This is a genomic window from Kitasatospora sp. NPDC058162 (genome assembly GCF_042884005.1).
Lineage (GTDB): Bacteria > Actinomycetota > Actinomycetes > Streptomycetales > Streptomycetaceae > Kitasatospora.
Genome location: NZ_JBHVUS010000002.1, coordinates 129,674 through 184,710, shown reverse-complemented (window position 1 = coordinate 184,710; position 55,037 = coordinate 129,674). Strand labels below are relative to the sequence as shown.

Annotated in this window: 55 protein-coding genes and 2 pseudogenes (1 of these 57 cut by a window edge); 24 read left to right on the top strand and 33 right to left on the bottom strand. The window is 74.6% G+C overall.

Annotated elements, in window-relative coordinates:
• Positions 1-4,103, bottom strand: the 5' portion of a protein-coding gene (locus ACFVXG_RS04365) for an amino acid adenylation domain-containing protein (RefSeq protein ID WP_387924195.1). It extends 3,361 nt beyond the left edge of the window; only the first 4,103 of its 7,464 coding nucleotides appear in the window; it begins with the start codon at positions 4,101-4,103; its stop codon lies off the left edge, out of view.
• A gap of 118 nt (positions 4,104-4,221) precedes the next feature.
• On the opposite strand from ACFVXG_RS04365, the gene ACFVXG_RS04360 reads away from it, so the two are divergent.
• Entirely contained in the window at positions 4,222-5,376 is a 1,155-nt protein-coding gene (locus ACFVXG_RS04360) for an amidohydrolase (RefSeq protein ID WP_387924193.1), read from the top strand.
• 176 nt (positions 5,377-5,552) lie between these two features.
• Here the strand turns inward: ACFVXG_RS04360 and ACFVXG_RS04355 are convergent, their stop codons facing one another.
• From ACFVXG_RS04355 to ACFVXG_RS04320, 8 genes are all read right to left on the bottom strand, one after another.
• A complete protein-coding gene (locus ACFVXG_RS04355) occupies positions 5,553-6,254 on the bottom strand; it encodes an AMP-binding protein (protein ID WP_387924191.1) in 702 nt (233 codons plus the stop codon).
• Between the two features lie 50 nt (positions 6,255-6,304).
• Positions 6,305-6,541: a phosphopantetheine-binding protein gene (locus ACFVXG_RS04350; protein ID WP_387924190.1), complete on the bottom strand. Its 237-nt coding sequence runs from the start codon at positions 6,539-6,541 to the stop codon at positions 6,305-6,307.
• A gap of 5 nt (positions 6,542-6,546) precedes the next feature.
• Positions 6,547-7,221: an isochorismatase family protein gene (locus ACFVXG_RS04345; protein WP_387924188.1), complete on the bottom strand. Its 675-nt coding sequence runs from the start codon at positions 7,219-7,221 to the stop codon at positions 6,547-6,549.
• 49 nt (positions 7,222-7,270) lie between these two features.
• The gene (locus ACFVXG_RS04340) at positions 7,271-8,941 is read right to left on the bottom strand and encodes a (2,3-dihydroxybenzoyl)adenylate synthase (RefSeq protein ID WP_387924186.1); all 1,671 of its coding nucleotides are present in this window, start codon (positions 8,939-8,941) and stop codon (positions 7,271-7,273) included.
• Positions 8,938-10,140, bottom strand: a complete 1,203-nt coding sequence (gene dhbC, locus ACFVXG_RS04335; protein WP_387924861.1) for an isochorismate synthase DhbC — start codon at positions 10,138-10,140, stop codon at positions 8,938-8,940. Before dhbC ends, ACFVXG_RS04340 begins: the two co-directional genes overlap by 4 nt.
• A 150-nt stretch (positions 10,141-10,290) precedes the next feature.
• Positions 10,291-11,070 carry a 2,3-dihydro-2,3-dihydroxybenzoate dehydrogenase gene (locus ACFVXG_RS04330; RefSeq protein ID WP_387924185.1) on the bottom strand — a complete coding sequence of 260 codons (780 nt, stop codon included), beginning with the start codon at positions 11,068-11,070 and terminating at the stop codon, positions 10,291-10,293.
• A gap of 243 nt (positions 11,071-11,313) precedes the next feature.
• Positions 11,314-11,841 (bottom strand): GNAT family N-acetyltransferase, encoded by a 528-nt coding sequence (locus tag ACFVXG_RS04325; RefSeq protein WP_387924183.1) that lies wholly within the window; start codon positions 11,839-11,841, stop codon positions 11,314-11,316.
• A gap of 22 nt (positions 11,842-11,863) precedes the next feature.
• Complete coding sequence (locus ACFVXG_RS04320; RefSeq protein ID WP_387924182.1) at positions 11,864-13,006, bottom strand: CapA family protein; 1,143 nt, start codon at positions 13,004-13,006, stop codon at positions 11,864-11,866.
• Positions 13,007-13,333: 327 nt separating this feature from the next.
• Between ACFVXG_RS04320 and ACFVXG_RS04315 the strand changes: the two are divergent.
• The 5 genes and pseudogenes from ACFVXG_RS04315 to ACFVXG_RS04295 all read left to right on the top strand — a co-directional run.
• Positions 13,334-13,771: pseudogene (locus ACFVXG_RS04315) on the top strand (universal stress protein); the annotation flags it as partial.
• A complete protein-coding gene (locus ACFVXG_RS04310) occupies positions 13,757-14,110 on the top strand; it encodes a dsRBD fold-containing protein (RefSeq protein WP_387924859.1) in 354 nt (117 codons plus the stop codon). The pseudogene ACFVXG_RS04315 and the gene ACFVXG_RS04310, both read left to right, overlap by 15 nt.
• Before the next feature lie 85 nt (positions 14,111-14,195).
• Entirely contained in the window at positions 14,196-15,485 is a 1,290-nt protein-coding gene (locus tag ACFVXG_RS04305) for a M48 family metalloprotease (protein ID WP_387924180.1), read from the top strand.
• A 43-nt stretch (positions 15,486-15,528) separates the two neighbouring features.
• On the top strand, positions 15,529-15,951 hold the full coding sequence (locus tag ACFVXG_RS04300; protein ID WP_387924178.1) for a MarR family winged helix-turn-helix transcriptional regulator: 423 nt from the start codon (positions 15,529-15,531) through the stop codon (positions 15,949-15,951).
• A 241-nt stretch (positions 15,952-16,192) separates the two neighbouring features.
• Positions 16,193-17,299: a PP2C family protein-serine/threonine phosphatase gene (locus ACFVXG_RS04295; protein WP_387924177.1), complete on the top strand. Its 1,107-nt coding sequence runs from the start codon at positions 16,193-16,195 to the stop codon at positions 17,297-17,299.
• Positions 17,300-17,323: 24 nt separating this feature from the next.
• Here the strand turns inward: ACFVXG_RS04295 and ACFVXG_RS04290 are convergent, their stop codons facing one another.
• Together ACFVXG_RS04290 and ACFVXG_RS04285 are read right to left on the bottom strand one after the other, a co-directional pair.
• Positions 17,324-18,736, bottom strand: a complete 1,413-nt coding sequence (locus ACFVXG_RS04290; RefSeq protein WP_387924175.1) for an ABC transporter substrate-binding protein — start codon at positions 18,734-18,736, stop codon at positions 17,324-17,326.
• A complete protein-coding gene (locus tag ACFVXG_RS04285) occupies positions 18,727-19,314 on the bottom strand; it encodes a hypothetical protein (protein ID WP_387924173.1) in 588 nt (195 codons plus the stop codon). The genes ACFVXG_RS04290 and ACFVXG_RS04285 overlap by 10 nt, the downstream gene beginning before the upstream one ends.
• Positions 19,315-19,430: 116 nt before the next feature.
• Between ACFVXG_RS04285 and ACFVXG_RS04280 the strand changes: the two genes are divergently transcribed.
• The 4 genes from ACFVXG_RS04280 (at position 19,431) to ACFVXG_RS04265 (ending at position 23,807) form a co-directional block, all read left to right on the top strand.
• Positions 19,431-20,045, top strand: a complete 615-nt coding sequence (locus ACFVXG_RS04280) for a hypothetical protein (protein ID WP_387924172.1) — start codon at positions 19,431-19,433, stop codon at positions 20,043-20,045.
• Positions 20,046-20,049: 4 nt separating this feature from the next.
• Positions 20,050-22,026, top strand: a complete 1,977-nt coding sequence (locus ACFVXG_RS04275) for an ABC transporter permease (RefSeq protein ID WP_387924171.1) — start codon at positions 20,050-20,052, stop codon at positions 22,024-22,026.
• A gap of 331 nt (positions 22,027-22,357) precedes the next feature.
• Complete coding sequence (locus ACFVXG_RS04270; protein ID WP_387924169.1) at positions 22,358-23,083, top strand: ABC transporter ATP-binding protein; 726 nt, start codon at positions 22,358-22,360, stop codon at positions 23,081-23,083.
• Between the two features lie 52 nt (positions 23,084-23,135).
• The gene (locus tag ACFVXG_RS04265) at positions 23,136-23,807 is read left to right on the top strand and encodes an ATP-binding cassette domain-containing protein (RefSeq protein WP_387924167.1); all 672 of its coding nucleotides are present in this window, start codon (positions 23,136-23,138) and stop codon (positions 23,805-23,807) included.
• 26 nt (positions 23,808-23,833) lie between these two features.
• On the opposite strand, the gene ACFVXG_RS04260 is transcribed toward ACFVXG_RS04265, so the two are convergent.
• The 3 genes from ACFVXG_RS04260 to ACFVXG_RS04250 all read right to left on the bottom strand — a co-directional run bounded on the left by ACFVXG_RS04260 (position 23,834) and on the right by ACFVXG_RS04250 (position 26,630).
• Positions 23,834-24,610, bottom strand: a complete 777-nt coding sequence (locus ACFVXG_RS04260) for a GNAT family N-acetyltransferase (RefSeq protein ID WP_387924165.1) — start codon at positions 24,608-24,610, stop codon at positions 23,834-23,836.
• A 228-nt stretch (positions 24,611-24,838) separates the two neighbouring features.
• Positions 24,839-25,615 (bottom strand): SDR family NAD(P)-dependent oxidoreductase, encoded by a 777-nt coding sequence (locus tag ACFVXG_RS04255; protein WP_387924163.1) that lies wholly within the window; start codon positions 25,613-25,615, stop codon positions 24,839-24,841.
• A gap of 85 nt (positions 25,616-25,700) precedes the next feature.
• Positions 25,701-26,630: an NADP-dependent oxidoreductase gene (locus ACFVXG_RS04250; RefSeq protein WP_387924161.1), complete on the bottom strand. Its 930-nt coding sequence runs from the start codon at positions 26,628-26,630 to the stop codon at positions 25,701-25,703.
• Between the two features lie 165 nt (positions 26,631-26,795).
• Between ACFVXG_RS04250 and ACFVXG_RS04245 the strand changes: the two genes are divergently transcribed.
• The 3 genes from ACFVXG_RS04245 to ACFVXG_RS04235 all read left to right on the top strand — a co-directional run bounded on the left by ACFVXG_RS04245 (position 26,796) and on the right by ACFVXG_RS04235 (position 29,698).
• Complete coding sequence (locus ACFVXG_RS04245; RefSeq protein ID WP_387924159.1) at positions 26,796-28,202, top strand: LuxR C-terminal-related transcriptional regulator; 1,407 nt, start codon at positions 26,796-26,798, stop codon at positions 28,200-28,202.
• Between the two features lie 96 nt (positions 28,203-28,298).
• Positions 28,299-29,159 carry an SDR family NAD(P)-dependent oxidoreductase gene (locus tag ACFVXG_RS04240; RefSeq protein ID WP_387924157.1) on the top strand — a complete coding sequence of 287 codons (861 nt, stop codon included), beginning with the start codon at positions 28,299-28,301 and terminating at the stop codon, positions 29,157-29,159.
• 83 nt (positions 29,160-29,242) lie between these two features.
• Positions 29,243-29,698, top strand: coding sequence for a protein phosphatase (locus ACFVXG_RS04235; RefSeq protein WP_387924155.1), 456 nt, complete (start codon positions 29,243-29,245; stop codon positions 29,696-29,698).
• A 7-nt stretch (positions 29,699-29,705) separates the two neighbouring features.
• Here the strand turns inward: ACFVXG_RS04235 and ACFVXG_RS04230 are convergent, their stop codons facing one another.
• From ACFVXG_RS04230 to ACFVXG_RS04220, 3 genes are all read right to left on the bottom strand, one after another.
• Positions 29,706-31,349: a serine/threonine-protein kinase gene (locus tag ACFVXG_RS04230; protein WP_387924153.1), complete on the bottom strand. Its 1,644-nt coding sequence runs from the start codon at positions 31,347-31,349 to the stop codon at positions 29,706-29,708.
• Positions 31,350-31,394: 45 nt separating this feature from the next.
• Positions 31,395-31,640, bottom strand: coding sequence for a hypothetical protein (locus tag ACFVXG_RS04225; RefSeq protein ID WP_387924151.1), 246 nt, complete (start codon positions 31,638-31,640; stop codon positions 31,395-31,397).
• Positions 31,641-31,765: 125 nt separating this feature from the next.
• Positions 31,766-32,641, bottom strand: coding sequence for an NmrA family NAD(P)-binding protein (locus tag ACFVXG_RS04220; RefSeq protein WP_387924149.1), 876 nt, complete (start codon positions 32,639-32,641; stop codon positions 31,766-31,768).
• A gap of 68 nt (positions 32,642-32,709) precedes the next feature.
• On the opposite strand from ACFVXG_RS04220, the gene ACFVXG_RS04215 reads away from it, so the two are divergent.
• On the top strand, positions 32,710-33,180 hold the full coding sequence (locus ACFVXG_RS04215; RefSeq protein ID WP_387924147.1) for a MarR family winged helix-turn-helix transcriptional regulator: 471 nt from the start codon (positions 32,710-32,712) through the stop codon (positions 33,178-33,180).
• Between the two features lie 9 nt (positions 33,181-33,189).
• Here ACFVXG_RS04215 and ACFVXG_RS04210 read toward each other — a convergent pair whose 3' ends face one another.
• The 3 genes from ACFVXG_RS04210 to ACFVXG_RS04200 are packed head-to-tail and all read right to left on the bottom strand — an operon-like array spanning position 33,190 to position 35,537.
• Positions 33,190-34,158: an urease accessory protein UreD gene (locus ACFVXG_RS04210; RefSeq protein ID WP_387924145.1), complete on the bottom strand. Its 969-nt coding sequence runs from the start codon at positions 34,156-34,158 to the stop codon at positions 33,190-33,192.
• Complete coding sequence (gene ureG / locus ACFVXG_RS04205) at positions 34,155-34,775, bottom strand: urease accessory protein UreG (protein WP_387924143.1); 621 nt, start codon at positions 34,773-34,775, stop codon at positions 34,155-34,157. The genes ACFVXG_RS04210 and ureG overlap by 4 nt, the downstream gene beginning before the upstream one ends.
• Positions 34,776-34,835: 60 nt before the next feature.
• The gene (locus ACFVXG_RS04200; protein WP_387924141.1) at positions 34,836-35,537 is read right to left on the bottom strand and encodes an urease accessory protein UreF; all 702 of its coding nucleotides are present in this window, start codon (positions 35,535-35,537) and stop codon (positions 34,836-34,838) included.
• A gap of 134 nt (positions 35,538-35,671) precedes the next feature.
• On the opposite strand from ACFVXG_RS04200, the gene ACFVXG_RS04195 reads away from it, so the two are divergent.
• Positions 35,672-36,925, top strand: a complete 1,254-nt coding sequence (locus ACFVXG_RS04195) for an RNA-guided endonuclease InsQ/TnpB family protein (protein WP_387924139.1) — start codon at positions 35,672-35,674, stop codon at positions 36,923-36,925.
• Between the two features lie 14 nt (positions 36,926-36,939).
• Here the strand turns inward: ACFVXG_RS04195 and ureC are convergent, their stop codons facing one another.
• The 6 genes from ureC to ACFVXG_RS04165 all read right to left on the bottom strand — a co-directional run bounded on the left by ureC (position 36,940) and on the right by ACFVXG_RS04165 (position 42,563).
• Positions 36,940-38,664 (bottom strand): urease subunit alpha, encoded by a 1,725-nt coding sequence (gene ureC, locus ACFVXG_RS04190; RefSeq protein WP_387924137.1) that lies wholly within the window; start codon positions 38,662-38,664, stop codon positions 36,940-36,942.
• Complete coding sequence (locus ACFVXG_RS04185; RefSeq protein WP_387924135.1) at positions 38,664-39,107, bottom strand: urease subunit beta; 444 nt, start codon at positions 39,105-39,107, stop codon at positions 38,664-38,666. The genes ureC and ACFVXG_RS04185 overlap by 1 nt, the downstream gene beginning before the upstream one ends.
• Positions 39,097-40,014 (bottom strand): sirohydrochlorin chelatase, encoded by a 918-nt coding sequence (locus ACFVXG_RS04180; protein ID WP_387924133.1) that lies wholly within the window; start codon positions 40,012-40,014, stop codon positions 39,097-39,099. The genes ACFVXG_RS04185 and ACFVXG_RS04180 overlap by 11 nt, the downstream gene beginning before the upstream one ends.
• 3 nt (positions 40,015-40,017) lie before the next feature.
• On the bottom strand, positions 40,018-40,323 hold the full coding sequence (locus ACFVXG_RS04175) for an urease subunit gamma (protein ID WP_188310190.1): 306 nt from the start codon (positions 40,321-40,323) through the stop codon (positions 40,018-40,020).
• Between the two features lie 107 nt (positions 40,324-40,430).
• Positions 40,431-41,369, bottom strand: coding sequence for an urea transporter (locus ACFVXG_RS04170; RefSeq protein ID WP_387924131.1), 939 nt, complete (start codon positions 41,367-41,369; stop codon positions 40,431-40,433).
• A gap of 441 nt (positions 41,370-41,810) precedes the next feature.
• Complete coding sequence (locus tag ACFVXG_RS04165; RefSeq protein ID WP_387924129.1) at positions 41,811-42,563, bottom strand: alpha/beta hydrolase; 753 nt, start codon at positions 42,561-42,563, stop codon at positions 41,811-41,813.
• Between the two features lie 70 nt (positions 42,564-42,633).
• Between ACFVXG_RS04165 and ACFVXG_RS04160 the strand changes: the two are divergent.
• A pseudogene (locus tag ACFVXG_RS04160) lies at positions 42,634-42,894 on the top strand (PQQ-binding-like beta-propeller repeat protein); the annotation flags it as partial.
• Between the two features lie 51 nt (positions 42,895-42,945).
• Here ACFVXG_RS04160 and ACFVXG_RS04155 read toward each other — a convergent pair.
• Complete coding sequence (locus tag ACFVXG_RS04155; RefSeq protein ID WP_387924127.1) at positions 42,946-43,713, bottom strand: alpha/beta fold hydrolase; 768 nt, start codon at positions 43,711-43,713, stop codon at positions 42,946-42,948.
• A 102-nt stretch (positions 43,714-43,815) separates the two neighbouring features.
• On the opposite strand from ACFVXG_RS04155, the gene ACFVXG_RS04150 reads away from it, so the two are divergent.
• Positions 43,816-44,349 (top strand): SigE family RNA polymerase sigma factor, encoded by a 534-nt coding sequence (locus tag ACFVXG_RS04150; protein ID WP_387924125.1) that lies wholly within the window; start codon positions 43,816-43,818, stop codon positions 44,347-44,349.
• Positions 44,346-45,251, top strand: a complete 906-nt coding sequence (locus ACFVXG_RS04145; RefSeq protein WP_387924124.1) for a hypothetical protein — start codon at positions 44,346-44,348, stop codon at positions 45,249-45,251. Before ACFVXG_RS04150 ends, ACFVXG_RS04145 begins: the two co-directional genes overlap by 4 nt.
• Positions 45,252-45,356: 105 nt before the next feature.
• On the opposite strand, the gene ACFVXG_RS04140 is transcribed toward ACFVXG_RS04145, so the two are convergent.
• The 3 genes from ACFVXG_RS04140 to ACFVXG_RS04130 all read right to left on the bottom strand — a co-directional run bounded on the left by ACFVXG_RS04140 (position 45,357) and on the right by ACFVXG_RS04130 (position 48,343).
• Entirely contained in the window at positions 45,357-46,160 is an 804-nt protein-coding gene (locus tag ACFVXG_RS04140) for a nucleotidyltransferase domain-containing protein (protein WP_387924122.1), read from the bottom strand.
• Between the two features lie 129 nt (positions 46,161-46,289).
• Positions 46,290-47,300 carry a DUF2510 domain-containing protein gene (locus tag ACFVXG_RS04135; RefSeq protein ID WP_387924120.1) on the bottom strand — a complete coding sequence of 337 codons (1,011 nt, stop codon included), beginning with the start codon at positions 47,298-47,300 and terminating at the stop codon, positions 46,290-46,292.
• 62 nt (positions 47,301-47,362) lie between these two features.
• The gene (locus tag ACFVXG_RS04130; RefSeq protein WP_387924118.1) at positions 47,363-48,343 is read right to left on the bottom strand and encodes a LysR family transcriptional regulator; all 981 of its coding nucleotides are present in this window, start codon (positions 48,341-48,343) and stop codon (positions 47,363-47,365) included.
• 143 nt (positions 48,344-48,486) lie between these two features.
• Between ACFVXG_RS04130 and ACFVXG_RS04125 the strand changes: the two genes are divergently transcribed.
• Both ACFVXG_RS04125 and ACFVXG_RS04120 read left to right on the top strand, forming a co-directional pair.
• Entirely contained in the window at positions 48,487-49,377 is an 891-nt protein-coding gene (locus ACFVXG_RS04125; RefSeq protein WP_387924116.1) for an NAD-dependent epimerase/dehydratase family protein, read from the top strand.
• Positions 49,374-50,270, top strand: a complete 897-nt coding sequence (locus ACFVXG_RS04120) for an aldo/keto reductase (protein ID WP_387924114.1) — start codon at positions 49,374-49,376, stop codon at positions 50,268-50,270. Before ACFVXG_RS04125 ends, ACFVXG_RS04120 begins: the two co-directional genes overlap by 4 nt.
• A 77-nt stretch (positions 50,271-50,347) precedes the next feature.
• On the opposite strand, the gene ACFVXG_RS04115 is transcribed toward ACFVXG_RS04120, so the two are convergent.
• A complete protein-coding gene (locus ACFVXG_RS04115) occupies positions 50,348-50,731 on the bottom strand; it encodes a VOC family protein (RefSeq protein ID WP_387924113.1) in 384 nt (127 codons plus the stop codon).
• A 111-nt stretch (positions 50,732-50,842) separates the two neighbouring features.
• Here ACFVXG_RS04115 and ACFVXG_RS04110 point away from each other — a divergent pair, with 111 nt between their 5' ends.
• Together ACFVXG_RS04110 and ACFVXG_RS04105 are read left to right on the top strand one after the other, a co-directional pair.
• Positions 50,843-51,010, top strand: coding sequence for a hypothetical protein (locus tag ACFVXG_RS04110; protein WP_387924111.1), 168 nt, complete (start codon positions 50,843-50,845; stop codon positions 51,008-51,010).
• A 27-nt stretch (positions 51,011-51,037) separates the two neighbouring features.
• Positions 51,038-52,012, top strand: coding sequence for a PQQ-binding-like beta-propeller repeat protein (locus tag ACFVXG_RS04105; RefSeq protein WP_387924109.1), 975 nt, complete (start codon positions 51,038-51,040; stop codon positions 52,010-52,012).
• 7 nt (positions 52,013-52,019) lie between these two features.
• Here ACFVXG_RS04105 and ACFVXG_RS04100 read toward each other — a convergent pair whose 3' ends face one another.
• Both ACFVXG_RS04100 and ACFVXG_RS04095 read right to left on the bottom strand, forming a co-directional pair.
• A complete protein-coding gene (locus ACFVXG_RS04100; RefSeq protein ID WP_387924107.1) occupies positions 52,020-52,259 on the bottom strand; it encodes a hypothetical protein in 240 nt (79 codons plus the stop codon).
• A 145-nt stretch (positions 52,260-52,404) separates the two neighbouring features.
• On the bottom strand, positions 52,405-53,079 hold the full coding sequence (locus ACFVXG_RS04095; protein ID WP_387924105.1) for a TetR/AcrR family transcriptional regulator: 675 nt from the start codon (positions 53,077-53,079) through the stop codon (positions 52,405-52,407).
• A gap of 80 nt (positions 53,080-53,159) precedes the next feature.
• Between ACFVXG_RS04095 and ACFVXG_RS04090 the strand changes: the two genes are divergently transcribed.
• Both ACFVXG_RS04090 and ACFVXG_RS04085 read left to right on the top strand, forming a co-directional pair.
• A complete protein-coding gene (locus ACFVXG_RS04090) occupies positions 53,160-54,080 on the top strand; it encodes an alpha/beta fold hydrolase (RefSeq protein WP_387924103.1) in 921 nt (306 codons plus the stop codon).
• A 141-nt stretch (positions 54,081-54,221) separates the two neighbouring features.
• Complete coding sequence (locus ACFVXG_RS04085; protein WP_387924101.1) at positions 54,222-54,911, top strand: alpha/beta fold hydrolase; 690 nt, start codon at positions 54,222-54,224, stop codon at positions 54,909-54,911.
• Positions 54,912-55,037: the final 126 nt, after the last annotated feature.

Sequence of the window (55,037 nt, the reverse complement as noted above, 5' to 3'; positions counted from 1 at the left end):
ATGAACACCGTGCTGCCGGTGGAGCGGGCGAGCGCGGCGAGGGCGGTGTGCGCCTCGGCGCCGAGGGTGAAGGGGACGGTGGCGCCGTCGTGCCCGGCCACGGCGGGGCGGGGGCGGTCGGTGGGCAGGTCCAGCTGGTCGGGCAGTCCGGCGAGCGCGGTGCGCCAGTGTGCGCTCTGCCGTACGGCGAGCGGGGTGGGCGCGTCGGCGGTGCCGAGCAGGTGCCGCTGCCAGGCCGCGTGGTCGGCGAACTGGACGGCCAGTGGCTTGAGCTCGGGCGCGTGACCGGCCTGCCGGGCGGTGTAGGCGGCGGCGAGGTCGCGCAGCAACGGGGTGGTGGAGGCGCCGTCGCCCGCGATGTGGTGGAGCAGCAGGAGCAGGGTGTGTCGTTCGGGGCCGAGCTCGGGGCCGTGGCCGAACAGCGTGGCGCGCAGCGGCGGTTCGGCGGCGAGGTCGAAGGCGTACCGGACGGCCTCGGTCATCTCCCCTGTGCCGTCGTGGAGTTCGACCGGCACGGGGGATGTGATCCGCTGGTACGGCGTGCCGTCCGGCTCCTCGCCGTAGACGGTGCGCAGGACTTCGTGGCGGGCGGTGAGGTCGCCGAGGGCGAGGGTGAGCGCGGCGCGGTCGAGCGGGCCGGTGAGGGTGAGGGCGAGCGGGATGTTGTAGGTGGGGCTGGGGCCTTCGAGTCGGTGCAGGAACCAGAGGCCGCGCTGGGCGGGCGAGAGCGGCATCCGATCGGTGCGGGGCACGGGCAGCAGAGCCGGACGGGGCTCGGGCCGGGCCTCGGGCCGGGTTTCGGGGCGCTCGACCTGCGGTTCGTCCTGGAGCAGGGCGGCGAGGGCGGCCGGGGTCGGGTGGCGGAACACGTCGGCGAAGGCGACCGGTGCGGCGAAGGTCTCGCGCAGCCGGGCGGCCAGGCGGCCGGCGAGCAGGGAGTGGCCGCCGAGGTCGAAGAAGGAGTCCTCCCGCCCGGGCGCCTCGGGCAGGCCGAGGACGTCGGCGAACAGTGCGCAGACCAGTTCCTCCTGCGGGGTGGCGGCGGCCGCGCCGGGGGCGGTGGCGGCGGGCTCCGGGAGGGCGCGGTGGTCGAGCTTGTCGTGGGCGGTGCGCGGCAGTTCGTCCAGCACCAGGACGGCCGCCGGGACCATGTGGGCGGGCAGCCGGGCGGCGAGCGCGGCGCGCAGGGCCTCGGGGTCGGGCGCGGCGCCGGTGGCGGGGAGCGCACCGGCGGGCAGGTCGGTGGCGGGGTGGTCAGCGGCGGGGTGGTCAGCGGCGGCGGTGAGTTCGCCGGCGGCCGGGACGACGTAGCCGAGCAGTCGCTTGCCCTGCGGCCCGGGGCGGGCGATCACCACGGCCTGGGCGACGCCCGGAAGTTGGGCCAGGACGGCGGCGATCTCGCCGGGTTCGATCCGGAAGCCGCGGATCTTCACCTGGTCGTCGGCCCGGCCGAGGAACTCCAGGGTGCCTTCGGGGCGGCGGCGGGCGAGGTCGCCGGTGCGGTACATCCGGCTGCCGGGCGGGCCGTAGGGGTCGGCGAGGAAGCGTTCGGCGGTGAGGTCGGGGCGGCCGAGGTAGCCGCGGGCCAGGCAGGCGCCGGCCACGTACAGTTCGCCGGTCACGCCGTCGGGCACAGGCCGCAGCGAGCCGTCCAGGACGTAGGCGCGGGAGCCGCGCACCACCTGGCCGGTCGGGGCGCCGTCCGGGCCCGGGGTCCAGGCGTAGGCGTCGACGGTGGTCTCGGTGGGGCCGTAGAGGTCGATCGGGTGCAGCCCGGGGACGGCGGCCAGGCGCTGCCAGAGCGCGGGCGGGGTGGCCTCGCCGCCGACCGCGAGCACCGACGGGCGGTGCCGCCCCTCGTCCAACACGCCTTCACCGAGGAGGACTTCGAGGTAGGAGGGGGTGAGGTCGAGGTAGTCGATGCGCTCGCGGTGGAGGTGGGCGGCGAGGGCGGCCGGGTCGCGGTAGGTGGCGTCGTCCAGCAGGTGGAGTTCGTGGCCGTGGACCATCCACAGCACCGGGTCCCAGGAGGCGTCGAAGGCGAAGGAGGCGCTGTGGGCGATCCGCAGGCGCTCGCGGCCGGCGCGGCGGACGGCGGGGGCGATGTGGTCCTCGCCGTGGCCGGCGTGCAGGTTGGCGAGCGAGGCGTGGGTGACGACCACGCCCTTGGGGCGGCCGGTGGAGCCGGAGGTGTGCAACACGTAGGCGGCGTCCTGGAGTTGCGGGGCCGCCAGGGGAGCCTCGGGGACCTCGGATCCCTCGGAGGCATCCGGCGAGTCCTCGCCGCCCTGCGGCCGGACGGTGGGCAGGCCGGGCGGCAGGCCGAGGTCGGCGAGCGCCTCGGGGGTACCGACCGCGCAGACCGGACGGGCGTCGGCGAGCACCGCGGCGAGCCGCTGCCGGGAGTGGGCCAGGTCGAGGCCGACGCAGGCGCCACCGGCCTTGAGCACGGCGAGCATCGCGACCAGGGTGTCCGCGCTGCGCGGCAGGGCGAGGGCGACCGGCGCGCCGGACCGGACGCCGAGGGCGCTCAGCCGGTGCGCGAGGCGGTCGGACCGGCGCTCCAACTCGCCGAAGGTGAGGGCGGTTTCGCCACAGTGGACGGCGACGGCGTCCGGGGTGCGGGCGGCCTGGGCGGAGAACAGCTCGGGCACGGTCCGCTCGACCGGGGGTTCGGTACGGCCTTCGGTGGCGCGGCGCAGGGCGTCGGCGTCCAGCAGGTCGATCCGGGCGATCGGTGTCTTCGGGTCGGTGAGCAGCAGCTCGGCGAGGGCGTCGAGGTAGCGCAGCAGGCCGTCGCGGTGGGCGGCCAGTGAGGCGGCGCCGTGGCGGGCCGGGTCGGCGTCGAGGGCCAGGCGCAGGGCGCCGTCGGGGCCGGGCGAGACGTTCACGGCGAGGTCGTCGACGGGCCCGGCGGCGAGATTGCGGACCACGCCGGGCAGGCCGGCCAGGTCGAGGTCGCCCTCGAAGGCCTTGATGTTGACCATCGGGCCGAACAGGGCGCGGCGCCCGTCGGTGCCGCCGAGGTCGCGGCGCAGATCCTCCAGGGGGTAGCGCTGGTGGCGGCGGGCGGCGCGCACGGCGCGGACCACCTGGCGCAGCAGGTCCTCGGCGGTGTCGGCGGGGCGGACGGCGAGGCGCAGCGGGAGGACGTTGGCGGCGGCGACGGGGGTGCGCAGGGCGGCCGGGCCGCGGCGGTTGGCGAGCGGGAGGCCGAGCAGGACGTCCTCGGCGCCGGTCAGGCGGTGCAGGTAGCCGGCGGTGGCGGCGAGGAGGAGTTCGGCCCAGGTGGCGCGGGCGGCGGTGGCGGCGCGTTCCAGGCGCTCGCGGGTGCCGGCGGGGAGGGTGGCGGTCAGGCGCAGCGGGGCGGCGGCGGGCCCGGGGGCCTCGGCGGGGGTGCCCGGCAGCGTGGCCGGCGGGATGCCGGGCAGGGCGGCCGGGGCTTCGGCGCCGGCGAGCTGGGCGGACCAGTGGGCGCGGTCGGCCCGGTACTCCTCGCCCGCCCGGTAGGCGGCCTCCTCGGCGGCGGCCTCGGCGAGGCTCGCGAAGGGGCTGGGGCCCGGTTCGGCGCCGCTGGTGCGGGCGGCGTAGTGGGCGGCGACGCGGTCGCCGATGAGGGTCAACGCGTAGGCGTCGACGGCGAGATGGTGGATCCGGCGGTACCAGATCCGGTGGTCGTCGGCGAGCCGGATGAGGGCCTGGGTGAACAGCGGGCCGGTGGCGAGGTCGGCCGGGCGGGCGAGGTCGGCGCGCATCCAGGCCTCGGCCTCGGCGGCCGGGTCGTCGGCGGCGCGCAGGTCGAGGCGGTGCAGCGGCCAGCGGTGACCGGGGTTCAGGCGCTGGCACGGGGTGCCGTCCGGGCCGGTGACGACGACCGCGCCGAGGGCCTCGGCCTCGTCCACCGTCTGCCGCAGGGCCGCTTCGAAGGCTTCCTCGTCGAGCGCTCCGGTGATCTCGACGGCGTCGCCCGTGTTGTAGACCGGGCTGGCGGGGTCGAGCGACTGGGCGTACCAGACGGCGGCCTGGGCGGCGAGCAGCGGGACGTCGGCGGGCCGGGCCCCGGTGGGCTGCGTTTCGACGGGCTGCGTTTCGACGGCGGGCATGGTGCGGAGAGCTCCTCGGGGATCCGGAACGCATTACTTAGGTTAGCCTAATCTAACTTCATACGAACTGGTCAACAGCCCGGTGCTGCCGGACCCCTGACACCCCGGAGACGCCCCCGTGCCCCAGCCCCAAACCGCGACCCAGTCACTCAAGGCCCCGAACGCGGCCAAACAGGCCGTCCGCGCGCGCATCCACGCCCACGGGCCGGACCTGCTGGCGCTCAGCCACCGCATCCACGCCCACCCCGAGACCGCCTTCGAGGAGCACCGGGCCGCCGCCTGGTGCGCCCAACTGCTGCGCTCCCACGGCTACTCGGTCACCGCACCCGCCCACGGCCTGGCCACCGCGTTCACCGCGAGCCTCGGCAGCGGGCCGGTCACCGTCGCGCTGGTCTGCGAGTACGACGCCCTTCCCGGCCTCGGGCACGCCTGCGGGCACAACCTGATCGCCGCCGCGGGCATCGGCGCGGCACTCGGACTCGCCCCGTACGCGGACGAACTCGGGCTCACCGTACGGGTGATCGGCGCTCCGGCCGAGGAACGCGGGGCGGGCAAGGCCCTATTGCTGGAGGCCGGGGCCTTCGAGGGGGTGGACGCGGCGATGATGGTCCACCCCTGCCCGGTCGAGGTCGCCGACTTCCGTTCCTTCGCGCTCGGCACCCTCTCCGTCCGCTACACCGGACGCGCCGCCCACCCCAGTCTCAACCCGCACGAGGGCCGCAACGCCGCCGACGCCCTCACCGTCGCCCAGGTCGCGCTCGGGCTGCTGCGGCAGCAACTGCCGCCCCAGTGGCGGGTGCACGGCATCACCACCGCGGCCGGGACGGCCCCGAACCTGATCCCCGACAGCGCGAGCGCCGAGTACGAGATCCGGGCCTCGGCGGCCGAGGACCTCGCCCAGTTGCGGGCCCGGGTCGAGGATTGCTTCCGGGCCGGGGCGCTGGCCACCGGCTGCGAGGTGGAACTGAGCCGGCCCGAGCCGGACTACCTGGACATGCACTCCGACCCGGCGCTGCTCGCGCACTGGCGGGCCAACGCGGCGGCGCTGGGGCGGCCCGAGCCGGTGGAGCGCGGACCGTTCGCCTGTACGGACATGGGCAACGTCTCGCACGTGGTGCCCTCCATCCATCCGGTGCTGGACATCACCGGAGGCGCCTGCGCGCCGCACGAGGCCGCGTTCGCGGAGGCCGCGGTCGGGGCGGAGGCCGAACGGGCGCTGCTGGACGGCGCGGTGGCGATGGCGTGGACGGCGGTGGACCTCGCGGGCGGGTGACAGCCGGCAGCTGACGGCTGACGGGTAACAGATGACAACTTTCAGCGAACAGATTTCAACTTTCATTATCTGTTCGCTGAAAATTGTTCGCTGTCATCTGTCATCTGTCAGCCGTCAGCTGTTCGCAGCCCGCCGCCGCCCCGCGCCCCGCCACCCCCGCGCCCCGCGCCGCGCACTCACTCCCCCGTCAGCACCACGGCCGCGCCCGTCCGCAGCGGCCAGAGGAAGCTCCAGTGCGGCAGCCGTAGCTGCAACACCCGGTCCCCCGGCCCGAGCGGGTGGGCGGCCTGCAGCTCGCGCACCCGCCGGTCCGCCTCGCCGTGGGTCAGCCGGACCGCGGCCGGGCGCCCGCCCGGGCCGTAGCCGACGCTGAGCAGGTGCTGCGGGGTGAGGGCCCGCGGCGGGTCGGTGTCCAGCTCGCCCGTGGTGTCGAGCCCGGCCAGCGCTCCCGGCACCCCCTCCCCCAGCACGCAGACCAGCTCGTTCTCGGCGAGCAGCCAGTCCCGCCGCCCGGGCGGGTCCGCCGGGTCCAACGGCAGGTACGCCGCACCGGACTTGGCCACCGCGAGCAGCGCCGTCAGCAGCTCCTCCGGACGCCGGGCCGGCGCCAGCCCGACCACCGTGCCCGGCCGGGCGCCGCGCCGGGCCAGGGCCCGCGCCAGCCGGTTGGCCGAGGCGTTCAGCTCCCGGTACGTCACCACCCCGCCGTCCGCGAGCACCAGCGCCGGGGCCTCCGGGGTCCGGGCCGCCTGGGCCTCGACCGGGCCGACCACGGTGGTGGCCGGGTGCTCGACCGCCGGGCCGGCGCGCACCGGCTCCGGCAGGACCAGCCCCTCCGCCGCCAGCACCCCCGACGGTCCCGCCGCCACAGCGGTCACGCCGCCTGCACCGGCTCTGCCCGTGCCCGCCTCCCGTACGACCGCCTCCATCAGGCCACCACGCCCAGCAGTTCGGCCCAGGCCTCGACGGACGGCCGCTCCGCCAGCCGTACGAACGCCACCTCGGCGCCCTCGGCCCGCCAGCGTTCGGCGAGCGTCATCAGCCGGATCGAGTCGAGGCCCCAGTCGGCCAGGTTCTCGTCCAGCGGGATGTCCGCCGGGTCCTCGCCGAGCAGGTCGGCGACCTCGGCCCGGATCCGCTCCACGGTGAAGCCTGTGTGGTCCATGCCCGTCACTTCCCGTCCGTCCCTTCCAGCGCCCCGTCCAACGAACCGTCCAGCGAACCGAGTACGGCGTCCGCCGTGGCGACCACCCCGCACCGCCCGGCGATCCACTCCAATGCCGCGCGGTGCTCGTCCGGCCCGAAGTCGGCGACCGCGTCGGCCACCACGAAGGCCTGGACGTCCCGCATCCAGGCGTCGCAGGCGGTGGCCTGCACACCGATGTGGGCGTACACCCCGGTGATCACCAGCTGGTCGCGGCCCTGCTCGCGCAGCAGCCGCTCCAACTCGGTGCGCACGAAGGCGCTGTACTTCCACTTGGTGAGCACGGTGTCGCCGGGCGCCGGCGCGACGGCCGCGGCGATCGCCGTGGCGCGCGGGTCGTCCGGGATGCCCGGACCCCAGAAGTCCTGCTGCAGTCCGCGTTCGGCCGCGCTCTGCCCGCCGCGCTGCGCCGAGTAGACGACCGGCACCCCGCTCGCGCGGGCCGCAGCCGTCAACGCGGCGACCTTGTCGAGGAGTTCGGGCACCGGGGCGGCGTCGGCCGGGAACGCGTCCAGGAAGTGGTTCTGCAGGTCGTGCACCAGCAGCACGGCACGGGCCGGGTCCACCGTCCAGGAGACCCGGTTGGCGGGCAGCTCCCCGGCGGCGGGCAGCGGATAGGAGGGAATGCGGGGCAGGCCCACGATGGTCGAACTCCTCGGATTCACGGGGGTGATGGGGGGGAACGGGGGGTCACGAAGCAGTGAGGGAGGCCACGATGGCGGCCCGCAGGTCCTTCTTGCTGACCTTGCCGATCCCGGTGGCGGGGAAGGCGTCGACGAACTCCACCCGGTCCGGGACCTTGTAGTCGGCCAGTCCGCGCCGGCGCACGAAGCGCTTCAACTCGACGCCCTTCGGCGGCTGTTCACGGCTCTCGGCGCGGAGCACGACGTACGCGCAGGTGCGCTCGCCCAGGTACGGGTCGGGCATCGACACCACCGCCGCGTCATGCACGGCCGGGTGGGCGAGCAGGTGGTTCTCGATCTCCTCGGCGGCGACCTTCTCCCCGCCCCGGTTGATCTGGTCCTTGGCCCGGCCCTCGACCACCAGGTGGCCGCTGGGCAGCCGGCGGACCAGGTCGCCGGTGCGGTAGAAGCCGTCCGGGGTGAAGGAGTCGGCGTTGTGCCCGGGGGCGTTCCAGTAGCCGCGGATGGTGTACGGGCCGCGGGTGAGCAGGTGCCCGGTGGTGCCGTCGGGCAGGTCGCGGCCCTGGTCGTCGACCACCCGGACCTCGTCGTCGGGGGAGATCGGACGGCCCTGGGTGGTGGTGATCAGCTCCTCCGGGTCGTCCAGCCGGGTGTAGTTGACCAGGCCCTCGGCCATCCCGAACACCTGCTGCAGCGTGCAGCCCAGCACCGGGCGCACCCGCCGGGCCGCCTCCGTACTGAACTTGGCGCCGCCGACCAGCAGCACCTCCAGGCTCTCGTACCCGCGGGCGCCGCGCTCGGCGGCGTCCAGCCAGAGCAGCGCGAGCGGCGGGACGAGGCCGGTGACGGTCACGCCTTCGCGCCCCATCAGCGGGAACGCCGTCTCCGGGTTCGGCCGGGGGCAGAGCACCACCCGGCCGCCCGCGTACAGCGTGCCGAGCGAACCGGGCGAGCTGAGCGGGAAGTTGTGGGCCGCGGGCAGCACGCACAGGTAGACGCTGCGCGCGTCCAGCGCGCACAGTTCGACCGAGCCGCGCAGCGAGTAGATGTAGTCGTCGTGGGTGCGCGGGATCAGCTTCGGCACGCCCGTGCTGCCGCCCGAGAGCTGCAGGAAGGCGACGTCCCCGGGCTCGGGTTCGCGGGCGGGGCCGGGCCCGTCGCAGGGCACGTCCGCCAGCCGGACGTGCCCGCCCGGGTCCTCGCCCGCCACCAGGACCAGCCGCAGCGCCGGGTTCTCCGCCCGTACCCGGTCGGCGAGTTCACGGTGGTCGAAGCCGCCCTCGACGCCCGGGACGACGTACGCCACCGCGCCGGTGAACGAGCAGAAGTGCGAGATCTCCGCGTACCGGTGCGCGGGCAGCGCGAAGACCGGCAGGGCGCCGATCCGGAACAGCGCGAAGACCACCTCGAAGAACTCTGCGGCGTTGGGCAGTTGGACCACCACCCGGTCCCCGGCCCGGACCCCGCGGGCGAGCAGCCCGGCGGCCATCCGGTCGGCCCGGCGGTCGAGTTCGGCGTACGTCCAGCGCCGTTCCCCCGCCGCCACCGAGTGGCCGCCCGGGTCGACGACGGCGATCCGCTCGCCGTGAGCGGCGGCGCGCTCGCGCAGCATCCGCCCGAAGGTCTCGCCGCGCCAGTGGCCGGCGGCCCGGTAGCGCTCGGCGAACTCGTCCGGGTACGGGGTGAATCCGCCCAGCACGTCGTCCAGGGGGGTCACAGCGCCACCCCCGCCGCGTCCAGGAAGGTACGGAACTTGGCGCTGGTCTCGGCGAGTTCGGCCTCCGGCCGGGACTGCTCGACCACCCCGGCGCCCGCGTACACCCGCAGCGTCCGCCCCTCCGCCTCAGCGCAGCGGATGGTCACCACCCACTCACCGTCGCCGGTCTCGTCGCCCCAGCCGACCATGCCGGTGTAGAAGCCCCGGTCGAATGGCTCGACCTCGCCGATCACCCGGCGGGCGACGTCCGTCGGCGTGCCGCAGACCGCCGGGGTCGGGTGCAGCGCGCAGGCCAACTCCAGGGCGGAGACGGCCGGATCGGCCAGCTCGCCGCTGATCGTGGTGGCCAGGTGCCACATCGCGGCCGTCCGCACCAGGGTGGGCCGCTGCGGCACGTCGAGACTGCGGCAGTACGGCGCCAGCGCCGCGCGGATGGCGTCCACCACCACGGCGTGCTCGTGCAGGTCCTTGGGCGACTCCAGCAGCGCGGCGGCACGCCGGACGTCCTCGCCCAGGTCCTCGCTGCGCGGCACCGAGCCGGCCAGCGGGTTGGCCAGCACGGCCGTTCCCCGCCGGGAGAGCAGGAGTTCGGGGCTGGCGCCGATCAGGGTGCGGCCGCCGCCGGCGGGTACCGCGAAGGTGTAGCCGCCGGGGTCGCGCCGGGCCAGGCGCTGCAGCACGGCCGGCAGGTCGAGCGGCCGGTCGCTGCTCAGTTCCAGCGTGCGGGCCAGCACCACCTTGCTCAACTCCCCGCCGCGCAGCCGCTCGACGGCCGCCGCGACGCCCGCACCGTACGCCTCCGGCGCCGGGACCGGACGGATCCGCCAGTCGGCCTCCGCGACCGGCGGCGCGGGCAGCGCGATCAGCGGGTCGTCGCGCAGCGCCCCGGCGGACCGGACCCGGGCGGGGACGGCGAGCTCGACCCGGCCCTCGTGGTCGAAGGCCACCGCCCCGACCACCAGGGGCCGTTCGACCCCGGCGCCGCGGGCCTGGGCCAGCGTCTCGGCGACCCGCAGGGGCAGCGGACGCGCGTCCTGCGGCACCCGGGCGTGCACGCCGGCGGCGAGCAGGGTGCGGGTCGGCGAGGCGAGGAACGCCTCGCCGTCGGCGGCCCGGTACTGGCCGAGCAGGCCGCTGGCCGCGCCGATGGCGGTCCGGTCGGGGCCGCCGTCGGTGGGGGTCGGCGGGGCGTGGTGCACCGTGGTCACGGTGTTCTCTCCAGTCTGGGACAGGTCTACGGTCTGCCGGTCTTGCGGTCCAGCGGCCTGCGGTCCACCGGCCTGCGGCGGCTCCGTTCGGCGGGGACGCCGCACAACGGGGATGCCGCACAGCGGACGGCCGGGGGCGTCTCAGGCGCGCAGGGTCGCGCCGCCGTCGACGTACAGGTCGTGCATGGTGATGTGCCGGGCCCGGTCGGAGGCCAGGAAGAGCACCGCCTCCGCGATGTCGGCGGGCTCGGCGATCCGGCCGAGCGGAATGCCGACCCGCCAGGCCGCCAAGTCACCGTCTATCACGCGCCGTTCGGCCGCCTCGGCGTCATCGCCCCACAGCCCGCGCTGCATCTGCGTGTCGGTCGAACCGGGCGAGACCACGTTGCAGCGCACCCCGGAGCGGGCGAGCTCCAATCCGAGGCAGCGGGTGAACATGGTGGCCGCCGCCTTGGACGCCGCATAGGCGGCCATCCCGGCCCGCGGCACCCCGGCGGCATTGGAGCCCACGGTGACGATGGCACCCTTTCCCCGCTCGGCCATCCGGCGGCCGACCGCCCGGCTGGTGTGGAACACCCCGGTGGTATTGACAGCGAAGGTCTCCGCCCAGTCGGCGTCGGCGAGTTCGACGATCGGCCCGGCCCGTAGGACACCGGCGACGTTCACCAGCACCCCGACCGGCCCGAGTTGACGCTCAATCAACTCAACTCCGTCATCAACCGCTTGGCCATCAGCGACATCCATCACATACGGGTGCACCCCGCCGGACTCCGCCGCGAGCCCGGCAAGCGGACCGGCGTTCCGGTCCACCGCCGCGACGACGGCCCCCTCGGCGACCAGCGCCCGGACCACGGCCGCGCCGATGCCCTGCCCGGCCCCGGTGACCATCGCGACGACACCGTCGAATTCGGACCGCTCCACAGGACATCCCCTCCGACAGCATTGTTAGGCAAGCCTAACCTAACACAATTGTTCGCCTACGCCGAGAGTCCGTTCGACAGGCCCTTCGAGACTCCTTCCGACAGTCCTTCCGACGGACCTTTCGCTACCTGGCCCCCCGTCAATCCACCCGGGCACGCGAAGAGGCCGCCCGCCCCGAGAAAGGGTCAGACGGCCTCAGGTTCTTCTCGCCGAGCCGGACCCGGAACCGGCTCGGCGGGTGCGTCAGCTCCGCGGCCCGGCGGTGTAGATCCAGTCGAAGCCGTCGTACCCCGGCCCGTCCAGGTGCTCGGCGCGGTGCAGGCCGGCGCGGAGGGCGACGCGTTGGGAGGGGAGGTTGTCGGGGCGGATGCGGGCGATCAGGGGGAGGTCGAGGACGTGGGCGGCGGACCACTCCACGACGGCGCCGACGGCCTCGGTGGCGTAGCCGCGGCCCCAGGCGGCGGGGGCGAAGCGGTAGAAGAGGTTGAGGACGGGCCGGCCGGCGAGGTCCATCGGTTTGACGCCGCAGAAGCCCAGCACCACTGCGGCGTCATGCGGGCGGACCGTCCAGTAGCCGAAGCCCCGGTCCTGCCAGAGGGCGTCCCAGCGGACGTAGCGCTCCGACGCTTCGGCGTGGGTGGTGAGTGCGTCGGAGGGGTTGTGGTGGCAGGCGGCCGGGTCGCGGTGGATGGCGAGGACGGCGTCGATGTCGTCCTCGGTCGGGCGCCGCAGCGACAGCCGACGGGTGGTCAGTTCCTCGTGTCCGTCCACCGGTTGATGGTACGGGGCGGCCTCAGTGCGCGGCCGGGGGCGGGGTGAGGCCGGCGCAGCCGCGCAGGCCGTCGCGGCGCTTGAGGGCGGCCTCGGCGGCGGCGCCGGTGACCGGCTGGGGGATGCCCTTGTCGTCGATGGTGGCCGGGGCGAAGGCCTCGCCGGTGACCTTGCCGTCGGCGGCGAGGGTGAGGGTGGTGACGCCGGTCTCGTTGGAGAAGGCGTAGTTGGAGGTGCCGTACCAGAGGAAGTTGCCGAAGCCGTACCCGATGTAGGTGTTGCCGAGCATGCCCGAGCCGACCATGGTGTGGGCGTGGGTGCCGACCACCGCGGAGGCGCCGACGGCGGCGAGCTTCTTGGCGACGGCGGTCTGGGCGCCGGTCGGGCAGGCCTTGCCCTCCTCGCCCCAGTGCAGGTAGACGAGGACGACCGGGGCCTGCTGCTTGGCCGCCTGCACCGCCGAGACCAGGGCGGGGACGTCCAGGGCCGAGGCGATGCCGGGCTTGTTGGCGCCGGCCCGCCACTTCTGGTTGGTGATGTCCTCGACCTGGCTGGCGGCGACCACCGCGACCTTCACCCCGCGCACGGTGGTCAGGTACGGGGCGTACGCCTCCTTGGCGTTGTGTCCGACGCCGAGCACCGGGATGGGCGAGGAGTCCTTGGCGGCCAGGGTGTCGGCGAGGCCGTCGGCGCCGAAGTCGACGGCGTGGTTGTTGGCCATCGAGACGACGTCGACGCCGGAGTCCTTGAGGACGGACAGCGCCTTGGGCGCGGTGCGGAAGGTGTACGTCTTCGGCTCGGGCGCGCCGCGGCCGGTGATCGCGGTCTCCAGGTTGAGCACGGAGAGGTCGGCGTCGGCGAGGGTGCGGGAGATCGGGCCGAGGGCCTGCTCGGGCGGCTGGACTGATAGCCGGGACTGGGTGCGGCCCTCGAAGTGGACGTCCCCGGCGAAGGCGACGGTGATGGTGCCGTCGGGGCGGGGCGCGCCGCCCTTGGTGGGGGCGGCGGCGGGGGCCGTGCCGGTGGTCGCGGGGGCGGTTCCCGCCGGGGGTGCGGCCGCGGACGGGGCGGTCGCCGCCGAGTGGAGCGCCGGGTCGTCCGGCCCGCAGGCGGCGACGGCGGTCAGCCCGACGAACACGGCGACGGCAGCCGCGGCACGGCGCATGAGTGGTTCCCCCCGGAGGTCGATGCAAGGCGGTCAGCCTACGCCACCGAATCGGCACCGCTTAAGCCCGTCCCCACAACATTCCGGACACAAAAGGACACCACCGGTCGCACCGGGCATCTGCGCCCCGCCCCGCACCGACCCAGCCCCGCACCAACCGGGCCCCACGCCTACCGGGCCCCGCCACCGACCCGGCCCGTCCGTCCCGATCCCCCGCCCCACCGGGCCACCGCGTCCCTGGCGCCCCCGCCCGGCGGCGCGCAGCGTGGAGGAGGAGGCCGCCGGCGGGACCGCCCGGCCGCGCCCGGCCGCCGGAGGAGGTTCGTGATGGCCAGCAACCAGCCGGCCCCCGGCCGGGAGTGCCGGATCGTGGTCGGGATCGACGGTTCGGAGCCGTCGAAGGCGGCGTTGCGCTGGGCGGTCGGCCAGGCGGTCCTCACCGGGGCCGTCGTGCACGCGGTGGCGGCCTGGGAGTACCCCTCGCTGTACGGGTGGTTCGCGCCGATGGTGGACGAGGGCTTCGAGCAGGCCGCCCACCGCACGCTGACCGCCGAGGTCAACGAGGTGGTCGGGGCGCAGCGCCCGGTGGAGGTCCGGGAGAGCCTGGTGCTCGGGCACGCCGCCGAGGTGCTGCTGGACGCGGCCGAGGACGCGGACCTGCTGGTGCTCGGCAGCAGCGGCCGGGGCACCTTCGCCCGGACGCTGCTCGGCTCGGTGTCCACCCGCTGCGCGGTGCACGGGGTCTGCCCGGTGGTGATCGTCCGGCCGGACGGTACGGCCTCCACACCGCGGCGGCCGTCGGCCGTCACGGCGGTCGCGGCGGTCGCGGCCGACGAGGGGGCCCCGGCAGCCGCCCGGACCAAGGACTGGCAGCTCAGCCTGCACGTGGTCGAGCACCGGGACACCACCCGGGTGCACGCCGTGCTGGACGCCGACGGCACCGTCCTGCACAGCGACACCCTGGCCCGCCGCAACCCGCGCGACACCCCGGCCCCGGCGGTCGGCGACGAGTTCGCGGTCGGCCGGGCCCTGGTCGACCTCGGCCACCAGCTGCTGCGGGCCGGTGTCCACGGCGCGACCGGTCCGGCGGAGTCGGAGGGGTGAGCGCAGGGCGCACCCCGGGGACGGGTCCGGCACGGGCACCGGCCGTCTCGGGTCCAGCACGAGCACCGGCCGTCTGCAGTGGTCCATGCTGGACCCGCCCCTCTTCACCCTTCACCCCGCCCTCGCCGGAGCCACCCTGCCGATGAACCAGCCCGACCCGACCCCCGCCCCCGCCCACACCCCCGCCCCCGACTTCACCCCCGCCGAGCGCGCCCGCGGCCGCGCGCTGCGCCGCGCCCAGCTGCCGTGGGCGCTCGGCGGCCGACTGGCGGGCCTGGCACTGACCCTGGTGCTGGGCCTGACCCCGGCCGGTGCCGCGCTGGTGACCGCCACCGGCCACTGGTTCGGCGGCTCCCGGACGGCCGGGGTGCTGGCCGGCGCGGCGGCCCTGGTGGTGCTGGGCCAGGCGCTGCAGCTGCCCTTCGGCGCGGGGGCACGCACCGTCCGGGCCCGGTTCGGACTGGTGACCCAGGGCTGGGCGGGCTGGGCGCTGGACGCCGTGCGCTCGTTCGGGTTGACCCTGCTGCTGGTCCTGCCGCTGGTGCTCGGCCTGTTCGCGCTGACCGCGTGGTCGCCGCGGCACTGGTGGCTCCCGGCGGCGGGGGCGGCGGCGCTGCTGACGGTGGCGCTGTCCTTCCTCCACCCGCTGCTGATCGAGCCGGTGTTCAACCGCTTCGCCCCGATGCCGCCGGGCGAGCTGCGGACGGCGCTGCTGGCGCTGGCCGAGCGGGACGGCGTACGGGTGGCGGACGTCCTGGTGGCGGACGCCTCCCGGCGGACCACCGCGCTGAACGCGTACGTCTCGGGGTTCGGCGCGACCCGCCGGATCGTCGCGTACGACACCCTGCTGTCGGCCGCCGAGCCGCGCGAGGTGGAGCTGGTGGTGGCGCACGAGCTGGGGCACGTCAAGCACCGGGACGTGCCGCTCGGCACGGCGCTCGGGGCGGTGGGTGCCGCCGTGGCGGTGGCGGTGCTGGGCCTGCTGGCGGACTGGCACCCGCTGTTGGCGGCCGCCGGGGCGGACGACGCGGCCGACCCCCGGGCGCTGCCGCTGCTGGCCGCGGTGGCGGCGCTGCTCGGCGCCCTGTCGGGGCCGGCGCAGTGTGCGGTGAGCCGCCGGATCGAGGCCAGGGCGGACCGGCACGCACTCGAACTGACCGGGGACGCCGAGCAGTTCGTGGCGATGCAGCGCAGACTGGCGGTGGTGAACGTCTCGGATGTCGACCCGCCGCGGCTGCTTGAGCTACTGTTCGCCACTCACCCGAGTGCGACCCGCCGGATCGCGGCCGCCCGCGCCTGGCAGGCCGGGCGGGGCCTGGCGGCGGGCCCGGCGGCCGGTGGGCCGACGGCGGGGACGCGCCCGACCCCGGGGTGAATCCGTTGTATAGTGCAACAAATCCCGAGGAGGTAGGTACGCCGTGCCCGGCCGCGAGTCGTCCATCGACACCATCCAGCGCGAGCTGACCGCCTTCGCCCGCCGTGCCCGGCACAAGGCCTCCCAGCTGCACCCCGACCTCTCCCTGGTCACGTACAGCATCCTCGACCTGATCACCGAGCGCGGCGGCTGCCGGGCCGCCGACGTGGCCGCGCACTTCATGCTCGACAAGTCCACCGTCAGCCGCCAGGTCACCGCCCTGGAGAAGCTCGGCCTGCTGCGCCGCGAGACCGACCCGGACGACCAGCGCGGCCAGATCCTGCGCGCCACCGAGGCCGGACTCACCCTGCTCCGGGACGCCAACGAGCAGCGCCGGATGTCCTTCACCGCCCGCTTCACCGACTGGTCGGACGAGGACGTGGCCCGCTTCGCCGCGTACCTGGCCCGCTACGGCGAAGAGGGCTGACCCAGGCCGGAACCCCGGCCCGCACCCCCGCCCGTACCCGCACCGGCACCCGCGCCCGCAACCCCCGCCCGTACCTGCACCGGCACCCGCACCCGCACCCCCACCCGTACCCGCCCGCCCCCGCCCCGGGGTGCGCCCCACCGCCCCCACGGTGTACAGAGGAGAGGTGCCCCTCCGGCAGCGTCCCGATGACCCGCGTCCCCGCGCCCGCCGCCGCTCCTGGCGGCCCGACCGCCGAGTGATGACGGCGCTGCCGCTCGCACTGATCGTCGTGATCACCGTCGTCGACGTCCTCTCCCCGCCGGAGATCCACCTCGGTCCGCTGCTGATCGTCGCCCCGGCCCTCACCGCCTCCATCGCCGGCCCCCGGGCCACCGCCGGGGTCGCCCTGCTGGCCCTCGCCGCGCTCACCGTCATCGGCGCCGTCCGGGACGGCCTGACCAGCGCCAACATCGAGACCCAGCTGAGCGCCCAGGTGGTCGTCTCGGCGCTGATCGTCGGCCTGCGGGTGCTGCGCGACCGGCACGAACGCGAACTGGCCCGGGTGCGCTCGGTCTCCGAGGCCGCCCAGCGGGTGCTGCTGCGCCCGCTGCCGGACCGGATCGGGCCGCTCCACCTGGCCTCCTTCTACCTGGCCGCCGAGGCCGAGGCACAGGTCGGCGGCGACCTGTACGCGGCCGCCCGGACCACCGACGGCACCCGGCTGCTGGTCGGCGACGTCCGGGGCAAGGGGCTGTCCTCGCTCGGCGACGCGGCCCTGCTGCTCGGCGCCTTCCGCGCCGCCGCCCACCTGCACGCCGACCTGCCGGGCCTGGCCGAGTACCTGGACGGCAGCGTCTGCTGGGACCTCGCCCAGCTGGCCGAAGCCCGGCGGGCCGAACGCTCCCGGCACCAGCACCAGTACCAGCACCCGGACGAGGAGGAGCCGGACGAGGGCGGCGAGTCCTTCATCACCGCCGTCCTGATCGACATCCCCGACGACGGCACCCACGTCCACCTGATCGACTGCGGCCACCCGCCCCCGCTGCTGCTGCGCCCGGACGGCGTCACCACGCTCACCACCCGCAACCCCGCACCGCCGCTCGGCCTCGGCGAGCTCGCCCCGGTCTCGTACGAGGTGCAGACCTTCCCGTTCCACCCCGGCGACCGGCTGCTGATCTACACCGACGGGGTGATCGAGGCCCGGGACGCCCAGCGCCGCTTCTACCCGCTGACCGAGCGGGTCACCGCCTGGCAGGCCGAGCGCCCCAACGTCCTGCTGAGCCGCCTGCGCCGCGACCTGCTCGCCCACGTGGGCCGCCGGCTGGACGACGACGCGGCGATGGTGATGGTCGAGCGGCTCCCCTGACGGCGGGGGGGCGTGGGCGGACGGTCAGGGCCGGTACGGCAGCTGCGGCACCTCGAAGCAGTCGGTGGTCATGGCCGGCACCTGGGTGACCCAGCCGCCCCGCCCGCCCCCGGCGGAGTCCTGCCAGCGGGCGACGTTCAGGCAGGCCCGGGTCGGCCCGCTCGGCGGCGGCCGCGGCACGAAGGAGGCGGGCAGGATCAGCCCGTGCGCGTCGTAGGGCTCGGCGCGGTTCAGGAAGGCCTCGACGCAGGCCCGGGCCGGCGCGGCCCCGCAGGAGTCCAGCGCGTCGGTGAGCCACTGGGCGCCCGCCCAGCCCTCCAGCTCCCAGGCGGACAGCTGCCCGGCGCGGTCCGGGTAGTAGCGGGCCATCGCGGTGCGGAAGTCGTGCACGGCCGGGTACTGCTCGTCCTCGTAGTTCAGGCTGGACGACGTCGCCCAGAGCGCGTTGCGGCAGTTCGGCGAGGAGGCGTAGTCGGTGCGCACCGACTCCGACCAGTTCTGCACGGTGGTCACCTTCGCCGCGACCGCCGCCCCGGCCTCGTCCAGCGCCCGGCAGAGCGCCGCGTTGCCGCGCGAGTCCATCGCGTCGAAGAGCAGCTGGGAGCCGTCGGCGTGCACGGCCGCGGCCACCGCCTGGAAGTTCGGCAGCGCGAAGTCCACCGTCTGGAGCAGCACGCGGTAGCCCTCCGCCTCCAGCCCGGCCTTGAGCTGTCCGGCGTAGCGGGCTGAGTCCGCCTGGTTGTAGGCGACCACGGCGGCGCTGCCGGCGCCCAGGCGCTGCTTGAAGAAACGGAACACCTCGGTGCTCTGGTAGAGCGTGCCGTTCCAGCCGACCGCCCGGCCGTCGCGCGGGGCCGCGCTGCCGTAGATCCCGTACAGGTGCGGCCAGCGGTCGTACGCGGTGCCGATCGGCTGGCCGCCGACGTCCGGCACCCCCTTGCCGCTCACGTACGGCGCGCCCGCGTAGTCCAGCACGCTGCCGCTGACGAAGGCGAGGACGTGCGCCTGGTCGATCAGCCGGTGCACGCAGTCCTGGTTGCCGATGCCGCTGCCGCCGTCGTCACAGGTCACCAGCCGGACGGTGCGCCCGTGCAGGCCGCCGCGGTCGTTGAGGGCCTGGAAGAACGCCTGGGCGCCGTACCGGGGGCCGCTGAACACCTCGCTGCCGACCGGGCTGGTGAGGGAGGTGACGATGCCGATCCGGATCTCGGTGGCGGACACCCCGGTGTCGGAGGCCGGGGAGCCGGCCCCCGGGGAGCCCGCTCCCGGGGTGGGCGTGGCGCGGGCGGCGAAGGCACCGTCCGGCAGCCGGGTGCCGCAGCCGGCGAGCAGCGGGAGCAGCAGGGCCAGGACGGACATCAGCATCCGCACACGGCCGGGCCGCCGACGCGGGGGTGCGTCGGCGGCCCGGCCGCGCGGCGGTGCGGTCAGCTGCATCCGGGGACCGGGGTGCCGCTCGCGCCGCCGGCCTGGGTGAGCAGCCCGCACAGGGTCGAGCGGGAGACCTTCCAGGTGCCGTTGTCGAGGACGGCCTGGCCGCTCGCGCTCGGCTCGACCACGGTGCTCTGGAGGGAGAGCGCGTAGGTCACGGTCGCGTCGGCGGCGTCGGTGAACGCGACGCCGTTCACCTTCGCCTGCACCTGGCCCACCCGCGGGTCCTGCGAGAAGCCCTGGAGCACCGGGAGCAGCGCGTCACCGCCCTGGAGCAGCTTGGCCTTGTCGGCGATCGGGGTGGCCGGGTCGAAGAACTTCTCCCAGTTGGCGGTGATCTCCGCCGTGGCGGCGGCCGGGTCGGCGGGGGCGGTGCCGGTGGCGCTCGCGGTGGCACCGGCGCTCGCGGTGGCGCCTTCCGTAACACTGGCGCTCGCGGTTACGGCCGGCGAGGAGGCCGAGGAACCGGACTTGCCGCTACTGCACCCGGCCGCCGTGCCCGCCAGCAGCAGGGCGAGCAGCCCGCTCGCCGTCCGCAGGAGGGGGCTGCCGCCCCCGTGGGTGCCGCTTCGCGTCACGCGCATGGTGTTCCCTCTCGACTGCGCCGCCCGGGCCGGTCGCGGTGCCCCCGTGCGGTGCCCCGGATGCTGTTCCAGGCCGATCCTGGAAACGTCTCAAGTGACACCATGAAGGCGGATCCATGGACGAATCGCAATCCGACGGAGAAATCACCCGTAACGCCCCGAGGGTTTCCCCCGTCCGGCGCGGTGCCCGGCTGCTGCGGACCGCCCGGGGCGGGCGCGACTGGGCCGGGTGGCTGCTCGTCGCGGTCGGGGCCGTGCTGTGCGTGCTCGGCTGGTACGGGGTCTCCGGCGAGCGCTTCGTCGAACAGCAGGTCCCCTATCTGGCCTCGTCCACCGTCCCCGGCGCGGCCCTGATCGTGGCCGGCGCCGTACTGGTCGCGCTGCGGCCGCAGCCCCCGCGCGGGGAACTGACCGACCGGCGGGTCGAGCGGCTGTACAACCTGCTGGTGGAGCCCGGGACGGAGCCGGGGCCCGCACCCGACCCGACCCCGGCGGACCGGCCGGGCCCGCTCGCCGTCCCCGAGGGCACCCGCTACCACCGGCCCGACTGCCCGCTGGTCACCGGCAAGGCCCGGGCCGCACCGGTGGACGCGGCCGCCGTACGGGAACGGGGGCTGACGCCCTGCCCGCTCTGCTCGCCGGACGCCCCCGGCGCTCCCGGCGCGCCCACCGCTCCCACCGAGCCCGCCGCGCCCACCCGTCCGGGCGAAGCCGCCCCGCCGAGCGGCTGAACCGATGACCGTACTGCTCACCGCGCCCGACTCGCTCGGCCTCACCCTCGACCTCGCCCTCGCCGGACTCACCGTCGGCAGCGCCGCCGCCCTCAGCGGCATCGGACTCGTCGTCTGCCACCGCGCCACCGGCGTGCTCAACATCGCCCAGGGCGCCCAGGCCATGGCCGTCGCCTACCTGCTGCGCGACCTCGTGGTCGTCCGGCACTGGCCGGTCTGGCCCGCCGTCGCCTGCTGCCTGCTGGTGGTCGCCCCCGCGCTCGGCGTGCTCCTCGACGTCCTCGTCCACCGCCCGCTGCAACGGCGCGGCGCCGGACCTGCCGAGACCATGGTCGCCGGGCTCGGCGTGTTCGTGCTGCTCATCGGCGTCGCCGTCCTGCTGTGGGGCCCGGCCCCGCTGGCCGGCGCCCCCAGCCCGTTCGGCGGCGCCCCGATCCGGCTGCCCGGCGGACACACCCTGCGCCCCGACACCGTCGCCCAACTCGCCGCCATCCTCGTCCTTGGCCTCGCCGTCGCCGCCACCACCCGCTGGACCCGCCTCGGCCTCCACCTGCGCGCGGTCGTCGACGACCGCCGGCTCGCCGCCCTCACCGGCGTCGACTCCGACCGGGTCTCCGCCATCGGCTGGGCCTTCGGCACCTTCACGGCCGGACTCGTCGGCATCGCCCTCGCGCCCTACCTGCTGCTCGACCCGTACGGGCTGCCGCTGCTGGTCATGGAGACCATGGCCGTCGCCGTCGCCGCCCGGCTGCGCAGCATCCCCGTCGCCGTCGCCACCGGACTCGGCCTCGGCATCGCCCAGTCCGAACTCACCCGGCTCCGCCCGACCGGGCAACTCCTGCCGCTGGTCGAGGCCGTGCAGTCCAACCTGTTCGTGATCGCGCTGCTCGGCACGGCCCTGCTCGCCGGGCCCGGCATCACCGGGGAGGCGGGCACCACCGCACCGCTCGCCGTCCTGCCCCGCCGGGCCGGCGGGGGCTCCGGCGGCTCCGGCGGCTCCGGCGGGGGTCGGCTGGCCGGAGCCGTCTGCCTGGTGCTGCTCCTGCTGCCGTTCGGCTTCCGGGGCAACGACCTGCGCAGCGCCCTGCTCGTTCCCGCCCTCGCCCTGGTGCTGCTGTCCATCGTCGTCGTCACCGGCTACGGCGGGCAGATCTCCCTCGGCCAAGCCGGCTACGCGGGCCTCGGCGCGCTCGGCACCGCCCTGCTGATGAGCGGTCGCGTCCCCGGCCTGCCCGCGCTGCCCGCCGCCCCCGCCCTGCTCCTCGCCGTCCTCGCCACCGCCCCGCTCGGCCTGCTCACCGGCTGGCCCGCGATCCGCCGCCGCGGACTCGCGCTCGCCCTCGTCACCTTCGCCGTCGGCACGGCAATGAGCCGCTTCGTCTTCCAGCAGCCCTACGCCACCACCGGGCTCACCCTCGACCGCCCCTCCTACCTCACCGGCGACCGCGCCTTCTACCTCGCCGAACTCCTCCTCCTCGGCCTCGGCCTGCTCGCCGTCCGCGCCCTCCACCGCGGCCGCCTCGGCCGCGCCCTCACCGCCATGCGCGACCACGAGGCCGGGGCGGTCGCCGCAGGCGTCGACGTACCGGGCCTCAAACTCCTCGCCTTCGTGGCCGGCGCCGCACTCGCCGCCCTCGGCGGCGGCCTGATGGGCCTCGCGGGCCGCGCCTTCGACGCGGCCTCCTTCGACCCCGTCCGCGGCCTGCTCTGGTTCGCCGCCGTGGTCGTCGCGGGCGCCGACAGCGCCCTCGTCGCCGTCCTCGCCGCAGCCCTGCTGATCGGCCTCGACGCGGGCACCGTCACCGGCGTCTCCGCCGTCGCGGTCGGCACCCTCGCCGCCACCATCGGCCGCCTCCCCGGCGGCCTCGCCGCCCTCCCCACCCGCCACCGAGCCCGCACCCGGGCACTCCCACCCCTGCCCCCAGGCCACCTCAGCCCGACCGGCCAACGCCTACGGGCCGCCCTGGAGCGCCGCCGATGAACCCCGAGCAGACCCGCACCCGGCACGGAGCAGCGGCGGCCAGAACTCCACCCGAAAGAAAGCGAGTTGAGACGATCCCCATGCCCCACCCGACGACAAGGGCACGGGCGGACAGTGGGCCGATTCCCCCGCGCCGACGGAACGTCGCGCGCCTCACGCCCACGGCCGGTGAGCGCACCGACTCCCCCGCACCGTCCGAGGCGGCGCCCACCACCCCGGCCGCGCCCCGGGCCGAAGGCGCCCGGGGTGCGGCGGGCCCCGGGGAGCGGTCGATGGGCCGACTCCACTGCACCGCCCGGGCGTCGACCACGGCGGGCCGTGGTGGGGCGTCGTGAGTGCGGCGCGGTTGACGGTGCGGGGGGTGGTGCGGCGGTATGGGGGGATCGAGGCGGTGGGTGGGGTGGATCTGGTGGCTCCGGGTGGGCGGATCACGGCGTTGATCGGGCCGAACGGGGCGGGGAAGAGCACCTTGTTCGACTGTCTGGCGGGGACGGTCCGGCCGGATGCCGGGCGGGTGTTGCTGGGTGGGCGGGATGTGACCGGGCTGGCCGCGCACCGGCGGGTGCGGCTCGGGTTGGCGCGGACGTTCCAGCAGATCGCCGTCTTCCCCACCCTCTCGGTGGCCGACAACGTCCGGGTGGGGGCGGAGCAGCGGCGGGGCCGGGTGGAGGCCCGGGCGGTGGTGGAGCGGACGGAGCGGGCGTTGGGGCTGCTCGGGTTGTCGGGTCTCGCGGACGAGCCGGCGGGGGTGCAGCCCACCGGGGTGCTGCGGTTGGTGGAGTTGGCGCGGGCTTTGGCGGGCGGGCCCCGGGTGCTGTTGTTGGACGAGCCGGCGGCGGGGCTGGACGCCGCCCAGACGGGCCGTCTGGTGGCCGTCCTGCGCGGCCTCGCGGAGCGCGGGATGGCGCTGCTGCTGGTCGAGCACGATGCCGAGTTGGTGGCCGAACTCGCGGACTCCGTCTACGCGATGGCGCAGGGCCGGGTGGTGGCGGCCGGTCCGACGGCGGCGGTGCTGGCGGACGCCCAGGTCGCCGAGGCCTGGGGTGGTCGGCCGTGAGCGCCGAAGTTACGTGCAGAGAGGCCCACTTGGCCGATCCGGAGGTGACCGCATGCCCGTAGCCGCCGCCCTGCGCGCCGCCCGGGTTCGGTACGGCCCGTTGGAGGCGTTGCACGGCGTGGACCTCGCCTTTCCCGCCGCCGCCGTCACCGTCCTGTTGGGCCGCAACGGTTCGGGGCGCACCAGTGCGCTGCACGCCCTGGCGGGGGTGGTGCCGCTGTCCGGGGGGCGGGTCACCTGGCGGGGGCGGGACGTCACCGGGCTGTCCGTGCACCGGCGGGTGCGGATGGGGCTCGGGCTGGTGCCCGCCGAGCGCGGGGTGTTCGGTTCGCTCACCGTGGCCGAGCACCTGGAGCTGGGCGGTGCCGGGCGGGCGGAGGTGCTGGCGGCGTTCCCCGAGCTGTCCGCGCTGCTGCCCCGCCGGGCGGGCACACTGTCCGGCGGTCAGCAGCAACTGGTGGCGGTGGGGCGGGCGTTGGCGGCCCGGCCCGCCTTGCTGCTGCTCGACGAGCCGGAGCGCGGGCTGGCTCCGGCGGTGGCGGCGCGGTTGCACGCCGTGCTGCTGGCCGGTGCGGTCGGGGGCCGTACGGTGGTGCTGGCCGCGCAGTCGCTGCCGCGTTCGCTCGCGGGGGCGGCCGTGGTGCACGTGCTGCACCGGGGCGAGGTGGTGTTCTCGGGTGAGCCGGGGGAGCCGGTGCCGGGGCGGTTCTCGCCCGCCGGGTGAGGATCCCCGGCCCCGGCCGAAGGGCCCTACGGCTGGTACAGGTACGGCGTGGTGGTGCTGAGCCGCGCGAAGCCGAGCCGCTCCAGGATGGGGCAGCTCTGGTCGCTCGCGTCGACCTGGAGGTACTCGTAGCCGAGTTCGGCGGCGATGCGGGCGCGGTGGGCGACCAGGGAGCGGTAGATGCCCCGGCCGCGCCAGCCGGGGACGGTGCCGCCGCCCCACAGGCCGGCGAAGCCGGTGCCCGGGATCAGCTCCATCCGGGCGCCGCTCACCGGCTGGTCGCCGGCCAGCGCGACGACCATGAGGATCGTCTCCGTGTCGTGCCGGAGGGCGTTGAGCAGGCGCCCGCGCAGAGCGGGGTTCTCGCGCTCGAAGGCCAGCTCGTCGGCCGCCATCATGAGGTCCACCCCGGCCTCGTCGGTCACCGGCTCCAGCCGGACGCCCTCGGGCGGCGCCGCGTCGGTGGGCAGTTCCGCGATCCGGGCGATCATCAGCGCCTCGTCCGGTTCGGCGGTGAACCCGGCGGCGTGCAGCCGGCGGCCGAGGTCGGCGGGCCGGTCGTGGGCGTAGGTCTTCCACTCGAACTCCAGGCCCAGCCCGGAGAAGTGGGCCACCTGCGCGGCGATCTCGGCGTCCGCCCCGGCCTCGTCCAGGCCGGACCAGACGACGCCGTTCCAGGCGTGCTCGCCGCCCACTTGGCGCACCACGGCACCGTCGCGCTCGACGCGGACGCCGGGGCCGTCCGGCTGCGCGTCGCGCCGGATCCGCTGGTCGAACAGGGCGAGCACGTGATCACGATCCATCCGACCACTCCAACACGGTGCCCGGGCGGGCGCCACCGGTTTTCCCGCCCGCCGGCCCTCCCGACCGCCCATCCGCCGGCCCTCCGGATCGCCACGGGACGGGCTGGGATACCGCCCTTCCCCGTCTGGGTCCGTGACGTCGGAACGGCGGTCGCGGAGATCTGACTGGACTCCGAGACCCACTGACCGTCCGTCCGACCGCCCGACGGGCGGACGCCCTCCCCGGCGCTACTGCGCCAGGTACCCCCCGTCGACCGGCAGGACGGCCCCGGTGATGAAGGAGGCCTCGTCGGAGGCGAGGAAGAGGACGGCGGCGGCGACCTCGGCCGGGTCGCCGAGGCGGCCCATCGGGTGGAGCTTCTCGATCGCCTCGAGGTACTCGGTCCCGCCGGGCTCGTCCCGCAGCCGGGCGACCCGCTCGGTGCCGATGGTGCCGGGGGCGACGGCGTTGACCCGGATGCCGCGGTCCGCCCATTCGACGGCGAGGTGCTTGGTCAGCCCGGAGGCGACGAACTTCGCGGGCCCGTACACCGCCTGGCCGCGCTGGCCGGCCTCGCCGGAGATGGAGGACAGGCAGACGATCGAGCCGCCGGGCCGCTCCTGGGCGAGCATCGCCTCGATCGCGTACTTGCAGGTGAGGAACATGCCGCGGCCGTCCACGGCCATCACCCGGTCCCAGTCCTCGGCGCCGGCCTCGGTGATGTCCATCAGCGGGATCACCCCGGCGTTGGCCACCAGCACGTCGATCCGCCCGTGCCGTTCGACGGCCGCCCCGACCATCCGGCGGGCGTCCGCGTCGACGGACACGTCACCGACCACCGTGCTGACGGCCGCCGGGAACCGCTCGGCCAGCCGGCCCAGCCCCTCGGCGTCGAGGTCGGTGGCGACCACCGACGCGCCCTCCCGGACGAAGCGTTCCGCGACGGCCCGGCCGATGCCGCTGGCCGCGCCGGTCACCACGCAGGAACGGCCGGCCAGCCGCCCCGCCGCGTTCGAAGTCACCATGGCGGGACTCTACCGAGCGCGGCGGCGCGGGGCCCGGATTCCGCACAACGAGGAGGGACGGCCCCGGACGGACCGCGACCACCGTTCAGACGGCGAGGACGATCTTCCCCCGCACGTGCCCGGCCTCGCTGATCCGCTGCGCCTCCGCCGCCTCCGCCAGCGGGAGCACCCGGTGCAGCGGCAGCCGCAGGGTGCCCGCCGCGTGCAGGGCGAGGGCGGCCGCGAAGGCGCGCCCGTGGTACGACTGGCCGTCCTCGGCACCGCCCGAGAAGCGCACGCCGTGCTGCTGCGCGCCCGCGATGTCGGCGATCGTCACCACCCGCTCGGCGCTGCCGGTCAGCTCGATGGAGAGCGGCAGCACGTCGCCCTTGCCGGCCGCGTCCAGCACCCGGTCCACCCCGTCCGGCGCGACCGCCCGCACCCGGTCGGCCAGGCCCTCGCCGTAGGTCACCGGGACGGCGCCGAGTTCGCGCAGGTAGTCGTGGTTGGCCTCGCTCGCGGTGCCGATCACGGTGATGCCGCGGGCCCGGGCGAACTGGAGCAGCAGGGTGCCGACCGCGCCCGCCGCGCCGTGCACCAGCAGCGTCTCGCCGGACCGCACGCCCAGGAGGTCGAGGACCCGCTCGGAGGTCTCGGCGGCGACCGGGATCGCCGCGGCCTCCTCCCAGCTCAGCGTGGCCGGCTTGGCCGTCAGCAGGTCGGCGTGGAGCAGCGCGTGCTCGGCGTAGCCGCCGCCCATCAGGGCGCCGAACACCTCGTCACCGGGGGCGAAGGCGGTGACCTCCGGGCCGACCGCCTCCACCACCCCGGCGATCTCGTAGCCGGGCACGGCGGGGAAGGTGACGGGGAAGAAGCCCTCCATCGCGCCGCTGCGCACCTTGTGGTCCAGCGGGTTGACGCCCACGGCGCGGACCGCGACCCGCACCTGGCCGGGCCCGGGGGCGGGCAGCTCGAGCTCGATCGGGCGCAGCACGTCCGCGCCGCCGTACTGGGGGAAGGCGATGGCCTTGGTCATGGAAGATCCTCGCTTCGTCCGGACGTTGTGCCGTCCGGGAGTTGTTCGCTCCGACGGGATCCATCCTGCGGCGCGGGACGCACCTCCCCGGCCGGCCGTTCGGACAGTTCGACCTGGCCGAAGGGAGGGGCTGCGGACGGCGGCCCCCGAACTAGGGTGGACGGCATGGACGTGGAGAACGCGCAGCGCGCGCAGGACGTGGGGCACGCACAGGGCGCGCAGGGCGCACAGGGCGTGGGCGACCCGGCCGAGGCCTGGCAGGAGCACTGGAGCCGCCCCGAGGACGCGCTGGCCCGCGCCGTCGAGGTGCTGCGCGCGCCCCGGCCCGATGTGGTGCCGCGGCTGTCCGAGGCGATCCGCACGCTCGTCCCGCACACGGCGATCGCCCACCTCAGCGGCGTCTGCACCTACTCCCCCGCCAACGCCCACGGCCCGCAGGAGCTGGTCGCCAGCCTGACCGGGCTGGAGCTGTCCGGGCTCGCCGAGCGGGCCGCCGGGACCACCTCGACCGGCCGGCCCTGGCAGGGCGAGGCCGAACTGGCGGGCCGCACCCGGCCGGTGGTGGTGATCGCCGCGCCGGCCGACGACAAGGAGGTGCTGCTGGTCCTGGTCCGCAGCGACGCCGCGCCGGTGCCCGCCGGTGCGCTCGCCGTGCTCCAGCAGCTGTGCGAGCTGGTGATCGCCCACTCCGAGCACCGCGCCACCGACGCCGCGCCCACCCAGGCGATGATCTCCCGCACCGCCGCCGTCACCCGTGCCCGGACCATCGCCGAGTTCACCGGCACCCACAGCGCCGCCCTGACGGCCGTCCTGGCCCCGCTGCGCTCGGCCGACCTGGACGACGCCGCCGCCCGCCGGGCCGCCACCGACCTGGCCGTCACCGCCCTGCTCGACCTGCGCCGGGCCGCCGACCTGGACCGGGTGCTCAGCGAGGAGCCCGCCGACGCCGCCTTCGCCCGGCTCGCCCGCGAACTGCGCCCGCTGCTGCGGCACACCGGGGTCCGGCTCGACCTCGCGCCGCCGTCCGACACCACCCGGTCCATCCCCGCGGACACCGCGCACACCGCCCGGGCCGCCGTGCAGTGCGCCGTCATGCTGATGATGGAGCAGGAGAAGCCCGAGCGGCTGCACCTGAGTTGGCAGTTCACGGCGGACGGCGCGCTGCGCACCGTGGTGCGCGACGACGGCCTCGGCCTGCTCGCCGCCGACGCCCTCGCCGTGCACCGCACCGCCGACCGGATCACCGCGCTCGGCGGCCGCTACCAGGTCGAGTCCGTCCCCAACTGGGGCACCACCGTGACGGTCGAGCTGCCGCTCGGCCTGCCCTCGCCGGCCGCCGTCACCGATCCGCTGGACGGGCTCCAGCCCCGCGAACTGGAGGTGCTCGACCAGCTGGCCCAGGGCCGCCGCAACCGGGACATCGCCGCGGCGCTGCACATCAGCGAGTCCACGGTGAAGTTCCACGTCGCCAACATCCTGGCCAAGTTGGGCGTCGGCTCGCGCGGCGAGGCGGCCGCCCTCGCCCACCGCGCCGGGATGCCCGGCGGCGCGCGGCTGCACGTGGCATCCTGATCAAGATCCGCCGCCGCCACACCCGTCGGGACACCCGTCGACGCATTCGCCGACGCATTCGCCGACACCCGCCGACATCCGATGCCAGGAGTCCCGTTGACCCCGTCCAGACCGTCCACGCCGTCCCGACCGTCCACGCGGACCGTCCTCGTCACCGGCTCCACCGACGGCCTCGGCCGCGCCCTCGCCCACCGCCTGGCCGCCGAGGGCGCCACCGTGCTGCTGCACGGCCGCGACCGGGGCAAACTCGACCGCACCGCCGGGGAGATCGCCGACGCCCACGGCGTCGACCGCCCCGCCACCCTGTGCGCCGACCTCGCCGAGCTGGACCAGGTCCGCGCCCTCGCGGCCGAGGTCCGGGCCACCACCGACCGGCTCCACGTCCTGGTCAACAACGCGGGCATCGGCGCCGGCGAACCGGACGGCCGGACCCGCCGCATCAGCGTCGACGGCCACGAACTGCGCTTCGCCGTCAACCACTTGGCCGGCTTCCTGCTCAGCCTCGAACTGCTGCCGCTGCTGCGCGCCTCGGCGCCCGCCCGGATCGTCAACGTCGCCTCCGCCGGGCAGGAGGAGATCGACTTCGACGACCTCATGCTGACCGGCGACTACGACGGGACCAGCGCGTACTGCCGCAGCAAGCTCGCCCAGATCGCCTGCGGGATGGAACTCGCCGCCCGGGTCCCGGCCGGCGAAGTGACCGTCAACAGCCTCCACCCCTCGACGTACATGCCCACCAAGATGGTGCTCCAGGAGATCGGCTACAGCATCGACAGCCTGGAGGACGGCATCGCCGCCACCCACCGGCTGGTCACCGACCCGGAGCTGGCCGGCACCACCGGCCGCTACTACGACCGGCTGCGCGAAGCCCGCGCCCACCGCCAGGCCTACGACCTGCGGGCCCGGGCCGAACTCTGGGCGCGCTGCCTGGAACTCGTCGGCCACGCCGACGTCTGAACGGAGACCGCCGTCCGAACGGCGACACCCGCGGCCCCTCGAAAGGCACCACCCGCCGACCCCCGAAAGGCGACACCAGCGACATGACCGAAGGCCCCCTGACCAGCTGGGACCCGGACGCCCCGGGCGTGCTCCGACTGCCCTCCGGGCGGCTGCTGCGCGGCCGCGGCGTGCTCAAGCCGCTGCCGCCCGGCCCCCGACCCGACTTCGGCGTCTACCTGCTGGGGCGCGAGCCGAAGCCGCTCCCCTGGGAGAGCCGCTGGGTGCGCTGGCCGGACTTCCGGCTGCCGTCGGACCGCGCGGCCGCCGCCGACGCCTTCCGGGAGGCCTGGAAGCGCTGCCCGGGCGAGCGGGTCGAACTCGCCTGCGCGGGCGGCCGCGGACGCACCGGCACCGCCCTCGCCTGCATCGCCGTGCTGGACGGCGTGCCGGCGGCGGAGGCGGTCCGGTACGTGCGGGAGCACTACAGCCGGCACGCCGTGGAGACGCCCTGGCAGCGGAAGTTCGTGGAGCGCTGGACCGACCCCTCCCGTATCTGACGGCCCGTCAACTGGTGGCGCGCGGATACGTCTTCAGGACCGTGCCGTCGAAGTCCGCCTTGAGGTAGGCGCCTCCGTAGGCGTCCGCCACGTACACCAGGAGGGACGGCTCGGTGTCGCCCATCCCCTCGGCGTTGTGCAGGGTGATGTAGTGGCTGGTCGGGTGGGCGACGCCGAGGTCGGCGTCGGCGCGCTGCAGGAGCCCCGGGAGGGCGTCCCAGTTGACGCTCCGGAGGTCCAGCGGCTTCTCGCCGAAGGCCACGGTGCCGGACCGGATGCCCGGCGTGGACTTGCCGTCGCGGTAGGAGAGGCTGTCGTAGAGGGTCGGGTTCGCCGTGGTCGCGACGAGGGCGTCCCCGGAGTCCTGCCGGAGCGTGAACTCCAGGACGGAACGGCCGCCCGACTTCTGGTCCATGGACTGGATCACGCCGCGGGCGCCGGCCGGTGTGAGCAGGCCGGGGTAGGCCGCCGGAGGGGTGGTGGTGTCGGCGCCGCTGCCACTGTTGCGGGCCGCGTAGTGCTGGATGACGTAGCCGACCGTCAGCATCACCGCCGAGATCAGGAGTGCGGAGCCCGAGCGGAGCGCGGCCCGCAGCTTGACGGAGCGGGCCTTGGGTCGCGCGTCGCTCGGCTGCCGGCCGACGGTCTGCGGCGGCCCGTAGGTCTGGTCGGTGGGATGGCCGGTGGGCGGTCCGAAGGTCTGGCCGGTCGGCGGCCCGAAGGTCTGCCCAGTGGCCTGCGGCGGGACGGTGCCGGCGGGCGGGTACAGGCGTATGGTGCCGACGGCGCCCACCTGCGCCTCCGCCGCTGCCGCGGCCTCCGCCTCGGCGAACTGCCGGTCGAGCAGCCAGGCGTCGGGCCGCGCGGCCGTGTCCCGGACCAGCAGGCCGGCGAGCACCGGGCCCAGCGGTCCGGACCGCACCGGCGCCGGCACCGGCTCGTCGAGCAGGGCGGCGAGCGTGGCGAGGGTGGTGGCGCGCCGCAGCGGGTGGTAGCCCTCCACCGCGACGTACAGCATCATCCCGAGCGACCACAGGTCCGAGGCCGGGTTGCCCTCCTCGCCCCGGACGCGCTCGGGGGCGATGTACTCGGGCGAGCCGATCAGGGCACCGGTGGTGGTCAGGCTCGGTGCCTCCGACAGGGCGGCGATGCCGAAGTCGGTGAGCACCGGAGTGCCGTCCGGGCGCAGCAGGACGTTGCCGGGCTTCACGTCGCGGTGCTGGATGCCGGCCGCGTGGGCGGCGCTCAGCGCGGACAGCACGCCGCGGCCGAGCCGGGCCGCCTCCAGGGGGGCCATCGGGCCTTGCGCGAGGCGGTCGTGCAGGGAGCCGCCGGTCACCAGCTCCATGACCAGCCAGGGGTGCGGGTACTCGGGCCGGTCGACGATGTGGTGGATCGTCGCCACGTTGGGGTGGTTGAGCCGGGCCAGCGACCGGGCCTCCCGCAGGACCCGCTCGCGCAGCACCGCCGCCGCCCTCGGGTCGCCCGCGAGCTCGGCCGGGTCGGGCGGACGGACCTCCTTCAACGCCACCTCGCGCTCAAGGAGGGTGTCGCGCGCCCGCCACACCAGTCCCATGCCGCCGCCGCCCAGCCGCTCGACCAGTTCGAAGCGTTCGTCGATGATTTGGAGCCCCGGCCCCCCAGAATTCATGACGGTCATCGTAGGGGGGCCGTCCGTCAGCCGTGACACCGCCGCTCACTCCGCCGGGAGGAGCAGCGCCGCGCCCTTCTCCTCCGGCCGCCAGCCGGCCGCGTGGCCCGCCCGGATCAGGTCGGCGACCAGGGCGGGCTTGACCGGCTCCAACTGGAAGACCTCGGCGATGCGTTCCGGCGGGGCGCCCAGCAGGACCCCGTAGTGCAGCCACGGGTCGTCGAAGCGCCGCGTCGCGACCAGTTGACGGTACGGCCCGCCCGGCCGGTCGAGCCACACCCGCACGTCCACGTGGGCGGCGTCCCGGTGGCGGACCGTCCAGCGGTAGTCACGGCCGTCGACGTGGATGCCGCGCGGTGTCCTCGATCCCGTCCGGCCACTCTAGGCCCGTCATCGATCTTCCCGTGCGGCCCGGCTCAGAGGTCCCAGGTCTGCCCGGCCGCCCAGTCCTCCAGGGTGCGCCAGTCGACGGTCGGGTGCTCGGCGTGCAGGGCGTCGGTGTCGATGTCGAGGCCGACCTCCTGGAAGTAGCGGAACATGGCGGCGAGGTCCTCGGATCGGCCGGCCACGACGGTCAGCGGCACCTCCTCGAAGCGGATCGGGCGTCCGCCGGCCGCGCCGATGGCGGCGGCGATCTGCTCGCCGGTGCGCCACTGGGCGGCGAGGTCGATGCGGCGGCCGGCGTAGCCGTCCGGGTGGGTCAGGACGTGGGCGGCGAAGGCGCCGATGGTCTCGGCGGCGATCACCGGGAGCGGGAGGCCGGGCGGCATGGGCAGGCGGAAGACGCCTTCGCGCAGCGACTCGAGGGTCCACTCGGTGGCGTAGTTCTCCAGGAAGGCGCCCGGCCCGAGGACGGTCCACGGCAGCCCGAGGCCGGCGAGGTGCTGTTCGATGCGGCGCTTGCTCTCGAAGTGCCCGATGCCGGTGGGGCGGTCGGCGTTGGCGGCGGAGGTGAAGACCACGTGGCGGACGGTGTCGGCGGCGCGGGCGGCGTCGAGCAGGGCGATGCCCTGGCGGACCTCGGTGTCGAAGTCGGTGCCGAACGGGGTTGACATCGCGAAGAGGCTTCCGGCACCGTCGAGGGCGGCGCCGAGCGAGGCCGGATCGTCGAAGTCGGCGCGGGCCAACTCGGCTCCGAGGGAGGCGAGTTCGCGGGCCGCCGGGGAGCCGGTGTCGCGGGTGAGGGCGCGGACCGGGCGTCCGGCCAGGAGCAGGGCGCGGGCGGCGGCGCCGCCCTGGGCGCCGGTGGCGCCGGTGACGGCAACAGGAAGTCGATCAATTGTCTGCGTCATGCAGGCAATATAGGAAGAGATCTCTGCGCGGCGCAACTGATTGGCTTGATTCCGGCTACCCTGGCTCCATGACGCCCCTCCGCGACGAACTGATGGCCCAGCTCTGGCCGGTCTCCCGCCGCTACCTGGCCTCCTACGTGCTGTTCAACCAGGCCGTCGCGGACCACCTGGGCATGCACCCGACCGACGTCCAGTGCCTCAACCTGCTCACCCTGGAGGACGGCCCGGTCACCACCGGCCGCATCGCCGAGCTGACCGGGCTCACCAGCGGCTCGGCGACCCGACTGGTCGACCGGCTGGAGAAGGCGGGCCTGGTGGCCCGGCAGCGGGACGAGGCCGACCGCCGCCGGGTGCTGGTCGCCGTCCTCCCCGACGCCCTGGAGCGCTTCGGGGCGGTGTGGCGCGAGCTCGGCCGCGACTGGGCGGCCGTCTTCGCCGAGGACAGCGCGGACGAGCTGGCCTTCCTCCTCCGGCACATGAACCGCACGGTGGAACTCAGCCACCGGCAGATCGCCCGGCTCGCCGACAGCGGACGGTAGGGCCTGCCGTCAGGTCTTCCGCAGCTCCGGCGCCGGGGCGCCGATCAGCAGCAGCCGGACGGCGTCCCAGGCCGCCCGCAGTGCGGCGGCGCAGGCGCGGGTGTCCGAGTCGAGCAGCCGCAGCCAGGCGCCGCTGTCCTGCGGCAGCACGCTGACCCCGTACAGGAGGCCGCGGTCGGTCAGCGCCTCGTGGAGGGCGTCGGCGATCCGGGCGGCGGGGGCGAGCGGGCTGAGCACGTAGAGGCTGGACATCACGTCGTGGCCGCCGAGGACGGCGGGCCCGGTGACGCCGGCCCCTGTGACACCGGCCCCGGCGGGCTCCAGCCGGACGGTGTCGAGAGCCACCAACTCGCCGTCCGGGCGGCGCACTTCGAGGTCGGAGGCGAAGACCTGGTAGGCGTTGCGCTCGCCCCTGGCGAGGCGGCCGGCCAGGACGGTCTCGCCGGCCAGGACGGTCGCCCCCGGGTCGACGGTGAGCACCGTGCGCTGGTAGAGGCGCGAGTCGACGAAGGGGATCACCGGCTCGGGCAGGTACTCCACGTAGGCGCCGGGCCCGGCCTCCAGGTTGACCAGTTGCGTCGCGTAGTCGTACTCCATCCGGTAGACCTTGGTCGCCGCCTGGGTGGTGAGGTGCACCGCCGTGTCGGCACCGCAGCGGATGTCGGTGCGCAGCCGGTCGGCCTGGAGGATGCCGCCGCCGGTCGACATCAGCAGGGTGACGGCGAGGTCGGGGCGGGCCGGGTCGAAGTACAGCGGGCGCATGATCTGCAGCGGCGACTTCTGGTAGTGGCCGGTGAGTTCGGTGCGCCCGCCGATCCGCTCGAAGGCCAGCTCCAGCAGCCCGACCTTGCCGGGGCGCCCGACCGCGAGGGTGTCGGGCGTCCCGGCGTACCGGCGGACCGCGTACGGGACGCGGGCCGGCTCGTAGTGCCGGGGGTCCAGCCGGGGCGGGGCGTCGTCCACCGGGGGAACGGTCACGCCGGGACCTTCCGGAAGGTCTCCAGGAAGGCGGCGATCTCCTCCAGCCCCTCCCCCGTCAGGCAGTTGGTGAGCACCACCGGCCCGCCCTCGCGCACCCGCCGGGCGTCGGACTCCATGATGCCGAGGTCGGCGCGGACGTACGGGGCGAGGTCGATCTTGTTGATGACCAGCAGCTCCGACTCGGTGATGCCCGGGCCGCGCTTGCGGGGCATCTTCTCGCCCTCGGCGGTGTCGAGGACGAACAGGAAGAGGTCGACCAGCACCGGGCTGAAGGTGAGGGTCAGGTTGTCCCCGCCGGACTCGTACAGCAGGGTGTCGACGTCAGGGAAGCGCTCCAGCATCTCGGCCCCGGCGGCCAGGTTCATGGTCGGGTCGTCGCGGACGGCGGTGTGCGGACAGGCACCGGTCTCGACGCCGACCACCCGCTCGGGGTCGAGCACCCCGGCGAGGGTGCGGCGGACGTGCTGGGCGTCCTCCTGGGTGTAGATGTCGTTGGTGATGACCGCCGGGCGGTGGCCGCGCGCGATCAGCACCGGCACCAGCGCCTCGATGAGCGCCGTCTTGCCGGAGCCGACCGGGCCGCCGATGCCCACCCGGAGCACGTTCTCGGTCATGGGGTCCTCCTCCATTCGTAGGGGTGTCCAGCGGGAGTTCAGCGGGTGTTCAGTGGGTCTTCAGCTCGCGAACAGCCGGGCCTCGGCCCGCTCGTGCCGCCCGGACATCGCGTCCGCGACCGGCACGCAGCCGCCGAGGTCCGCCAACTCCCGTTCCAGCGCGGCCGCCACGACCTCGCGGATGACCGGGGCGGTGGCCCGCAGCACCACCTGCGCCTTGCGGTGGTCGGTCAGCCGCAGGCGCAGTGCGGCGCCGACGAAGCTGGTGCAAAAGGCGAACAGGTCGCCCGCCACGGCCTGTTCGACGGGGACGGCCGCCGAGGCGTAGGCGACCCCCGCGGCCACCGCCTGGCAGCCGGGGGCGCGCTTGTCGGCGACCAGGGCGGCGTACCGCTCCAGCGGCTCGCCGCCCACCGACTCCCGGGCGATGTCCAGGAGTTGGCGCCCGGTGCGGGTGGCGGCGAGCCTCAGCTCGCGGTTGAGCTTGGTGGCGTGCAGGCGCTGGTCGGTCTCGGCGAGCAGCGCCCAGTCCCCGGCGGTGGCCGCCCGGTGGGCCAGGGCGAGCGCTGTGGCGTCGGCCGGTCCGACACTGTGCCGCAGCAGGTCGGCGAGCAGCTCGGGCATGGTGTCGGCGGTGACGGCCTTGGCCTGGGCGTAGCCCTCCAGGCCGTGCGAGAGGGTGTAGAAGCCGCTGGGGAAGGCGGAGTCGGTCAGCTGGAGGCTGACCAGCAGGGCGTCGAGGCCCGCGCCACCAGCGTTCACCTTTGATCTCCCAGGATGCCCCGGCCTTCAGGCTGGAGAGGAATGGTCCTTGGCTCCGAACCGCGAACCGGCGGAGTGATCTTCGGAGGTTCTGACGTGGGCCGCCTGTCAGTGCCTGTCGGTAGGTTGAGCTCGTGCACCTCAGATACTCCTATCGCCTCTACCCGACGGCCGGGCAGCGTGCCGCGCTGGCCCGGACGTTCGGGTGCGCTCGGGTGGTGGACAATGACGCTCTCGCGGCGCGGAAGGAAGCCCGCAAGGGTGGCCTGCCGTACCCCAAGAGCACCGACTTGCAGAAGCAGGTCATCACGGTGGCGAAGAAGACCCCGGAGCGGGCATGGCTGGCCTCGGTCGGAGTAGACCCGCTGATCCAGTCCCTCCGGGATCTGGACACTGCGTATCGGAACTTCTTCGACTCGGTGTCCGGCAAGCGGGCCGGTCGGCCGGTGGGGCTTCCCCGGTTCAAGTCGCGGAAGGACAGCCGGCAATCGCTGCGGTTCACCCGCAACGGCTTCCGCATCCGCTCGAACGGCAAGCTGAACCTGGCGAAGATCGGCGATGTGCGGGTGAAATGGTCGCGCGCACTGCCGGCCGATCCCTCGTCGGTGACGATCGTGCTGGACCCGTCCGGGCGCTACCACGCCAGCTTCGTCGTGGACGTGGAACCGGTCCACCTGCCCGAGGTCGATGCCGAGGTCGGCATCGACCTCGGGCTGACCACCTACGCCGTCCTCTCCGACGGCAGCGTGATCGACAACCCGCGCTTCCTGCGCACAGCGGAGAAGAAGCTCAAGGCCGCGCAGCGGGAGCTGTCCCGTAAGGCCAAGGGGTCGAAGAACCGGGCCAAGACCCGTAGGAAGGTCGCCAGGGCGCACGCCAAGGTGGCCGACACCCGCAAGGACTGGCTGCACAAGCAGACCACCGGGATCATCCGTGAAACCCAAGCGGTGTACCTGGAGGACCTGAACGTGCGCGGCCTCGCCCGAGGCCGACTGGCCAAGTCCGTCCACGACGCCGGATGGTCCACCTTCCGGCGCCTGCTCGAAGAGAAAGCGGCCCAGTACGGGCGCCATGTCGGCATCGTGCACCGCGCGTACCCGTCCTCCCAGCTCTGCTCGGAGTGCGGACACCGCGACGGGACCAAACCCCTGCACGTGAGGGAGTGGGCGTGTGGTGCGTGCGGTGCACTGCATGACCGTGACCTCAATGCTGCTCGGAACATCCTGGCCGCCGGGCAGGCGGACAGGCTAAACGCCCCTGGAGGGCCGGCAAGTCCTGGTGTGGCGATCCCGCGCCAGGCACGGCCCGTTGAACGGGGAACCCACCTCGGCGACCTGCCACGCACGGGTGTCCGTGCCGCAGGCGCGGGAGGAATCCCCGTCCCTTGAGGGCGGGGAGGATGTCAAGCGAGGTAGAACAGGTGGTTGAGCGGCAGTTCGCGGGCCGGCTCGATGGTCGCGGGCTCGCCGTCCAGGGTGACCTTGTACGTCTCCGGGTCGACCGCGATCTTCGGCAGGGCGTCGTTGCGCACCATGTGCTGCTTGCCGACCGAGCGGCAGTGCCGCACCGGCAGCACCCGGCTGTCCAAGCCCAGCTGGGCGGGCACCCCGAGGTCGACGGCGGCCTGGGACATGAAGGTGATCCGGGTGGCCTGCTTGGCCCGCCCGAGCGCACCGTACATCGGGCGGTAGTAGACCGGCTGCGGGGTGGGCAGCGAGGCGTTGGGGTCGCCCATCAGCGCCCAGTTGATGATGCCGCCCTTGATGACCAGCTTGGGCTTGGCGCCGAAGGAGTTGATCGGCCACAGCACGATGTCGGCGAGCTTGCCGGGCTCCAGCGAGCCGATGTGCTCGGCGGTGCCGGAGGCGATCGCCGGGTTGATGGTGAGCTTGGCGAGGTAGCGCAGGACCCGGAAGTTGTCGTTGCGCTCGGTGTCGCCGGCGAGCTTGCCGCGCTGCGCCTTGCAGTGGTGGGCGGTCTGGAAGGCACGGGTGAAGGTCTCCCCGATCCGGCCCATGGCCTGGGAGTCGGAGGAGAAGATCGAGATGACGCCCTCGTCGTGCAGCACGGTCTCGGCGGCGATGGTCTCGGCGCGCACCCGGGAGTCGGCGAAGGAGACGTCCTCGGGGATGTCGTGGCTGAGGTGGTGGCAGACCATCACCATGTCGAGCAGCTCGTCCACCGAGTTGACGGTGTAGGGCAGGGTCGGGTTGGTGGAGGACGGCAGCACGTTGGGCTCGCCGGCGATCCGCATGATGTCGGGGGCGTGGCCGCCGCCCGCGCCCTCGGTGTGGAAGGTGTGGATGGTGCGGCCGTCGATCGCGGACAGGGTGTCCTCGAAGAAGCCGGACTCGTTGAGGGTGTCGGTGTGGATGGCCACCTGCACGTCGTACTCGTCGGCGACGCTCAGCGCGGTGTCGATGGCCGCCGGGGTGCTGCCCCAGTCCTCGTGCACCTTGAGCCCGCACACCCCGGCCTCGACCTGCTCGCGCAGCGCGCCCGGCAGCGAGCCGTTGCCCTTGCCGAGCAGGCCGACGTTGACCGGGAGGTCCTCGACCGCCTGGTACATCCGGCCGATGTTCCACGGGCCGGGGGTGCAGGTGGTGCCGTTGGTGCCGTCGGACGGGCCCGTGCCGCCGCCGATCAGGGTGGTGATGCCGTTGCTCAGCGCCTCCTGGGCCTGCTGCGGGGCGATGAAGTGGATGTGGGTGTCGATGCCGCCGGCGGTGGCGATCAGGTGCTCGCCGGAGATCACCTCGGTGCCGGGGCCGATCACCAGCTTGGGGTGCACCCCGCTCTGGGTGTGCGGGTTGCCGGCCTTGCCGACGGCGGTAATGAAGCCGTCCTTGACGCCGATGTCGCCCTTGACCACGCCGAGCACCGGGTCCAGCACCACGACGTTGGTGATCACCAGGTCGAGCGCGCCCTGCACGGAGGTGGCGGCCGGGTCCTGGGCCATGCCGTCGCGGATGCCCTTGCCGCCGCCGTAGACGGCCTCGTCCCCGTAGTGGCCCTGGTTGAAGTCCTGCTCGACCTCGACCACCAGGTTGGTGTCGGCGAGGTGGAAGCGGTCGCCGACGGTGGGGCCGAAGAGGTCGGTGTACTGCTTGCGCGACAGGATGGCCATCAGCGGTCGCCTTCCGGGTGGGTCTGGGTGTGGAAGTCCCTGCCGTGCAGGTCGTCGTCCTTGTGGTCGAGGTTGGTGCCCTTGAAGCCGCGGGCGATGGCCCGGTCTATGGCGCGGGCCCGGGTGTCGCGCGCGGTGACGCCGCCGTCCACCAGGTTGCTGAAGCCGACCAGGCGGCGGTGTCCGCCGAACTCGGCGAGGGTGACGTCCTTGGTGTCGCCGGGCTCGAAGCGGACGGCGGTGCCGGCCGGGATGTCGAGGTGCATGCCGAAGGCGGCGTTGCGGTCGAAGTCGAGGGCGCGGTTGGCCTCGAAGAAGTGGTAGTGCGAACCGACCTGGATCGCGCGGTCGCCCGTGTTGCTGACCGTGACCGTGGCCTTGGCCCGACCGGCGTTGATCTCCACCGGGTCGTCGCCGTACAGGTATGCGGCGCTACCGGACATGGCTGGCCTTCCTCTCTGCCGGTTCCGTGGGGGTGTGTGCGTGGGGGTGGGGGTGGGGGTGGGGGTGCTGGTGCGTGGGGGTGTGGGAGTGGCTGTGCTGCTGTTCGCCCGGCCCGTGGCTGTGGGCGTAGCCGTGCCCGTGTTCGGCGTCGAGGCCGGCCAGGATGCCGTCCTCGCCGTGGCCGAGCAGGTGCAGTGCCGCCGCCGTGCGGGCCGCGACCACTCCGGCGATCGCGGACGGGCGCAGCAGCGGGCCGCCGTCCCGTACGTCCTCGCCGGTCGGGGCGCCGGTCGGTCCGGTGGTCGGGCCGGTGGTCGGCCCGGCCAGCAGGGCCGGTCCGAAGGAGGCGGGGACGGCCGTGACCCGGTCCGCGCCGAGCAGGCGGCACCGCCGGACGCCCTCGGCCGGGTCGGGGTCGCCCCCGGTGAAGGCCACTTCGACCCTCCGGTGCCGCCCGTACTGGCGGACCAGGCGGGCGATCCGGAACAGCTCGGCGTCGTCGAAGGGCCCGGCCGCCGGGGCGGTGACCAGGAGGGCGTCCTCTCCGTCGACCGTGGCCGCGGCGGCGCGCAGCCAGCCGATCAGGTGCTCGGCGGCTCCGAACGGCGCGGTGAGGGCGAGCCGTCCGCGGCCCTCGCCGGCGGCGAGCCAGCGCAGGGCGCGGGCGGTGTCGGCGATCAGTCCGGGGTCGCGGCCGAGGGTCATCGGGACGACGCACACCGGTGCGTCGCCGGACGCGAGGGCGGACCGGACGGCTTCGGCGAGCGGCCGGCCGGCGGCGGCCGCCGCGTGCACGACGTACTCGGGTGCCGCGGGTACCCGTCCGACCAGGGCGGCCAGGTCGCGGCCGCCGTCGCTCTCGTGCCCGCCGACCAGCACGATCGTGGCGGGCTGACGTGCGGCCATGGTTCAGGCACCGACCGGGTCGTGGCAGGAGACCAGCTTGGTGCCGTCCAGGAAGGCGGCCTCGACCTGGAGCAGCGGCAGCATCTCGCGGACGCCGGGCATGACCTCGGCGTTGCTGACGACCTGCTTGCCGATCTCCATGCACTCGGCGACGGTGCGGCCGTCCCGGGCGCCCTCCATGATGGCCTCGCTGATCAGCGCGCAGGCCTCGCTGTAGTTGAGCTTGACGCCGCGGTCGCGGCGTTTGCGGGCCAGATCGGCCACGACGTAGATGTAGAGCTTGTCCATCTCACGCGGGGAGAGGTTCACCGGAACCACTTCTCCTTTCCGAGAATCCGACGAAATGCAAGTCATAGGAAATGCAGGGCAGTTGACCGACGGAATGCGACGGAATACCAGGTTAGGGCGCCCGCGGTTCAGATCCGGCGCAGCCGGGGAATGGCCGGCACCGCCGCCAGGAACAGCAGGGTGGTCAGGACGAACGGCCACGTGAAGGCATGGCCGCCGAACGGCGCGGTGACCGCGCCGAGCGCCGGGGTCAGCACGGTGGCGGCGGCCGCGCCGAGCACGGCGTAGGCCGCGCTCCAGCCGTCGGGGGCGACGAAGACCCCGCACAGCGCCAGCGCCACCAGCACGCCGCAGTAGCCGAGCAGCCCCTGCTCGACCGCCTCCGCCGGGGCGCCGAACACCCGGGCGGTGAGCAGCGCGGTGGCACTGCCGACGCAGGCCATCAGCCCGGCGAGCCGACTGGCCGCGAACAGCCCGGCCAGGAACAGCAGGCCGACGTACCACTGGGGCAGGAAGAAGACCTGGCCGACGTTGGCGAAGAACCCCCGCCAGAACTGATCCCAGCCCAGACCGGTCCCCCCGGACGCCGCTACGGGCAGCGCCGCCGGACCGGCGTCCGCCGGCCACAGCCGCCGGAACCCGGGCGCGGCGACCGTGACGGCGGTCGCCACCAGGCAGAACGGCGCGGTCAGCGCGGGCAGTCCGCGCCCTTCCAGCAGCGCCCCGAGCCCCGCGGTGACCACCACGGAGACGACGGCGCCGAGCACCGCGACCACGACCGTGGCCAGGTGGCCGGGGCCGAGGAAGACCGCGCAACCGAGCGCCACCAGGCACCCGTTGTACCCGGTCAGCCCGGTCTCGACGGCGTCCCGCCGCAGCCGCAGACCGTACCCGGCGGCGGTGGCGACGGCACTGCCCAGCAGGCCGTAGAGGCCGTACTGCCAGCCGGCGGCGAACAGTGCGGCGACGAAGAAGAGTCCGCACACGGCGGACGGCATGAAATCGACCTGGGCGACACCGCGCAGGACTTGGACGACCAACTTGACGGATATCGGACGGACAGTCACCGGAGCCCCCTCCGGTGCTCCTTCCCCACCCTTTTGTTGAGCCATGCGGCGCACCAATTCCCCGGTACGGCCGAGGGGGCTCAGGAGATTGCTCGGGAGCCCGTTCGGCGATTCGTTGGGAACCGTACTCCTGCGGATTGCGGAGCGGGACGGGTACGGCGGGTCACGCCAAATCGACGGCGGGTGACGGCAGGCCCGCTGAGCTGCAACATTCTGTTGAAATCAGCATCCGGGGAGGTGGTTGAGGAGAGCAATTCTTTGCGAAGTTTTACTCGCCCCGGACAGGCAGCGGAATATGACCATGTCAAATAATCCTCGACAAATTCCATCCATCCCGGCAATACGGACAGCCGAAACTGTGGGAACGCCGTGAAGCACGGGGCTGATGTGACAGAAATGTGGTCGATGACGGGTGCGAACGGACACGGATCGTCCGAGGAGCTACCCGCGGCCGAGGTGCCGGAGCAGGAAGCCCTCCGAAGCCGCCGCCTCGAACCCGGGCACCGCCCGATGGCCCCCGGGGTTGGCGTACAGCGTCTTCTCCCGCGAGCCCAGCGCGCCGTACAGCGCCAACACGCCCTCCCTGGGCTGGAGTTCGTCGTCCCACTGGAGGACGAACTCCACCGGCACCGTCACCCGCCCGGCCGCCTCCAGCAGTGAGGCATGGCCCGCCAGGCCGAACACCGCGGCGCGGATGCGGAGTTCGACCGCCGTGAGCGGGATGCCGATCGCCGTCGCGAGCGACAGCCCCCAGTACCCGACCGGCCCGAGGCCCTCCCCCGCCGTACCCTCGGCACCCTCCGCGCCCGCCAGGGCGTCCAGCACCGCCCGCCACTCCGGCACGGCCCGCTCCGCGAGCGCCGCCGTGTGCCGCGCCACCCACGCGCTGAGCGGCCGCCCGGCCGCCAGCAACTCCCCGATCTCGGTGGCGAACCGCTCGTCCTGCGCGGTGCGCGGCCGCTCCCCGTGCCCGGGCGCGTCGATCGCCACCGCCGCCCACCCGTACCGCGCCACGCACCGCCGCGCCCGCTCCCGCGACCCCCAGCGGTCACCCCCTCCCCCGTGGCCGAGCAGCACCAACGGCCGCCCACCGAGCCCCGACCCGTCCGGCTGCCAGAGCACGCCGGGAACGCCGTCGAGGACGAAACGGCGTTCCACGACGCCGTCCGAGCTGGTCTCCGAGGTGAAGTGCACCTGTCCATGATGGCGCCCGACACACGTTCGAGCACCGCCTTTCCGACCGCCGGCCGACGGCGCCCCGCTCTGGGTGTTCCGGACCGACCCGGAGGCGACCGCACTCGACGCCGACGACCGGCACGCGTACGTCGGCTACCGGGACGGCGAACTCGTCGCCCTCGACCTCCGGGACGGCACCGCCACCCGTGGCCGCCTCACCGTCGGCGGGGTCGTCGCGGTACCGACCGCGCTCACCGTCGCCGGGCCCGGGCGGCTGCTGATCGGCACGGGCGACGGGCGGATCCTGGACTGCTCGGTCGACCTGCCCGGCTGTGCTGCGAACGCGTAGGCCCGGAGCGGGAAGTCGGCCCCGTCGACTCCCCGTACCCGAGCTCTACCGCTACCGCCCCGCTGCAGACTCCCGCAGGAACTCCGTCAGCAGCGCCGCCACCTCCGCCGGGCGTTCCAGGCTCGGCAGGTGGCCCGCCCAGGGCAGTTCGAGGTGACGGACGTGCCGGGCGTTCGGCAGCAGGGCCGGCAGCTCGGCGGCGATCGCCCGGTAGTCCGGCAGGTCGTGGGCACCCGCGACGGCCAGGGTCGGGGCGGTGATCCGGGCGAGGTCGGCCTCCTCCTTCTCCGGGCCGCCCGTCGCCTCCCACTGCACCTCGAAGTTGTGGCGCTGCATCCGACGGACGAACGCGCGGGTCTCCTCGTCGGCCTCCGGGCCCAGCCAGGTACGGACGTTGAGCCCGACGGCGCCGTCGATGTCGTCCGCCTCCACCAGCGCCTCCTCCTCGGCGCCGAAGGCGCGCACGGCCTCGCTGGGTTCGTGGCCCGGCCGGCCCGCGCCGAGCAGGGCCAGGGCGGTGACCGCCTGCGGGCGCAGCGCCGCCACCGTCAGAGCGGTCCGCCCGCCGTACGAGGAGCCGACCACCGCGGTGGAATCGATGCCCAGGTGGTCGAGCAGGGCGAGCACGTCGGCGGCGGCGGCGTACGGCCCGTCGGCGAGCGGGGTGTCGCCGAAGCCGCGGAAGTCACAGCGGACGACGCGGTGGCCGGCGTCGAGGAGGGCCTGCCACTGCCCGTCCCACATCCGTCGGTCGCACACCGCGGAGTGCAGCAGGAGAACGGCCGGTCCGGAGCCTGAATCGTCGTGAGAGAGGATCATGCGGCGGATGTTACGGCCCGTGGCCGATGGCAGGCGAACGATTTCGACGGGGAGTAAGCGCTTCCGGCCCCGCCTGGGCTCTTGGTGGGTGAGGAGGTGCTCATGGGAGAACCGAAGGACGCACGGGACGAGGAGTTCCAGACGTTCATCGTCGCGGCCTGGCCACGACTGGTGCGGACGGCGTTCCTGCTGGCCGGCGAGCAGTACGCGGCCGAGGACCTGGTGCAGTCGGCGGCCGAGAAGGCCTGCGCGGCCTGGTCGAAGGTGCGCCGGGCCGACGATCCGTACGCCTACGTGCGGCGGATCCTGGTGAACCAGCACGCCCGCCGCTGGCGCCGCCGGCCGCCGGAGCTGCTGGTCGACGCGGTGCCGGACGCGGCGGGCACGGAGGACGGCTTCGCCCGCTCCGACCAGCGCGGCGCGCTGCTGGCCGCGCTCGCCACCCTGCCGCCGCGCCAGCGCGAGGCGGTGGTGCTGCGCCACTGGGAGGACCTGAGCGACAGCCAGACGGCGCTGGCGATGGGCTGCTCGGTGGGCGCGGTGCGCAGCCACGCGGCGAAGGGCATCGGGCGGCTGCGGCAGGTGTCGGCGCTGGTGGAACTGAAGGACAGGACTGAGATCGGAGGGGCGGTATGACCATGGAGAACCCGGAAGCGGGCCAGGACACCGATCTGTGGGTCGGGCTGGGCCTGGCCGAGGCGGCGTCGACGGCGCGGATCGGACCGGTGCCGGTGGCGGACATCGTGGCGGGCGGCCGGCGGATCCGGCGCCGTCGCCGGACGGCGGTCGGCGCGCTGGCGCTGGCCTCGGTGGTGGTGCTGGCGGGCGGGGCGATCACCCAGCTGCGGCCGGACCCGGCCGCCTCCCACCCGCTGGTCGCCGCGGGCACCGGCCACGGCACGGGCACCGGCGGCCCGCCGACCCCCACGGCCGGCACCCCTGCGGTGCGCGACCCGTTCACCCCGCTCCGGGTGGTGCTCGGACAGGGCACCACGGCGGACGGCAAGGAGTGGAAGCTGTGGCGGGCGGTGTGGCCGACGGCGCCGAAGGACCGCGCGTACGAGCAGGCCCTGGCCGTGTGGCAGGAGCGCAGCCCGTACGACTCCGTGGTCAGCAAGCCCACCCCGGAGTACGTCGACCGGTACTACAACGCCGACTCCGACGTCATCAACACCTACTTCACGGTCGACGGGGTCCGGCAGAGCCACGACTCCGAGGGCATCACCCCCGCCCCGGGCAAGCTCGACCCCCGCGACGGCACGTACATCGCCGGCGGCCTGGAGGGCGCCCGCGGCAAGGGCGACACCGTCGCGCCGGGCGACATCGTCGCGCTGAGCCTCGGCCCGGACATCGCCCGGGTGAAGGTCACCTGGACGGACGGGAGCGTCACCGAGCCGACCATCGTCACCGTGGGCGACCTGCCGCTGCACCAGGCCGTGGTGGCCCGGCCGACGGGCAAGACGGCCAAGCTGTGGGAGTTCTTCGACAAGAACGGCGCCAAGGTACCGGACTCGGGCTCGCAGTTCCTGACCTCCTAGCTCCCCCTGCGGTCCGGCGCGGTTCCCCCCGGCGGCCCGGCGCGCGGCCGCCGGGCCGCAGGGCCGCCGCGCGCTTCCGCGGGCGGGAGCGGGGGCGCGTTGCGGTCATCCGCGCAGGGCCGCCACCGCCTCCCCGACCAACTCCCGGGCCCGGTCGACCGTCGCGGACAGTGCCTCGGGCGTCTCCCCTACAGCGCCCAGCAGTTGGCCCACCCGCGCGCCGAAGTCGGCTGGCGAGCCCGGGAGTTGGTCGGCCACCGCCAGCGCCCCCTTCTCGTTGAGGCACCAGCGCCGGTCGTGCGCGTACAGGGCCTGCACGAGCACGCCGACCGCCCGGGAAAGGCAGAGCGAGACGTACAGGACGTCGCCGCGCGCCGCGCCCTTCGCGGCGGCGCCGACCAGGAAGTCCGCCTCCCATACCCCGGCCGTCAGGGCGGCCCGCAGCGGCTCGGGGTAGTCGGCCAGCTCCTCCTGGAGTGCGGCCAACTCCCCGTTCGGGTCGGCGAGTACGCGTCCGAGCGCGAGTTCCCCGGCGTAGCAGGGCGACCAGAAGCCGAGCGGGTGCCCGGCCTGCACCCCGACCTCGTAGCGGCCGGCGCGGCAGTCCGCCCACACCCGCTCGACCCGGTCGAGGTCCCGCAGGATCCAGTCCACGGCGACCCCGTCGACCCGCAGCCACGCCCCGCCGTTCACCCAGGGCCCCCAGCCGCCTGGGCCGGCGACCTCGACCCCGGGGCCCGCCAACTCCCCCAGGGCGGCGAGGTCGAGGGCGCCCCGGTAGTAGACGCCGAGGTCCCAGTCGGACTCCGGCCGGTGCTCCCCGCGCGCCCGGCTGCCGCCGAGCATCACCCCCACCACGCCCGGGATCTCGGCCAGTCGGGCCGCCATGTGCTCAATGGTCTTCCGCATGACGGGAATTCTGGCGCCCGGCCCTGCGTCGGGCCACCGGATTCGCCCCCGGCACCGCCAGCGGCCGCCTCAGTAGCCGACGGTGAAGCTCCACTGGACGAAGCGCGGAAGCTGCGCCGCGGTGGCCGGTCAGGTGCCGCTGCTGGAGGAACCGGACTGTGTGATGCCCTTGAGGACCTCCTCCAGCGAGTCCTTGTCCGGGGAGAGCGCGTCGTCGTCCACCGAGCCCTCGAACACCACGTAGCCGCCGCCCTTGGCCTGGAAGGTGGCCAGCAGGACGTAGCCCTGGGCGCCGGTGGAGGTGGTCACGTGCCAGCGGTCGACGTAGCCGGGCACGCCGTCCACGCTCATGACGCCCGAGCCGTAGTCGGTGTGCTGGTTGACCCCGGGGTAGAGCCCGCCCGCCCAGACGGGCATCGCGGCGTCGGCGGCGTCCTTGGCGGTGGCGCCCTGGACCACGTCCTTGCTGACGGCGAACATCCCGCGCACGCAGCGGTGGCCGCCGTCGCAGGTGTACGGGCCGGTGCCTTCGAACATCGAGTAGCTCGGGCGGCTGGAGTCGGTGGTCCAGCCGTCGAGGATCGGGACGGTGATCGCGTGCTGCGGGTCCGGCGCGATGCCCGTGACGACCGGCTCGGGCTTGACCGCCGGGGTGGTCGGGCTGGGCGTGGGGGTCGGCGGGGGGAGGGTGCCCCGGGAGGTGCTGCTCAGCGTCGGGCTCGTGGTCGGGCCGGCCAGCGGGCCGACCAGCGGGCCGTTGCTGTGGCTGAAGGCGAACGCGGCGACGATCCCGGCCACGGCCAGCACGCCCGCCACGGTGCCGACGATCACACCCGGCCGGGCGCGGCGGGAGCTCGGCGGCGGCGCGTAGGGCGCCGGGCCGGGGTAGCCGTAGCCCTCGCCCGGGTGGCCGTAACCGTCGCCCGGGTAGCCGTAACCGGTGCTCGGAGGGCCGAATCCGGTGCCCGGGTGGGCTTCCTGCGCGGGGTGCGGTGCCGCAGCGCCCGGGTAGCCGTAGCCGGGCGTCGGCAGTGGCCGGACGTCGCTGGTCCAGGCCTGGCCGTCCCACCAGCGTTCGTTTCCGGGGGCTCCGTCCGTACCGGGGGCCGGGTACCACCCGGGAGGCGTCGAGTTGCTCACCGCCGTACGGTACCGGCCGTTTCCCGGGGCGCTTCGTTCACCCCCGGCCCGTCCGGCCACACTCAGGCGGCGTCTGCTCCGTCCGTCCCCGTTCCTTCCGTCCCCGCTCCGCCCGTCCCCGCTCCCTCCGCTCCCGCCCTGCCCATCAGCCGGGCGGCCAGGTCCTCCGCCAGCCGGGCGACCCGGCCGCGGCGGCGGCGGGCGAGGGCCAGGCCGAGGTGGCGGCGCGGGCTGGGTTCGGCCAGCGGGAGGACGACCAGTTCGGGGTGCGGCGCCAGGCCGATCTCGGGGATCAGGGCGATGCCGACCCCGCCGCGGACCAGGGACTGGGCGAACTCGTAGTCGGTCGCGGTGCAGGAGATCCGCAGCTCGACCCCGGCCAGCTCGGCGTGGCGGGTGAGCTGGCCGACGGACTTGCGGCAGCCCAGGATCCAGCGCTGGTCGGCGAGTTCGGCCAGGTGCGGCGCCTCGGGGCGGTCCCGGTAGCGGATCGCGGCGGGGTGGCGGACGGGCAGGACGAGGCGGAGCGGGTCCTCGCCGAGCGGGGTCCAGTCCAGTCCGGAGCGGTCGCCGGGCCGGCAGGGCGGCGGTCCGTCGAGGTGGTAGGCGAGGGCGAGGTCGGCCCGTCCCTCGCGGACGGCGGGCAGGCTGTCCTCCGGTTCCGCCTCCAGGATGGACAGTTCCACCTCCGGGTGGTCTGCGGCGAAGCCGGCGAGCGCTGCGGGCAGCAGGCGTCGGCCGCCGCTGGCGAAGGTGGCGACGGTCAGGGCGGTCCGCTCGGCGGTCAGCCGGGCGATGCGCTCCCGGGTGTCGGTGAGTTCGGCGGCGATCGCGTCGGCGGCCTCGACCAGGAGGCGGCCCGTCTCGGTGAGGGTGACGCCCCGGGTGGAGCGCTCCACGACGGGCGAGCCGAGGCCGCGTTCCAGTGCGGCGACCTGCTGGGAGACGGCCGAGGGGGTGCAGTGCAGGACCTGGGCCGCCTGGTTGAAACTGCCGCGGCGGGCGACTTCCCGCAGGACGGCCAGCCGCTGGACGTCGATCAACAGTTCTCCTTATGACGGGGGCTCCAGCCGAACACTACTGCTGTCGTCCGGTTCACGGCAGGATGATCACCAGAGCCGGACCGGACCGTACGAAACGGTGCGGAACGGGACGGAACAGGGCAGTACGAAAGGGATCCAGGAACGTGGACGTGTGCGTGATCGGCGGCAGCCGGTACTTCGGGCGGATGATGATCGAGGAACTCCGCGACGCGGGCGCGGCGGTGACGGTCATCAACCGCGGCTCGACCCCCGCCCCGCACGGCGTGACCCACCTGCTCGCCGACCGTGACGACGAGGCCGCACTGAGCGCCGCGCTCGGCGACCGGCGCTTCGACGCCGTCGTGGACCAGGTCTGCTTCTCGCCCGTCCAGGCGGCCACCGCCGCCCGGGTGTTCGCCGACCGCACCCCGCGCTACGTTCTCACCTCCACCGTCGAGGTCTACGCCCACCTCGGCCGGCCCGACGGACCGCCGCTGCCGGAGCAGGCGCTCGACCTCTCGGCCGAGCAGGTGGACCTGCAACTCCCGTGGTCCGACAGGCAGTTCCGGAGCAACCACTACGCCGAGGGCAAGCGCCAGGCGGAGGCCCTGCTCACCCGGCTGGCGCCGTTCGACCTCGTCACCGTCCGCACCGCGCACGTCCTCGGCGGCGCCGACTTCACCGGGCGGCTGGCCCACTACGTGGAGCGGATCGCCGACGGCCGGCCGGTGGAGGTGCACCCCGCGCCGCAGCGCGCGACCTTCGTCCACGCGCCGGAGATCGCCCGCTTCCTGGCCTGGGCGGCCGGGGCGGACTTCACCGGGCCGGTCAACGCGGCCTCCCCGGAGGCGCTGGACGTACGGGAGCTGTGCGCCATCGTCGGCCAGGTGGTGGGCGCCGAACCGGAGTTCACCGTGAGCGACGCGGACGAGCCCAGCCCGTTCTCCTTCGGGAGCTGCTACGCGATGGACACCGGCCGCTCGGCCCGCGAGGGATTCCGCTTCTCGCCCGTCACCGACTGGCTGCCCCAGGCCGTCAAGGAGGCCCGCGCATGACCGCGATATCGGCAACCCCCCTCACCCGTACGGTCGGTGACCTGACCGTCGGCGCCATCGGCCTCGGCGCGATGCCGCTGTCCGTGGAGGGCCGCCCCGCCGAGGAGCAGGCGATCGCCACCGTCCACGCCGCCCTCGACGCGGGCGTGACGCTGATCGACACCGCCGACTCCTACCACTGGCACGCGGACGAGCTCGGCCACAACGAGCGCCTGGTCACCCGGGCCCTGGAGAGCTACGGCGGCGGCACGGACGGCGTCCTGGTGGCGACCAAGGGCGGCCGGGGCCGCCCCGGCGACGGCAGTTGGACGGTCAACGGGGATCCGGACCACCTGCGCCGGGCGGCCCAGGCCTCGGCCGCGCGGCTCGGCGTCGAGGCGATCGGCCTCTACCAGCTGCACAAGCCCGACCCGGCGGTTCCGTTCGCGGACTCGGTCGGCGCACTGCGCGAGCTGGTCGACGCCGGGACGGTGCGGATGGTCGGCATCTCCAACGTGGACCGCGCGCAGATCCGCACCGCCCACGAGATCCTCGGCCGGCACCTGGTCTCCGTGCAGAACCGTTTCTCCCCGGCGCACACCGCCACCCGCGACACCCTCGACCTGTGCACCGGACTCGGCCTGGCCTTCCTCCCCTGGAGCCCCCTCGGCGGCATCTCCGCCAGCGCCGTCGACGACCCGGCAAGCGCCGCGCCCACGACGGACACCCCGTTCCACACCCTCGCCCGCGCCCGGGGCGTCAGCCCCCACCAGGTCTGCCTCGCCTGGCACCTCGCCCAGTCCCCCGCCGTCCTCCCGATCCCCGGCGCCCGCCGCCCGGCGTCCATCAGCAACTCGGCCGCGGCAGCCGGGCTCGTGCTGACGGCGGAGGAACTGGCGACACTGCAGCTGTAACGGGCCCGGAAGGCGAGAACGAGGAGTGGGAAGTCGACGGAGCCGACTTCCCACTCCGGCCGCCCCGGCCAACCGGGTCAGGCCTCCATGGCGGCCCGCTCGGCCGCGCTGCGGAGGACACAGAATTCATTGCCCTCGGGGTCGGAAAGGACGGCCCAGCCGCCGCCGTCGGGCTCGCGGTGGTCGGCGAGGAGGGTGGCGCCGAGCCCCAGCAGCCGCTCCACCTCCCGGTCGCGCGAGTCCTCCGGGCGCAGACAGAGGTGGAAGCGGTTCTTGATCGCCTTGGGTTCGGGCACCTGGGCGAAGAACAGCACCGGCCCCTCCGTGAGCATCACCTCCACCGTCTCGTCGCCGGGCTTGTCGTCCGGCCCGAGCGGACGGCCCGTCACCTTGCTCCAGAACTGGGCCAGTTCATAGGCGTTGGCACAGTCGATCGCCACGTTCTGCACTACCGAAACCATGCGCCCGAGCCTCCCCGATCCCCGCCCCGCCCGCCACCGGGTTTCCCGGCCTCCTCCGCACACCCACGAACGGTGGGTGCCCTCGGGAACCATCGGGCCGGGTCGGAAGTCATGTACAAGGTGAAATCCGACGCAGCAGCTCAGAACCAGCCGGCCCGCCCCCAGATCAACCGCAGGCGGCTGCTGTTGAGCGCCGCGGGCGGGATCGGGGCGCTCGCCGTTGCGGGTGGGGCCCGGTGGTGGGCGGAGCGGGACGGCGAGCGCGGCCCCCGGCTGTAGAGCACGACGGCCGCGAACGGGCGGCTCGTGCTGGCCGACGGCCCGCAGCAGGGCCTGTACGTCTCCGGGTCCGACGGCAGCATGCGCGCGCTCGACCCCCGCACCGGCGCCGTCCGCTGGAGTCGGGCAATCGACTCGTCCGACGCCATATCCGGCTACATGGGCGGCCGTCCGGCGGCGGCGGGCGACGGCGCGGTGTACACGGCCACCTCGACCGGCTTGCAGGCGCTGGACGCCGCCACCGGTGAGGTGCGCTGGCAGGTGCCGGTGCCGGAGTGGGCCGAGCTCCCCGCAGAGCGGACCCCTATCGCCGTCGGCGGCGGTGCCGTGTTCGCGGTCCACGGGGGCGCGCTGCACGCCCACGACCCGGCCACCGGCGAAGCGCGCTGGAGCAAGACGTCGGGCGCCGGGGACTTCCTGGCCGCGGACGGCGACACCGTGTACGTCGGCGGGGTCGGGGTCCGCGCCTTCGATGCGCGCACCGGCGAGCAGCGCTGGGTGCAGGAGAGCATCCCGGGCGTCAAGAGCACCCCCGTCGTCCACCAGGGCGCGGTCCTGCTGACGTACAACATCGGAACCGCGACCACCACGTGGGTCTGCTCGCTGGAGGCGGCCACCGGCCGGGTCCGCTGGCAGCGCATGCAGCAGGGCGCCGGCAACTGCCCGCTGTCGGCCGCGAACCGGACGGTCTGCTTCCTCAGCGGAGGGCACCTGACCGGGATGGACACGGAGACCGGCGAGCCGCGCTGGACGGCCACCGTGACCCTGGGCCTGGGCCGCGGGGAGAGCTCGATGACCGCCGCGAACGGCGTCGCCTACGTCGGCACCAACGACGACCGGCTGTTCGCCTTCGACCTCGACACGGGCAGCCCGCGCTGGCAGGACGCCCCGGAGAAGCTCCGCTCCGACACCGACTACACCTACGTCTCGCTGGCCGCCGCCGGTCCGACCGTCTACCGCAGCAGCCGCACCGGCCTCCACGCCCTCGGCGCGCTCACGTAGGCCCGGATCAACCGGCGGTGCGGACGAAGCGCATCGAGCAGCGACGGTGGGCCCCGTCGTCGCTGAAGGCCCGCTCCCCCAGCCGCCACCCGGCCGTCTCGATCCGCTGGACGTAGAGCGCCAGGTTCCGCTCGGGATGGACGGGGTGGAGCCGGATGCTCCTGCGGTGCTCGGCGTCGCCCCGCTCCCAGCAGCGGGCGGCGTGACTGTCCACGGGGCTGAGGCCGCCGGGCACGTGTCGATCCATGCCGGCGATCGTAGGCAGAACCAGGGCGTCGGGCACCTGACTTTGCGGTCGCCGCCGCTCGGAGCCTTGCCCGGAGCGAAGCGCCGACCACCGTCGTCCTGGTGGTCGGCGCTTTCTGCCGCCCGGCGTGTGTCCGGGTGCGGAGTCAGCCCAGCACGCCGGTCAGGGCGCGGGCGAGTACCGCGTCGAAGGGGTCGTGGGGGTTGCCGTCGGGCGGGGAGGCGGCGAGCAGGGCGGTGATGCGGGGGTGGCCTCCTGCGGCGGCGACGTGGCGGAGGTAGGCGGCGGATCGGCGCGTGGCGCCGGTGTCCGCGGCGGCTGTCTCGTTCTGGACGAACAGCGCGGTCAGGCCGTTGAGGAGGGCGAACGCCTCCAGTTTGCGGGCGGGGTCGGCCGGGTGGTCGGCGAGCACGTCGAGCACGTGCTCCAGGAGGTCGATCCCGTGCGGGCCGAGGGTGGGGCGGCCGATGACCACGGCGGGTAGCCAGGGGTGGCGGCGCATGATCTGCCGGGCCTGGCGGGCGATGGCGAGCAGGTCCGCCTGCCAGTCGCCGCTGGGGTCGGGCAGGTCGTATTCGCGCGCGGTGCTGTCGGTCATCAGGTCGAGCAGGTCGTCGCGGGTGGCCACGTAGCGGTAGAGCGAGGCGGCGCCGGTGCCCAGGGCGGATGCGACGCGGCGCATGGAGACGGCCTCCAGGCCCTCGCGGTCGGCCAGTTCCGTCGCGGCCGTGGTGATCTCGGCGCGGCTGCGCTCGGCCGGGCGCCCGATCGGCGCCTGCTCCGGCCGCATCCAGATCACCGGCTCCTGCTGTCCTGCCACTGCCACCTCCCGTGTTGCCGCCAGTCTACCCATCGCGTACGGTGTTCGCGAACGGCGTTTGCAAATGAGGGGGGAATGCGATGACGCGCTTCGCGCACAACGGCGGGATCCGGATCGCCTTCGAGGACCTGGGCGGCGCGGGCGGCGACCCGCTGCTGCTGGTCATGGGACTGGGAACCTCACGGTTCTGGTGGCCGGACGGCCTGGTGGGCCAACTGGTCGACCGCGGCTTCCACGTCGCGGCCTACGACCAGCGCGACGCCGGCGAATCCACCCACCTGCCCGACCGGCGCGTCGGCCCGCCGATCAAGGCCCTGCTGCACCGCGAAGCCCCGGCCTACAGCGCCGAGGACCTCACCGACGACGCGGTCGCCGTCCTCGACGCCCTCGGCTGGGAAGGCGCCCACCTCTTCGGCCACTCGATGGGCGGGCTCGTCGCACAGCGCACCGCGATCCGCCACCCCGAGCGCGTGCTGAGCCTGGCCACTTCCTGCGCCGTCCCCAGCGACGCGAAAGGCCTGAGGGTCCTGCGCTACCTGCGCCTGATGTGCCTGCCCCGTTTCGCCCGGCTGCACTACCCCGAGACCCCGCAGGGCAACCTGGACCTGGCCGTGGCCGCCGCACGCATCCTCGCCGCGCCCGGCCGGCACATCGACGAGCACGATGTGCGCGAGTTCGTGGACAAGGAGGCAGCGCACCAGGTCGCCAGCTTCCGCGACCAGAAGGCGCAGAGCCGCCAGATCGGCGCGAAGTGGCACGGCGGGCCACTCGCCCGGATCACCGCACCGACCCTGGTCCTGCACGGCGAGCACGACCCGCTCCTGCGCCTGGCGGCCGCGCACGACATCGCCGCCGCCGTCCCCGGCGCCCGCCTGCGCACACTGCCCGGGGCCGGCCACTTCCTCGCCCGCGAAGTCTGGACCACCTACGCCGACGAACTGCGCGCGCTCGCCGACCGCGCCGATGAGCGACCGCGGACCAACGGGGCCACGCACGGGTAACCGGCGACCGCAGCGCTGGAGTTGTCGGGGCGTCGAATTCGGGGTCCGGACCGGCGCGCGTCGGAGCGGGTGGGTGTCGGTGCGGGCGAGTAGGTTCCGTCGGAGAACGGGCGGGTCCCGGAACGACGGAGGTTGGGCACGGTGGCGACGTACGTACTGATCCACGGCGCGGGCGCCGACGCATGGTACTGGGGGCCGCTGGCCGCCGAGTTGCGCGACCGGGGCCACGAGGTGATCGCGCCGGACCTGCCGTGCGAGGACGAGTCCGCCGGGCTCTCCGAGTACGCGGACACGGTGGTCCAGGCGATCGGCGACCGGCGTGAACTCGTGGTCGTCGCGCACTCGTTCGGCGGGTTCACCGGGCCGCTGGTGTGCGCGCGGGTTCCGGTGGACCTGCTGGTCATGCTCCAGGCCCAGGTCCCGGCCCCCGGCGAGGCGCCGGGCCTGTGGTGGGACAACACCGGGTACGGGCCGGCCCGGCAGGAGGCCGACCGGCGAAGGGGCATCCCGGAGGACACCGAGGAGGACCCGCTCTCGCTCTTCCTTTACGACGCCCCGGCGTCGCTGGCGGCCGAGTTGATGGCGAATCACCAGCGGACGCAGTCGGCGGCCCCGTTCGGCGAACCGTGGCCGCTGGACGCCTGGCCGCAGGTGCCGACCAGAGCGCTGCTGTCAGCCGGCGACCGGTTCTTCCCGGTGGAGTTCATGCGGCGGGTAACGGTCGAGCGGCTCGGCATCGAACCGGACGAGATGCCCGGCGACCACATGCCGATGCTCGGCCACCCAAAGGAGCTGGCCGAACGGCTGGAGGCGTACCGCGCGGCACTGTAGTGACGCGATCGACGGCCGAGGAGTGGGGAGTCTGGGGGGTCGACCTGAAAAGCAACCGCTGTGGTTCGGGGTGGGGGGTGACGTTGGGGGGGCCGTATAAAAATGCAACTAACCCACAAGAGGGCT

What these genes read in the sequence shown, in the direction of transcription:
- ACFVXG_RS04350 (WP_387924190.1), bottom strand. Translation starts at nt 6,541, where the DNA reads ATGGACCACACAGGCTTCACCGTGGAGCGGATCCGGGCCGAGGTCGCC.
- ACFVXG_RS04320 (WP_387924182.1), bottom strand. Translation starts at nt 13,006, where the DNA reads ATGCGCCGTGCCGCGGCTGCCGTCGCCGTGTTCGTCGGGCTGACCGCC.
- ACFVXG_RS04305 (WP_387924180.1), top strand. Translation starts at nt 14,196, where the DNA reads ATGCTGGACCCGCCCCTCTTCACCCTTCACCCCGCCCTCGCCGGAGCC.
- ACFVXG_RS04295 (WP_387924177.1), top strand. Translation starts at nt 16,193, where the DNA reads ATGACGGCGCTGCCGCTCGCACTGATCGTCGTGATCACCGTCGTCGAC.
- ACFVXG_RS04290 (WP_387924175.1), bottom strand. Translation starts at nt 18,736, where the DNA reads ATGCAGCTGACCGCACCGCCGCGCGGCCGGGCCGCCGACGCACCCCCG.
- ACFVXG_RS04285 (WP_387924173.1), bottom strand. Translation starts at nt 19,314, where the DNA reads ATGCGCGTGACGCGAAGCGGCACCCACGGGGGCGGCAGCCCCCTCCTG.
- ACFVXG_RS04280 (WP_387924172.1), top strand. Translation starts at nt 19,431, where the DNA reads ATGGACGAATCGCAATCCGACGGAGAAATCACCCGTAACGCCCCGAGG.
- ACFVXG_RS04275 (WP_387924171.1), top strand. Translation starts at nt 20,050, where the DNA reads ATGACCGTACTGCTCACCGCGCCCGACTCGCTCGGCCTCACCCTCGAC.
- ACFVXG_RS04265 (WP_387924167.1), top strand. Translation starts at nt 23,136, where the DNA reads ATGCCCGTAGCCGCCGCCCTGCGCGCCGCCCGGGTTCGGTACGGCCCG.
- ACFVXG_RS04260 (WP_387924165.1), bottom strand. Translation starts at nt 24,610, where the DNA reads ATGGATCGTGATCACGTGCTCGCCCTGTTCGACCAGCGGATCCGGCGC.
- ACFVXG_RS04255 (WP_387924163.1), bottom strand. Translation starts at nt 25,615, where the DNA reads ATGGTGACTTCGAACGCGGCGGGGCGGCTGGCCGGCCGTTCCTGCGTG.
- ACFVXG_RS04250 (WP_387924161.1), bottom strand. Translation starts at nt 26,630, where the DNA reads ATGACCAAGGCCATCGCCTTCCCCCAGTACGGCGGCGCGGACGTGCTG.
- ACFVXG_RS04245 (WP_387924159.1), top strand. Translation starts at nt 26,796, where the DNA reads ATGGACGTGGAGAACGCGCAGCGCGCGCAGGACGTGGGGCACGCACAG.
- ACFVXG_RS04235 (WP_387924155.1), top strand. Translation starts at nt 29,243, where the DNA reads ATGACCGAAGGCCCCCTGACCAGCTGGGACCCGGACGCCCCGGGCGTG.
- ACFVXG_RS04230 (WP_387924153.1), bottom strand. Translation starts at nt 31,349, where the DNA reads ATGAATTCTGGGGGGCCGGGGCTCCAAATCATCGACGAACGCTTCGAA.
- ACFVXG_RS04220 (WP_387924149.1), bottom strand. Translation starts at nt 32,641, where the DNA reads ATGACGCAGACAATTGATCGACTTCCTGTTGCCGTCACCGGCGCCACC.
- ACFVXG_RS04215 (WP_387924147.1), top strand. Translation starts at nt 32,710, where the DNA reads ATGACGCCCCTCCGCGACGAACTGATGGCCCAGCTCTGGCCGGTCTCC.
- ureG (WP_387924143.1), bottom strand. Translation starts at nt 34,775, where the DNA reads ATGACCGAGAACGTGCTCCGGGTGGGCATCGGCGGCCCGGTCGGCTCC.
- ureC (WP_387924137.1), bottom strand. Translation starts at nt 38,664, where the DNA reads ATGGCCATCCTGTCGCGCAAGCAGTACACCGACCTCTTCGGCCCCACC.
- ACFVXG_RS04185 (WP_387924135.1), bottom strand. Translation starts at nt 39,107, where the DNA reads ATGTCCGGTAGCGCCGCATACCTGTACGGCGACGACCCGGTGGAGATC.
- ACFVXG_RS04180 (WP_387924133.1), bottom strand. Translation starts at nt 40,014, where the DNA reads ATGGCCGCACGTCAGCCCGCCACGATCGTGCTGGTCGGCGGGCACGAG.
- ACFVXG_RS04155 (WP_387924127.1), bottom strand. Translation starts at nt 43,713, where the DNA reads ATGATCCTCTCTCACGACGATTCAGGCTCCGGACCGGCCGTTCTCCTG.
- ACFVXG_RS04150 (WP_387924125.1), top strand. Translation starts at nt 43,816, where the DNA reads ATGGGAGAACCGAAGGACGCACGGGACGAGGAGTTCCAGACGTTCATC.
- ACFVXG_RS04145 (WP_387924124.1), top strand. Translation starts at nt 44,346, where the DNA reads ATGACCATGGAGAACCCGGAAGCGGGCCAGGACACCGATCTGTGGGTC.
- ACFVXG_RS04140 (WP_387924122.1), bottom strand. Translation starts at nt 46,160, where the DNA reads ATGCGGAAGACCATTGAGCACATGGCGGCCCGACTGGCCGAGATCCCG.
- ACFVXG_RS04120 (WP_387924114.1), top strand. Translation starts at nt 49,374, where the DNA reads ATGACCGCGATATCGGCAACCCCCCTCACCCGTACGGTCGGTGACCTG.
- ACFVXG_RS04115 (WP_387924113.1), bottom strand. Translation starts at nt 50,731, where the DNA reads ATGGTTTCGGTAGTGCAGAACGTGGCGATCGACTGTGCCAACGCCTAT.
- ACFVXG_RS04110 (WP_387924111.1), top strand. Translation starts at nt 50,843, where the DNA reads ATGTACAAGGTGAAATCCGACGCAGCAGCTCAGAACCAGCCGGCCCGC.
- ACFVXG_RS04100 (WP_387924107.1), bottom strand. Translation starts at nt 52,259, where the DNA reads ATGGATCGACACGTGCCCGGCGGCCTCAGCCCCGTGGACAGTCACGCC.
- ACFVXG_RS04090 (WP_387924103.1), top strand. Translation starts at nt 53,160, where the DNA reads ATGACGCGCTTCGCGCACAACGGCGGGATCCGGATCGCCTTCGAGGAC.